The sequence below is a fragment of the Synechocystis sp. LKSZ1 genome (assembly GCF_040436315.1).
Lineage (GTDB): Bacteria > Cyanobacteriota > Cyanobacteriia > Cyanobacteriales > Microcystaceae > Synechocystis.
Window position 1 is genome coordinate 2126245 of record NZ_AP031572.1, and the last position, 57671, is coordinate 2183915.

The window sequence follows — 57671 nt, forward strand, 5'->3', positions numbered from 1 at the left end:
CTAATAGGGCCGCCAGGAGACGCAGATTATCGGGGGTGTCATCAACAATCAGAAGTTGCTTGCGCGTTGCGTCAGGATTGCCCATGGTGGTTACTAGGCTCCGTGGCTACCAAGGCCAGAATCTGGTCAAACTGAAAGGCCTGGGCCCAGTCATTTAGGGTTTGCTTCAGTTCCGCCTGTTGGGAGGAAAGACATTCCAGCAGGGCCAAAATGCCGTCATCACTGCATTCTATCGCCCTTTGTTCGAGTTCTCTGCGCCAATCGGGACTGGTGGTCTGGAATTGGTGCTGGATCAGAAGTTGGCTGGTATCAGGGGCGACTGGACGGGGAGCATAAGGGCCTTGACTTTCGTAACGGTAACGAACGCCGAGGTGATGAGCGATCTTTTGCCAGAGGACATCCTCCCGGAAGGGTTTGCGTAAAAAGTCATCACAGCCCGCCGACAGGACAACGGCTCGGTCTTCTTCAAAGGCACTGGCGGTGAGGGCAATGATCACCGTGGCCTGGCCCTGGAGCGTTTTTTTGATCTGACGAGTGGCTTCGTAGCCATCCATAATCGGCATCCGCATATCCATCCAGATCAGGTGGGGTTGCCAGGCCTCCCAAACGGCGATGGCTTCCTGGCCATTACTAGCCTCGCGTACCTCAAAGCCCATATCCTGGAGCAACTTGGTCAGCAGTAGGCGACTCTCGGGCCGGTCATCCACGGCCAAAATCCGGTAGGTGGGTTGGCCCGGTTCCAGGCCAATGACTTTCGCGGTGGGATGTTCCGGGGTGATCCGTCGGGCATCGGCCAGGGCCACGGTAATTTCAAAACTAAAGAGACTGCCTTGATTAACTTGACTCTGGACGTGAATCTCGCCCCCCATCAACTGCACAAACTTTTGGCTAATGGGTAGGCCGAGGCCCGTTCCTTGCTGGGAGTTGCGACCTGCCTCCGTTTGACCAAAGGGGGCAAAGAGTTGCTCAATTTCTTCGGGGGCAATGCCCGGCCCGGTATCTTCCACCTCAAAATGGAGTTGCAGGGGGTCTGGGGCCTGTACCCGAACCCGTAAAATCACGCCTCCCTCTTCGGTAAATTTGATGGCGTTACTGAGCAGATTAATCAGAACTTGGCGGAGTTTTCCCTCATCGGTTTGAATATAGCGGGGAACATCTGGGGTTCGCTCAAAAATCAGTTGTAGGGATTTGGCCTGGGCCTTGAGCCGGAGCATGGCCTCAAGGTTATCCAGCAGATGGTAGAGGTCAAAACTGGTTTGATGGAAGGTCGTCCGCCCCGCCTCGATCTTGGACATTTCTAAAATGTCGTTGATCAGGGCCAGTAGGTGTTCACTACTGCGGTTGATAATATCGAGGGTTTTGCGGTGTTCCGCCAGGGCCGGGTCGCGGTGCAGGATCTGGCTAAAACCAATAATGGCGTTGAGGGGAGTCCGCAGTTCGTGGCTCATACCCGCTAAAAACTCACTTTTGGCCCGGTTGGCAGCATCAGCAGCCTCCTTGGCCTGCTTCAGGGCCTCCTCGGCCAAGTGACGGGCCTGGGCAATGGCCAAAAACTGGCCCACGAGGTTCAATAAATTAATATCATCCTGAGTCCAGTCTCCACCGGCCTGGATGCGGTCTAGGCCAATGTAACCCACCACCTTGGAGGCATTGAGCATGGGCACGATTAACAAGGACTTGACCCCGTTGTTTTCTAGGCTCTGGCGGTCGGTCTGGGCCTCGTCCAGCATTTCGCTCACCCTAGGAATCACCAGGGCTTGTTCTAGCTCTAATTGGGCAGAAATCCAAGGAAACTGGGCCACCGGCACCGACTGAAATTCAGGGCGTAGGGGTTCAATGGCCGGGTGACACCATTCGTAGGCCATTTGTAATTGTTCCTGGCAGGCAGAGTAATAAATGATGTAACTGCGGTCGCAGGGAATAAATTGGCCGATTTTAGCCAGGGTCATACCCACGGCCCGATGCCAGTCTTCTTCGAGGAGAGAACGGGCGATCTGTTGCAGAAGACTATCCCGTTCGGCCTGTTTTTGCAGGGCCTCTTCTTCTTTATGACGGTCGGTGACATCTCGACTAATGCCGATCAGACCGCGAATTTCCCCCCGCTCGTTTAATACCGGCGTTTTAACCGTTTCTAAGCAACACCATTGGCCCTGGGCAAAGGGCACCCATTCCTCGTTGCGCTGGGAGGTGCCTTTTTCAAACATTTGTCGGTCTTTTTGACGAAAAATAGCCGCTATATCGGGAGAAAAAAGTTCATAGTCGGTTTTGCCAATAATTGCCTCCCGTTCCTTGCCGACAAAGCGCAGAAAAGCGTCATTGCAAAGTTGGTACAGGCCGTAGCAATCCTTGAAAAAAATTAAATCAGGAATGGCATTCATCAAGGAACGAAGCAGTTGTTGCTCTTGGTTGAGCTCCGCCTCAGTTTTTTTGCGACGACTAATGTCCATATTGGAGCCGGCCATGCGGACGGGTTCGCCCTGCTCATTGCGGAGAACCTGCCCCCGAGAACAAATCCATTGATAGGTGCCATCCTTGCGCCGCAGTCGCATTTCCACGCTGTAGGTGGGAATTTTGCCAGCGAGATAGGCCTGGAAGGTTTCCTCAACGTGGGCCCGGTCTTCCGGGTGCATCAATAGATCCCAGGCGTTAATGTGGTTGGGAATTTCCGTTTCACCGTAGCCCAACAGGGCCTTCCAACGGGGCGAAATAAATAATTCCCCCGTTACCATGTCCCAATCCCAAATGCCCTCATTGGTGCCGGCCAGGACAAGTTCCCAGCGCTGTTCATTGTTGAGGAGCGTTTGACGCAGAGCGGCGAGTTCCGCTTCCAATTCGCTAATTCTTGTTTCGAGGTGTCCCACGGTAGTTGTTTGACTTCTGGCCTATATCCCTAACTATGGTGCCACTCTCCGCTTGTTTCTGCGCTATATCACTGGTTAGCAGTGGGAGATATCACATACCCAATCAAGCAAATCGGCAGATAATGATATTAGTTCCCCTTTTGCAATGACTCCGTTGAGAAACCCTATGGGCGATAGCTACCCTACCAAAGCCCAACTCTTAGAGGAGATAACTGCTCTACGGGCAGAACTGGCTAACCTAAAAAACCAGCAGGCCCAAGAACGAGCTGTCCTGTCAGGCCAGGGCCTCAAGAACGATCAACAATTTCTCTACTTGGCAGACCAAGCCCCTGTCTTAATTTGGATGGCGGGCCTGGATAAGGGCTGTTTTTACTTCAATCAACCCTGGCTGACCTTTACAGGGCGCTCCCTGGAGCAGGAACAGGGCAACGGCTGGGCCGAGGGGGTGCATCCCGACGATCTCGAACGCTGTTGGCAGACCTACAGCCAGGCCTTTGATGCCCGTCAAGCCTTCAGAATAGAATATCGTCTGAAAAATGCCCAAGGAGACTATCGCTGGCTTCTCGACCATGGCATTCCTAACTTTGATTTAGCGGGGGAGTTCCTTGGTTATATCGGCTCCTGTGTTGATATTACCGACCGTTACCAGGCCAAGCTAGCCATAGAAAGCAGTGAGGCCAAATACCAGGAGCTAGTAGAACTAGTTAATAGCATTATTATTCGCTGGGATGAAACAGGAAAAATTTTGTTTATCAATCGATACGGCCAGCAATTTTTCGGCTACAGCGAGGCAGAGATTATTGGCAAAAATTTACTGGACACCATCGTTCCCCAGGTTAGTGAGGATGGAGAAGATCTTAGTAACCTAACCACCATCGTCTATGAGCACCCTGAGACCTTCAAATTCCACGAGAACGAAAATATTTGTAAAAACGGTCAGCGGGTTTGGATCGCCTGGACGAATCAATGCTTAATTCTGCCCGGCGGTCGTGGGAGAGAAATGCTGTCGGTGGGGACGGATATGAGTCACCGTAAACAGATGGAACAGGCCCTGCGTCAGCGAGAAGAAGAATTAAAAGAGGCCCAGCATATTGCCAAGTTGGGGCACTGGAAATTTGAGGTTGCTTCAGAAAAAGTTGTCTGGTCTGAGGAAGTCTATGGAATCTTTGGCCTAGATCCTCAACAACCGCCCCCCACCTATCCCGAAATAGCATCAATGATCCATGAACTTGATCGGGAAAAACACAGTGCCGTGGTGCAACAACTGCTGGAAACCGGACAGGGGCCGGATGAAGAGGAGTACCGAGCCTATCGAGCCGATGGTTCTCTGAGCTGGATGTGGGTGAAATATCAACCTACCTTGGATGAAGCGGGCCGAGTGGTGTCGCTTTCGGGAGTCGCCATGGATATTACCGAGCGCAAAACCATGGAGCTAGAGCTCGCCCAACTGAACCAAGCGCTAGAACAGCGAGTCCTAGAACGAACACAGGCCCTACAGCAGAGTGAAGAACGTCTGCGCCTAGCCTTTGAGGTGGCCAATATGGGCCATTGGGACTGGAATATTCTCACCAACGAAATTTTGTGGTCAGAGAGTCTGGAACGTATTATGGGCCTTGAGCCGGGGGGGTTTAAGGGCGATCTGGAAACCGTCATGGCAATGATTTACCCCGATGACCGCCTGCTGGTGCAATCGGCCCTGAAAAGGAGCCTGGAGGAAGAGGCCCCCTACGACCTAGAGTTTCGTTTTATTAAACCCAATGGTTCCCTGCGTTGGGCGGCCAGTCGGGCCACGGTCATTCGCGATGACCAGGGCCAGCCCATCCGTGTAATTGGCGTTGATGTGGACATTACCCGACGCAAAAAAACGGAAGAAGCCCTATATCGGGCCAATCAAAAATTGAAAGAAAATCTCGAAGAATTACAAGAACGTAATGACGAAATGATCCTGTTGGCGGGGATTAGCGACTACCTACAATCCTGTCTAACTGTCCAGGAGGCCTGCAATACCATTGCCACTCTGGCTTCTCCCCTATTTCCCGACTGTGCGGGGGGAATTTTTCTACTGGACACCTCCCACAGCTATCTTGCGGTGGTGGCAAGCTGGGGCCTGGCCCTCTGCTCAGAAGATATTTTTAAACCCATCGACTGCTGGGCCCTGCGGCGGGGCCAGGCCCATTGGATCGACCACGACCATCACGGTCTGTGTTGTCATCATCTCAACCAAAAACATCTGCCGGAGGAATCCCTCTGTCTGCCCCTGGTGGCCCAGGGAGAGATTATCGGCCTGTTTTATCTCTGTAGTGTCGTGGTGGGTAGCCTCAACGAAAATCGGCGGCAATTGGCCCGGACGCTAGCGGAACAAATCGGCTCCGCCGTGGCCAACATTACCCTGCGAGAGCGCCTACAACAGCAAAGTATCCGTGATCCGCTTACCAATTTGTTTAATCGTCGTTACTTACAGGAGATGCTCGCTAAGGAAATTGCTCGGGCTCAGCGTCACCACTACCCCGTCGGTATTATTTTGCTAGACCTAGACCACTTCAAACAGTTCAATGATACTCTTGGTCATGAAGCCGGCGACATCGTCTTGGTTGCAGTCGGACAGTTGTTAAAGGAAATCATTCGAGAATCCGACACGGCCTGTCGCTATGGCGGCGAGGAATTATTATTGGTGTTGCCGGAAACATCTCCAACCGAGGCCGCCCAGAAGGCCGAGGATATTCGCTTGGCTATTGCTCAATTGCGTCTGTCTTACCATGGCCAAACCCTCCCGCCCCTAACGGTTTCCTTGGGAGTGGCTAGTATTCCCCAGCATGGCCTCCAAGCCGATGCAGTGATTCAGTCCGCCGATCTGGCCCTCTATCAAGCTAAGGCGGAGGGACGGAATCGCGTGGTGCTTGCTCCGACTTAGATTTTCGGCCACAATAACTAACAAACAACAGCGACCAATCCGGTGTGGGTTATTTCCTCTAGTAATCAACTTTTAGTACCAACGGCCATTGCCCTTGGGAATTTTGATGGAGTTCATCTGGGCCATCAACAGGTTTTAAAACAAATCACAGCTCCTTCTACTGACAGGCCCTGCCATCCCACCGTCGTCAGCTTCGACCCCCACCCCCGCGCTTTTTTTAGTGGCCAAGGCCAACCCCTACTGACTCCCCGCCAGGAAAAAGCCCAGCTTTTGGAGCAATTAGGCATCGATCAGCTTGTGCTTCTGCCCTTTAGTCCGGCCCTGGCCCAACTCAGTCCCAAGGAATTCATTGAAACCATTCTGATTCAACAACTCCAAGCCCAGCGCATTAGTGTCGGGGCCGATTTTCGCTTTGGCCACCAACGCCAAGGCACGGTGCAAGACCTCCAGGCCCTGGCCACCCGTTGGGGCGTTCAGGTTTACGTCGCTCAACTCCAGCAAGAACAGGGCCAACGCATTAGTAGTTCCCAGATCCGTCAGGCCCTTGAAGCCGGCCTGGTGGAAACGGCGCAACAATTGCTCGGCCGGCCCTACAGTCTCACGGGAACGGTAACGACGGGGCAAAAACTGGGTCAACAATTAGGTTTCCCCACAGCTAACCTACAACTACCAGCGGATAAACTCTTACCTCGCTGGGGGGTCTATGCGGTGGCGGTTCAGGGAGCGACCTTTCCAAAACCCTTAGCCGGTGTGATGAATATTGGCGATCGCCCGACGGTGGATGGTAAAAATCTGGCGGTGGAAGTCCATATTTTTGACTGGTACGGCGACCTCTACGGTCAAACCTTAACGGTCTACCTGCGTCATTTTCTGCGCCCGGAACAAAAATTTGCTTCCCTGACGGCCCTCAAAGAACAAATTGCCCTGGATTGCATGCGGGCCAAGACCCACCTCCAGGCCCTGACCCTAGAATTTCAGGGAGAGACTCCCGCCGGGTCTCTGCCATAGGGTAGATTAGGGAAGCTTTAACAAAATCTTCTTTAGTGCCTGTGTCCCTGACCGAAAACACCCTTCAAATTGGCCCCCTCTCCTGGTTCTACCGGGCCGTAACGCCGACAACGCCGGCCGCCTATCCCCCTGTGGTGTTACTCCACGGCTTGCCTTCCCAGAGTTTTACCTGGTGTGAGGTGATGGAACAGTTAGGGGAAAAGGGCTTTTCTGCCATTGCCCCCGATTGGATTGGTTCTGGCCTGTCCAGTAAGCCAGAAAAACGAGAGTTTGCCTATACGCCCGCGGCTTACCGCCAGGCCCTGACGGATTTTCTCCAGGCCTTAAATCTAGAAAAATTCTCCTTAGTGGTGCAGGGTTTTTTAGCTTCGGTAGGGATTCAGTACGCCTTGGCGAACCCTGAGCGCATTGAAAGACTGGTCATTTTAAATACACCGCTCACTTCCACTGCTAAACTGCCCTGGGCCATGAAGCAATGGACGATTCCCTTTGTGGGCGATATGGTAACGCAAGACCCCCTGTTGATTGACCGAACCCTAGAGGGGGGGAGTGGTTTTGTGATCAGCGATGAAAAATTAGATGTGTACCGTCGTCCTTTCCTGAAAACCTCAGCATCCGGTCGGGCCCTGATGGCTACGGCCCAAAATCTCAACTTGGCCCAAGAACTGATAGCCGTTGAGCAAGGCCTACAAAAAACAGAACTCCCCACGGCTTTGATCTGGGGTAGTGCCGATCCCTGGTTGGCCGAGGAAACAGTGCAAAATCTGGCCAAAAGTAACCCGAAGCTGAGTTTTGTAGCCTTACCAGAAGCCAAGCATTATCCCCAGGAACACTGGCCGAAGGAAGTGAGTGAGGCCCTGATCACTTTTCTTCGCCGCCAAATTGTTTGATCTTTTCCAAACTGGTAATGAGCTCCTGTACTCCCTAAACCCCTTGACTTGAAGATAAGACTAGTATGGTAATAACCGCTATTCCTCTTCCCATGGATAAGATTGCCGACTTTTGCCACAAATGGCAGATCTTGGAGTTTGCTCTCTTTGGTTCTGTTCTCAGGGATGACTTTTGCTCTGAGAGTGACATTGATGTCATGGTGCAATTCCATCCAGAGGCCCATCCGACGCTCTTTGATCTCAGTGAGATGGAAGATGAGCTAAAAACGCTGTTTCAGCGTGATGTTGATCTCGTGACCCGTAAAGGGATTGAAGCGAGTCGTAACCCGCTTCGCCGTCAGGCTATTCTGCGTTCTGCCCAGGTGATTTATGGAGAGAGAGCTTCAATACTTGCTTGACATGCTGACCTCTGCGCGCATTATTCAAAACTATATCAACGGAAAATCAATGAACGATATAGCCGTCGATTTACAGTGTCAAGACGCAACAATTCGTCGATTGCTCGTGATTGCAGAAGCCAGTAAGCGTATTTCAGACGAAACCCAGCAACAGCTAACGACTATTCCCTGGAGAGCCATCAATGGGATGAGAAATCGACTCGTTCACGAGTATGATGACATCGATCTAGAGGTCGTTTGGGATACCATCCATCAAAGTCTTCCCCCTTTGATTGTCGCGTTAGAGCAAGCAATTAGTACTTATGGTCAGGACGTTTCTGTTGACCCTGGGGAAGGCGGTCAACCGCTATGATAAAAAACGATTACCTCTACCATTCTTCCCAAACTTCCATGCAAAGCCTGGTTACCACGAGTTCAAGCCACCTCGACCGGACGGCAAGTATCCAACGCACCACCAAAGAAACGGATGTTTTTGTCAGCTTGAACCTAGACGGCCAGGGCCATTGTCAGGCGAGGACGGGAGTTCCCTTCTTGGATCACATGCTCCAGCAAATAGCCTCCCATGGTCTGATTGATCTGGAAGTACGCGCCACGGGGGATATTGAAATTGATGACCACCACACCAATGAGGACGTGGGTATTACCCTGGGACAGGCCCTGGCCCAGGCCCTGGGAGACCGTCGGGGCATCGTTCGTTTTGGGCATTTTGTGGCTCCCCTCGATGAAGCCTTGATCCAAGTGGCCCTCGACTTTTCTGGCCGGCCCCATCTACAGTATGGCCTGACAATTCCCACCCAACGGGTGGGCACCTACGACACCCAACTGGTACGGGAATTCTTTGTGGCCTTGGTGAACCATAGCCAGATGACTCTACATATCCGCCAGCTGGATGGGATCAATTCCCATCATATTATTGAGGCTACTTTCAAGGCCTTTGCCCGCGCCACCCGCATGGCCGTAGAGATTGACCCCCGCCGGGCCGGCGCTATTCCCAGTTCTAAAGGGGTTTTGTAAGTTTAAGATTTCAAACATTAATGACGAATATCATCATTATCTCGATCCAAAGTGGGTATAGTGGTGACATTGTTAACAACTCTTTCCTATTGCCTCTCTTGAGCGTTGATACTCACTTCCAGCGTAAAATGCGCCCAGGCAAAGCAAACTAGGCCGAGTCAGGATCAAGACCATGTTTAAAGATTGGACTATTGACGACTGGATGAACCATCTCTTGATGCTCTTTACCCTAGGGGGCCTGGGCTTTATCTGGTTTGGCCATTAGCCAGAGAGGTGAGGGAATGAATTATCGTCTCATTTTAGCGGCCGGCGTGATGACAAGCCTGATCGGGGCCACCATTGGTTGGGGCATGGGCCAGGTTGCCCTCCGCCGCCAGTCTAGTCAAGTACAAACTTATGTTAGCCAAGGCTATCAGGAACTCTACGGCCGACGTTTTCTTTGGTTAGGGGCCCTTGCCGGGGGCCTGATCGGGATGGGCCAATGCTCGGTTTTACAACTCAAGCGAGCCGAAAACCGAGAAAAATCCTAAGGTCTAAGCCTCGCTTTCTAGGCCAAAGACACGATTAAAGGCCTTTTCAACTTTATAGCCCGAATCAATGGACTCGAGGGGGTCTTTGCGTAGGCGGTGGCGTAGGCAGAGCACGATCACCCGACGAATATCATCTATCGTCACTTCCTGGCGGCCCTCAAAGGCGGTGAGGGCCTTAGCGGCTCGATTGGTAACGATATCCCCCCGTAGACCATCCACATCCAACTCCGAGCACACCTCAGAAATTTTCACCCGCAGGTCGTAGTCGATGCTGACGTTAGGCAACAGATTTTGGGCTTGAACGAGTTTGGCTTGCAGTTCATCCTGCTGGGCCTGGTACTGTTCACAGAAGGGCAGGGGATTTTGGTCAAAGGCCGAGCGCTGTTCCACAATTTTGACCCGCAGGGCCGGCTCCCGTACTGTATGAATTTCGGCGTGCATGCCAAAGCGGTCGAGGAGTTGGGGCCGTAGTTCTCCTTCCTCGGGGTTGCCAGAACCCACTAACACAAACCGGGCCGGATGGCGAATGGAGATGCCTTCCCGCTCAACGGTGTTCCACCCCCCGGCAGCGGAGTCGAGCAGGACATCCACCAGGTGGTCGTCGAGTAAGTTCACCTCATCCACGTAGAGAATGCCGCGATTAGCTTTGGCTAAGAGGCCGGGTTCAAAGGCCTTAACCCCTTCCGAAAGGGCCTTTTCAATATCGATGGTGCCGCAGACGCGGTCTTCCGTCGCCCCCAGAGGCAGATCCACCATGGTCACTTTTTTCTTGGCAATGGCCAGGGGCGTTTGTTGTTCCACCTGCTCCCGGACTTGGTCACTCATTAAATCCGGGTCGCTGGGATGGGAATTAAAGGGGTCGTTGGCCACAACTTCAATTTCGGGCAGGAGGTCAGCCAAGGCCCGGATGGTCGTTGATTTCCCCGTTCCCCGGTCGCCCATGATCATCACCCCACCAATTTTAGGGTCGATGACATTGAGGAGCAGGGCCAATTTCATTTCATCTTGGCCCACGATGGCCGTAAAAGGAAAAACAACACGGCGCGTTTTCGGGGGAGCGGAGAGGGTTGCGGTCATGGATCGTTTAGAGAAAATTAAGACTATTAACGGGATATTCAAAGCCGCAGGTGGGCAATGTTCTCCATTTTGCCATAGCGGTACCCTTTCCTCCGGGCCATTGAAGCCCTGGGACACTTAATGTTATGCTTTGGCACTAAGTAAACAGTATTAAGTCAGCTTAATTTCTGGTCTGAAGCCTACCCAGTTCAGAAAGCGGGGGAACCATATCCGGGGCGCATCTCCACGTGTTTGGAGAAGAAAAACTCTCATTTCTAGCCCGTCAGCTAACCCCGTCAGCCGTGAGGGAAAACTAATAAATGGATGAGCATTGTTCGGCAATGCTTTTGCTTTATTCAGGCACTCAGCGAGCGACGACTCTGTTACCGCCAACCTGTACTAAAGTTGAGGCGTTCAATGCAAAGAATTGACAATTGGCTATTTTAAATCATTTTGCTAGGTGGTGCAGTATCAAGGCTTTTGGTTCTAGCATCAAAATCTCCCTGGCAAAGGCCCTGAGCCACGTCACTCAGGATTACCGAATCAGCTTCTTCGGCTTTCCTGTGGACTGGATGCCATCGGCCGCTATTGCTCGACAATTCCTTACCAACACTTCTCCGACTTCCCCTAACCACTAATGAATTTCCCCAGTACTGCCAAAACCGATTTCATTAATCCCAATGACTATGCCTGGCATACGCTGTCTGCTGAAGCGGCCCTGCAAACCTTGCAGAGCGACCCCACTAAGGGCTTAACCACCGAACAAGTTGCAGAGCGTCGGCAAATTTTGGGCTGGAATGAACTACAGGAAATGGCGGGCCGCCATCCTCTGACCATTCTTTGGGAGCAGTTCACTAACATTATGTTGGTGATGCTGATTGCCGTGGCGGTGGTATCAGGGATTATCGATCTACGCCAGGGCAAGTTTCCGAAGGATGCTATTGCCATTTTTGCGATTGTGATTCTGAATGGCCTGCTGGGTTATCTCCAGGAAAGTCGGGCAGAAAAGGCCCTAGCCGCCCTTAAACGTCTGTCTTCTCCCCAGGTACGGGTTATTCGCCAGGGCCAAACCCTGGAAGTAGAAGCGAAGGAATTAGTCCCTGGGGACATCATGCTCCTCGAAGCGGGGGTACAAGTGGCCGCCGATGGTCGTCTGCTAGAGGCTCAGAATCTGCAAATTCGTGAAGCGACCCTGACGGGAGAAGCCGAGGCCCTGCTCAAGCAACCCCAGGCCATCCTGAGCGATGATGCAGCCCTGGGAGACCGCCGCAACCTTGTTTTTCAGGGCACAGAAGTGGTGCAGGGCCGGGGCATGGTGGTCGTGACCAAAACCGGTATGGATACGGAAATTGGCCGCATTGCCACCCTAATTCAATCGGTGGAAACGGAGCCGACGCCGCTACAACAGCGCATGAGCCAGTTGGGCAATGTTCTCGTTAGCAGTTCCTTGGCCTTGGTGGCCCTGGTAGTGACGGTGGGTGTTCTGCGGATGGGATGGCAAACCTTTGAGGGCCTACTGGAAGTGTCCCTCAGTATGGCTGTTGCCGTGGTGCCTGAAGGCCTGCCAGCCGTGGTGACTGTCACCTTGGCCATTGGCACCCAGCGGATGGTGCGTCGCCAGGCCCTGATCCGTAAGTTACCGGCAGTGGAAACCCTTGGCTCCGTCACGACCATTTGTTCCGACAAGACCGGCACCCTCACCCAAAATAAAATGGTGGTACAGCAGTTTACTACGCCCAGTACCCTCTATCAGGTAACGGGGGAAGGTTATAGTCCTCTGGGGGACATCCAACGGCAGGGCCAAACCGTCGATGAACTAGAAGCAGAAGCTGAACTCCTGCTCATGGCCTGCGTCCTTTGTAACGATGCCCTTTTGCAACAAAAAGAGGGCCAATGGATCATCCTGGGCGATCCCACGGAAGGGGCCCTGCTGACCCTGGCGGCTAAAGCCGGCTTGTACCGAGAAGTCCTCGGGGAAAACATGCCGAGACGGGCGGAAATCCCCTTCTCCTCCGAGCGTAAACGCATGGCCGTGATCGTTGAGAAAGCCTCTGCCACGGGTCATCACCTGGTATTTAGTAAAGGCTCCCCGGAAATTCTGCTGGAGGCCTGTCGGTATCAGCAAAGCGACGCCACCCCTACAGAGCTAACCCCAGAAGGTCGTCAAGCCATTCTCCAGATCAACGATCAATGGGCGGCCCAGGGCCTGCGAGTCCTGGGTTTTGCCTATCGCACCTTACCCGATGGCAACCTGGATGAGGCGGAAAAGGATTTAGTCTGGCTCGGCCTCGTCGGGATGATTGATGCGCCCCGTCCAGAGGTCAAGCTAGCGGTGCAACAGTGTTTAGCCGCTGGGATTCGGCCGATCATGATTACGGGAGACCACCAACTCACAGCCCAAGCCATTGCCTACGACCTCGGCATTGCCCAGCCGGGTACCGAAATCCTGACAGGGAAAGACTTAGAACAAATCGGCCAGCTAGAGCTTGACCGTATTGTGGGAGACGTGAGTGTCTATGCCCGCGTTGCACCAGAACATAAGCTTTGGATCGTCCACGCTTTGCAAAATCAAGGCCAGTTCGTGGCCATGACCGGCGATGGGGTGAATGATGCACCGGCCCTCAAACAAGCGGATATTGGTATTGCTATGGGCATTACCGGCACCGATGTTAGTAAAGAGGCCAGTGACATGATCCTCTTGGACGATAATTTTGCCACCATTGTCGCCGCCACTGAAGAAGGCCGGGTGGTTTACGACAATATTCGTCGCTTCATTAAGTACATTTTGGGCAGTAACATCGGCGAAGTTTTAGTGATTGCGGCTGCGCCCTTACTGGGCCTGGGGGGCGTGCCATTGTCCCCCCTCCAAATTCTCTGGATGAACCTAGTCACCGATGGTTTACCGGCCTTGGCCCTGGCGATGGAACCAGCAGAGCCTAATGTGATGAGTCGGCCCCCCTACAATCCTCGGGAAAGTATTTTCTCTCGCGGCCTGGGGGCCTATATGCTCCGCATCGGTATTATTTTTGCTGTCTTGACCATTGCGCTGATGGTTTGGGCCTATCAATACACCCAAGGGAGTCCCAACCCAGAACGCTGGAAAACCATGGTATTTACGACTCTCTGTCTGGCTCAGATGGGTCACGCCTTAGCAGTGCGTTCCGATACCCAACTGATTGTTCGCCTCAATCCCTTTTCTAACCCTTACATTCTGGCCGCGGTGGGCTTCACCTCCCTGTTGCAACTACTCCTGATCTACGTGGCGCCTTTTCGCAACTTTTTTGGTACCCACTGGCTCAGTGGCCAGGAACTAGCCGTCTGCTTCGGGTTCAGTCTGCTGATGTTTGTTTGGATCGAGCTCGAAAAGCTGGTGATTAATGCTTGGTTTAAATACCGCAGCAATATTTCCTAAAGGGTTAACTCGATCCTAACCCCTGCTTGAGCAACCGATTTTAAAACCCCCTACCCCGGACTTCTATGGTGACTAATTTCCCTGCTCTCCTCTCTTTAGCGGTCTTTATTGGGGTGATTGCCCTGATCATGTCGGAGAAAATCCACCTAACGGTGGCGGCCTTCCTGGGGGCCCTGGTTCTAGTGTTTAGCCATGTCATCACCTTGAAAGAAGGCATTGACTACATCAGCCAAAGCTACGCCACTCTGGCCCTCTTTTTTGGGGTGATGGTACTCGTCCGGGCCTTTGAACCGACTAAAATCTTCGAGTATTTGGCCACCCAAATGGTGCTCTTGGCCAAAGGAAGTGGCAAACTGCTCGTCCTGGGCGTCATTGGTATTACCACGCCCATTTGCGCTGTACTGCCCAATGCCACAACGGTCATGCTGTTGGCCCCCTTGATTCCTCCCATCGCCGAGGAAATTGGGGTGGATTTTGTTCCCCTGCTAATTCTGATGGTGTTCGTGGCCAATAGTGCCGGACTGTTAACCCTGGTGGGAGATCCGGCTACCTTTATTGTTGGTAGCTCCATCAATATCACCTTCAATGAGTATCTGTTCAAACTCAGTTTTGGCGGTCTGTTGGCCGTGCTTTCTATCTTGGCCATTGCGCCTTTTCTCTTCCGTAGTATCTGGAATCGCCAATTTACCCACCTGGAAGACCTACCCCATCCCCAGATTAATCATCCCCAGGTTTTGATGTTGGGGGGCCTGATTATCGCCCTGGTACTCCTCTTTTTTGTGATCGGTGAAACCCTGCCAGTTCCGGTGACTCCCGCCGCCGTTGCCCTACTGGGGGCCGGTCTGGCCCTGTTGCTGGCCCACCAAAGTAAAATTGATACGGTTCCCAATATTCTGCGAGATGTGGACTGGAGTACTTTGATCTTTTTCATGTCCACCTTTGTGATTATTGGTTCTTTAGAAAAAACCGGCGTAACGGCCTACCTGGCCCAATTGCTAGCAGTTTTAGTCGGTAAAAATATTGCCTTCGGTTCTATCGTTTTAGTGTTTGCGGTCGGCTTGCTTTCCAGTGTGGTGCCCAATATTCCCCTGGTTGTGGCCATGGTGCCCCTGCTAAAACAGTACGTTGTCAATATCGGTATGGCCGGGTCTGAGGTGTTGAGTCCCGACTTTGCCGGTCAATTTCCGCCAGCAGTATTGCCCCTGTTCTACGCCATGATGTTTGGGGCGACCTTAGGGGGCAATGGCACCCTAGTGGGGGCCTCTTCTAATATTGTTGCGGCGGGTATTTCTGAACAACATGGCCGTCCGATTTCTTTCCATCGCTTTCTCCGTTATGGCCTGCCGACCATGGCGGTTCAATTAGTAGTAGCCGCTGTTTTTGTCGGCTGGCTCCTGTGGCAAAACTAGGTCTGGTAAGCCGGCCCCTGGGTCAGACTTGGAGAGCACCGCTGTATGGTAAAATCGGCGTTGGCTATTAACCCCGTGACAAAATGCCACGAAACTTCCTTGAAATTCAGAGTAAAGGGGTCTCGGCGGAACGATTGCCCAGGGAATACCCCAAAAAACTGAGGAAACAGCAATTCCCGCCCTGTTTCCGCCTTGTGGCTGATGTGGCTCAAGGTTTTTTTTAGCGGATACCTTGAACGTCTAATGAACCAAGCTATTTTTGAAAAAGTTAAAACCATTGTAGTCGATCAACTTGAAGTCGATGCAGATAAAGTCACGCCGGAAGCCAGTTTTGCCAATGACCTCGGTGCAGATTCCCTCGATACGGTGGAATTAGTCATGGCCTTAGAAGAAGAATTTGGAGTAGAAATTCCGGACGAAGTAGCCGAGACCATCGATACCGTCGGCAAAGCGGTGGATTACATCAGCGAAAAAAGCGAGAACTAAACAGCGTTTTGGTAACTCCTTGGTAATCCCGCGAACAGCTATCCGTCCCTTGCGTAACAAATCTGCTGTCTGAGGCACCAGGTTTTATTTATTGACAATAACCATGGCAAATTTAGAAAAAAAAAGGGTCGTTGTGACGGGATTGGGGGCCATTACCCCCATCGGTAACACCCTCGCTGACTACTGGCAAGGACTTTTGCAGGGTGCCAATGGCATCGGCCCAATTACCCATTTTGATGCCAGCAATCATGCCTGCCGTTTTGCGGGAGAGGTCAAAGGTTTTGATCCTTTGCAATACCTAGACCGTAAAGAGGCCAAGCGGATGGATCGTTTTGCCCAATTTGCAGTGTGTGCCAGCCAGCAGGCCCTGGCAGACGCCCAACTAGTGATTAATGAACTGAATGCTGATGATATCGGCGTTCTCATTGGCACAGGCATTGGTGGACTAAAGGTATTAGAAGACCAGCAGGAAATATTGCTGACCAAGGGGCCGGGTCGCTGTAGTCCCTTTATGATCCCGATGATGATTGCCAACATGGCGGCGGGCTTAACGGCCATTCACGTTGGAGCTAAGGGCCCGAATACCTGTACGGTGACGGCCTGTGCGGCCGGTTCTAATGCGGTCGGTGATGCTTTTCGTTTGGTACAAAGCGGCTATGCCAAGGCCATGATCTGCGGCGGAACAGAAGCTGCTATTACCCCCCTGTCCTTTGCTGGCTTTTCTGCCGCACGGGCACTCTCTTTCCGCAATGATGACCCTCTCCATGCCAGCCGTCCCTTTGACAAAGACCGAGACGGTTTTGTCATGGGAGAAGGGGCCGGCATTCTCATCCTCGAAGAGTTAGAGCAAGCAATCCAGCGAGGGGCCAAAATTTATGCCGAAATTGTCGGTTATGCGATGACCTGCGATGCCTACCACATTACTTCTCCTGTCCCCGATGGCCGGGGCGCCACCCAAGCCATGACCCTAGCCCTGAAGGATGCGGGCCTGGCCCCGGAAAGTGTGAGCTACATCAACGCCCACGGTACCAGTACTCCTGCTAACGATGTGACCGAAACGCGAGCCATTAAGCAGGCCCTGGGGGCCCATGCCCATAATCTGGTGGTCAGTTCTACCAAATCGATGACAGGCCATCTTCTGGGCGGTTCCGGGGGGATTGAAGCGGTGGCAACGGTGATGGCCATTGCTGAAGACCGGGTTCCCCCGACCATTAATCTAGAAAATCCCGACCCGGATTGTGACCTCGACTATGTGCCCAGCACTAGCCGGGCCCTGCCAGTGGAGGTGGCCCTATCCAATTCCTTTGGCTTTGGCGGTCATAACGTGACCCTAGCTTTTAAAAAATATCATTAACCCGGTGAAATGAAGCCGAAGCGTGGGAAGATGGTAGCAAAATTTGGGCTACCCCTTGCCACTGCTAGAGATGGTTTCCCCACCGTTATATTTTTAGTTCATTCCACAAGAGATTATGGCTACTCAATCCCTGCAAGAACGCTGTATTAATTCCATTCGTTTTTTAGCCATTGATGCGGTTGAAAAGGCAAAATCTGGACACCCCGGCCTACCCATGGGGGCCGCTCCCATGGCCTTTGTGCTGTGGGATCAGTTCATGAAGTTCAATCCCAAAAATCCCCAATGGTTTAACCGCGACCGCTTCATTCTCTCGGCGGGCCATGGTTCTATGTTGCAGTACGCACTGCTCTATTTGATGGGCTATGACAGCGTTTCCATCGAAGACATTAAACAGTTCCGTCAGTGGGGGTCTAAAACACCCGGTCACCCGGAAAACTTTGAAACCGCAGGGGTGGAAGTGACGACGGGCCCTCTGGGTCAGGGGATTGCCAACGGCGTGGGATTTGCTCTAGCAGAGGCTCATCTGGCCGCAACGTTTAATAAACCCGATGCTAAATTAGTTGACCACTACACCTACGTCATCCTAGGGGATGGTTGCAATATGGAAGGGGTAGCGGCGGAGGCCTGTTCCATTGCGGGTCACTGGGGCTTGGGTAAACTGATCGCCCTCTACGACGATAACCACATTTCCATTGATGGTTCGACGGATGTCGCCTTTACCGAAGATGTTTCCAAGCGCTTTGAAGCCTACGGTTGGCATGTTCTCCACGTCAAAGACGGTAATACCGACCTCGCAGCCATTGCCAAGGCCATTGAAGAAGCTAAGGCCGTGACTGATAAACCGACCATGATCAAGGTCACCACTACCATTGGTTATGGTTCTCCCAAAAAAGCCAACACGGCGGGGGTACATGGGGCCGCTCTAGGGGCGGAAGAAGTAGACGCCACCCGCAAAAACCTGGGCTGGGACTATCCTCCCTTTGAAATTCCCCAGGATGTTTTAGACCATACCCATAAGGCTATTGAACGGGGAACCCAACTGGAGGCCGAATGGAATAACGTTCTCGCTCAGTACAAAGCCAAATATCCCCAGGAAGCCGCCGAATTTGAGCGTCTCCTCAGCGGTGAACTACCGGCTAACTGGGCTGATGTCCTGCCCCGCTACACGGCCGAAGATAAGGCGCTTCCGACCCGGAAACACTCCGAAACCTGTCTCAATAAACTGGCTCCCGTTTTGTCGGAACTGATCGGGGGGTCGGCGGATCTGACCCACTCTAACCTCACTGAGTTGAAAATTTCCGGTGATTTCCAGAAAGGGGCCTACCAAAACCGGAACGTCCACTTCGGGGTACGGGAACACGCCATGGGGGCCATCTGTAATGGTATTGCGCTCCATGGTTCTGGCCTGATTCCCTACGGTGCCACCTTCTTGATCTTTACGGACTACATGCGGGCGGCCATTCGTCTCTCAGCCCTGGCAAACGTCGGTGCCATTTGGGTGATGACCCACGATTCCATTGGCCAAGGGGAAGATGGCCCGACTCACCAGCCGGTAGAAACCCTGGCTTCCCTGCGGGCGATTCCCAACCTGACAGTAATCCGTCCCGCCGACGGCAACGAGTGCTCCGGGGCCTACCACGTGGCAATCACCAATGCCAAACAGCATAAACCGACACTCTTGGCCTTTACTCGTCAAAACGTGCCTAACCTTGCTGGTAGCAGCATTGAGAACACCCTCAAGGGGGCCTATACCCTCGTCGATTGTGCCGGAACCCCTGACCTAATCCTGATCGGTACCGGTTCGGAAGTGAGCCTCTGTGTGGAAGCTGCCAGCAAACTCGCTAGCGAAGGTAAAAATGTCCGGGTCGTCTCCATGCCCTCCTGGGAGCTGTTTGAAGCCCAAGATAGTGCTTATAAAGAATCTGTTCTACCGAAGGCTGTCACCAAGCGCCTCGCTGTAGAAGCCGGCGTTAGCTTTGGTTGGCAAAAATATGTCGGCATGGAAGGGGATACCGTGAGTATCGACCGCTTTGGAGCCTCTGCCCCCGGTGGCATCTGTATGGAGAAATTTGGTTTTAGCGTTGATAACGTTTTGGCCAAAGCTAAAGCGCTCCTGAGCTAGTGACGCTCTACCTACATCGAGACTAAATTACCCATGGCCCTCTAATCTCTAGAGGGCCTTTACCGTAGGCAATCAGTCCCTTCCTATCGTTGACCTGAGCTATTCCGCTCAATCCCAAGGTTATCGATATTTTGTCAAGCTTTTTTTGATGTTCCCTAGTAACCTGGCTAGAGGATTCGGTGCCCTATCCAAATCTCCGACAGATTTGTCGTTTAAGATAGGTCAGTCGATATTCATTCTAGTCGAGGAGTGATTATGAACCGATTCCATGGTTTTGTACTTGCTTTTATATCCCTCCTCTGCTTAGCCGCACCGGCTGAAGCAGGAAAACTTCTTTACTGGCGCTTTGAAGCGTCCCAGAACCGACTGACCTTTAACACTGAAACGGGAGTTCAACCGACCGCCCAGTTAATTCCTAATCCCACCCGCATTGTGATTGACCTGCCAGGCACAACCCTGGGGCGGCCGACAGTGAATCAACCCATTGGAGGAACTGTTAGTAATGTGAGGGTGGCTCAATTTGACCCTTTTACGACTCGTCTGGTGATTGAATTGGCCCCTGGTTACACCGTGGATCCCCAGCAGGTTAAGGTACGGGGTATTACCCCCACCCAATGGACAGTGGATTTACCCGTTCCCCAACGAACCACCACCCCTCCCCCCTTATCTCCCCAATCTCAGGCTCCAGCCCCCAGTCGGCCCCTTCTGGCCCCCGCTGAAGGAGCTGAAACTGTCCAAGTGACGGCCAGTGGCCTCTTGATTCCCTTGGTTCGGAACGGCCAGAACAACAATATCCGAGTAGACCGCAGTAACGACGGCACAACTATTCAGGTCGGCTTACCGGGGGCGATGCTTCCCAGTTATTTAGCGGGAAAAACCTTTGCTATTCAGCAGTACGGTGTCAGTGACCTATCTTTTGCCAACTCCAGTACTGATCCCCGCCTCAGCTTAACCGTTGACCCTAATAGTCCCGGTTGGCAGGCCTACTACAGTCGCTTGGGAGGTGGAATAGTGCTCTTCCCAAAGGGGGGAATTCGGGCCACCCAAGGGTTGGCCCCGCCACCGAGCAGTGGCATTCCCCTACCACCTTCTGCTGACCTAGGGGTCAGTTCCCTTAGTAGTGAAGGAGTTAGTATTACCGGCCTAGAATTAAGTCGGGACAATCGCCAATTATTAATTCGGGCCGATCGGCCTCTGCAGGCCAAGGGCACCCTCAACCGTCTAACGGGGAACTATGAAATTCGCATTGAGAATGCCCGCCTGGCCAGTAGCTTCAAACAACCCAGTTTGAGCGGTAATAGCCCGATTACCCAGCTTCAGATCCGCCAAGATGCCGGTGACACCTTGGTTTTTTTCGTGCAACCGGCTGCCGGAACCCGCTTTGGTAATCTTTTTCGGTCAGGGGGCCTCTACGCCCTAGAGATCGCCCCCCGAAGTTATGGCGGCACTTCGTTGGGGAACCGTCCCTTACCCCCCACAAATCCTGGCTCCAATGGTACACCAGTTACTATCAACGTGCCGTCTGCCCCACGGGGCTCCCTGCCGCCCCTAGGAAATGCTCTGCCACCCAATCCCCTCCCGACCCAAGGGAATTGGCCCCGTATCCCCCAGGGCAGTCGCCTGGTGTTTATTGATCCCGGCCATGGGGGCACGGATCCAGGGGCCATTGGCCTGAACGGAGTCCAGGAAAAAGATATCATTTTGTCCATCTCGCTCCAGGTTGTGCGCTACTTGGAACAACAGGGAATTCGGACAATGCTCGCCCGCAATAGTGACTACTTTGTTAGTCTCCAGGGCCGCACCGACATGGCCAACCGTGCCGGAGCGGATCTGTTTGTCAGTATCCACGCCAACTCCATGGGAGCGGGTCGCCCTGATGTCAGCGGTCTTGAAGTGTATTACTATGACTCACCGGAATTATCTCGTTTTATCCATCGCAGTATTTTGAGGAGTCTAGATGTCAAAGACCGAGGAATTCGCAAGGCTCGTTTTTATGTGCTCCGAAATAGTAGAATGCCTTCAACCTTGGTAGAAGTGGGTTTTGTGACGGGGAGCGAAGATGTTGCCAAATTGACCAATCCCAGTTACCAACAACAAATGGCCCAGGCTATCGCTCGGGGAATTATCGAATACCTGCAACAAAACTAGCGCCCCAGGACTCTTTATCCCAGAACCAATATCTGAGAAAGTTAACCTTAGACCTGGCTAAGTATATTTACTTCCCTCGATATTCGTGTTTGAATTATCAGCATCTTATTTTCATATAGCCTTATATGCGAGAGTCTCAGCGTAGCCGAATCGGCGTTTTTGATAGTGGTGTGGGTGGTTTAACAGTCTTGCGCGAGTTGTATCGACAACTCCCCAAGGAATCGATTCTCTACTTTGGGGATACAGCCCGGCTACCTTACGGCAATCGAACCTCCCAGGAAATCGTACAATTCGTGCGGGAAATCCTGACCTGGATGCAAGAGGAGCAGGTCAAGATGGTGATCATGGCCTGTAATACCAGTTCCGCCCTGGCCTTGGATGTGGTTCGCCAGGAATTTGATTTCCCCATCCTTGGGGTGATTTTACCGGGGGCTCGAGCCGCTGTTCGTCTAGGCCGAAAAATTGGGGTGATTGCCACCCCCGCCACCGTAGCCAGTAATGCTTATCGGGATGCCATCCATGAAATTGATTCCCAGGCTCAGGTATGGCAAGTGGCCTGTCCTGAATTTGTGCCCCTCATTGAACAAAATCGGATTTATGATCCCTACACCAAGCAGATAGCCCGGGATTATCTCCAACCTTTACTGGAAGTCCAGATTGATACTCTGGTCTTTGGTTGTACCCACTACCAACACTTAACTCCCATTCTGCGAGAAATCCTGCCCGCCTCAATTCACCTGGTGGATCCAGCAAGTTATGTGGTTAAGGCCGCCCGCAAGGAACTGGAGGTCCTCGGTCTCAGTAACAACCAGATGTCCATTGCGACCCACTTCACTGTCAGTGGCTGTCCCCATAGTTTTGCGGAACTGTCCCAGCAGTGGCTTGGTTTTTGCCCAAGTGTAGAGCAGATTCATCTCCCCCCAGTGCCGATATCCCCCGTTTCTTTAGAGATCCTCGACTAATCCCTGCCGCCCCCTGACCCATTCCCCCATCTAAGGCGATGTGAGCTTATCTTGTCAGTCCCTTGATTCTCTGTTACAATAACGAGTCTGATTGTAGATATAGTTGTCTCTTTATAATCCCCTCTGTAACCTGTACTGAGAGCAATCGTGGCTAATAACAAGTCTGCGCTAAAGCGCATTGAAATCGCAGAACGTAACCGACTGCAGAACAAGTCCTATAAGTCGGCAATTAAAACCTTAATGAAAAAGACCTTCCAGTCCGTGGAAGCCTACGGTGCTAGCCCAGCACCCGAGGCCCTAGAAGCGGTTCAAACTAATCTATCCGCCGCCTTTAGTAAAATTGACAAAGCCGTCAAGCGTCGTGTTCTACACGTCAACAACGGGGCGCGTAAAAAAGCTCGTCTTGCCAAGGCCCTGAAGCGGGTCACGACTCCCGCCTAGGCTAAAACGGTTACTGCGAATACAGCCGCCCCTTGGGCTAATGCCATTCCCGCCCCTGTGAGATGTCGATGCAATTGATTGATACGCACGTTCACATCAACTTCGAGGTTTTCCAGTCCGAACTTCCCTCTCTGCGGTCTCGTTGGCAAGAAGCCGGGGTTGTCCAGCTAGTCCATTCCTGTGTTGAGCCCCAGGAATTCCAGCAAATCCAGTCCTTGGCGAATCAATTTCCAGAACTCTCCTTTGCGGTAGGATTACACCCCCTAGATGCTCACAAATGGCTTCCTAGTACCGCTGACCAGATTTTGGCTTTAGCCCAGTCTGACCAGCGGGTTGTTGCCATTGGGGAGATGGGCCTGGATTTTTATAAAGCTGATAACCAAGCCCAGCAGAAGGAAGTCTTTTTAGCCCAGTTACGAATTGCCCATCGCTTACAGAAACCTATTATTGTCCATTGTCGCGATGCGGCACCGGTTTTGCGGGAACTTTTACAGGATTTTTGTCGGCACCAAGGGCCGATACAAGGGGTTATGCATTGCTGGAGTGGGAGCCCCGAAGAAACTCAGTGGTTTTTAGACCTGGGGTTTTACATTAGCTTCAGCGGTATTGTGACTTTTAAGCGCAGTGAAATGATTCAGGCCAGTGCCAAAGGCGTTCCCCTAGACCGTCTTTTAATCGAGACCGATTGTCCGTTTTTAGCCCCTGTTCCCCAGCGAGGTAAGCGCAATGAGCCTGCCTACGTCCGCTATGTTGCCCAAGCCCTTGCGGATCTCCGCCAGGAATCCCTCAACACGATTGCCACAGCGACCACCGATAATGCTCGTCGCCTGTTTGGACTCCTCCCAATCTAAGTGTTTTTTCCGTCAGTGCTCACTCGCTGATCTTGCCGTTCCCCCGGCTGCCCCTAACTCCGTGAGAATTTAAACGCCATCATGACTAATTCTGCCCGCAGTCTGCTTCCCGACCTCATCGAAATTCAACACGCTAGCTTTCGTTGGTTTTTAGAGGAGGGCCTGATTGAAGAACTGAATAGTTTTTCTCCGATCTCCGACTATACCGGCAAACTAGAACTGCATTTTCTTGGCAAAGACTACAAGCTCAAGCAACCCAAGTACGACGTAGATGAAGCGAAACGCCGGGATGCCAGCTATTCGGTGCAGGTGTATGTGCCCACTCGCTTGGTTAACAAGGAAACGGGGGAAATCAAGGAACAGGAAGTTTTTATTGGCGATTTGCCCCTGATGACCGAACGGGGGACGTTTATTATCAACGGTGCCGAGCGGGTGATTGTCAACCAGATTGTCCGCTCTCCGGGGGTCTACTACAAAAAAGAGTTAGATAAAAATGGTCGCCGCACCTACTCCGCTTCCTTAATTCCTAACCGCGGGGCCTGGCTCAAGTTCGAGACAGATAAAAATGGTTTGGTCTGGGTTCGTATCGACAAGACCCGCAAGCTTTCGGCCCAGGTTCTTTTGAAGGCCATTGGCTTAGGGGATAACGAAATTCTCGACTCCCTGCGTCATCCCGAGTTTTACCAAAAAACCCTAGACAAAGAGGGCAATCCAACCGAAGAAGAAGCCTTGATTGAGCTCTACAAAAAGCTCCGTCCTGGGGAGCCACCGACGGTGAGTGGCGGTCAACAGTTGCTCGATTCCCGCTTTTTCGACCCGAAACGCTACGATTTGGGCCGGGTCGGACGCTACAAAATCAATAAAAAACTGCGACTGAATGAACCGGATACGACCCGGGTGCTGACTCCCAAAGATATTTTGGCGGCGATTGACTATCTGATCAACCTGGAATTCGACATTGGGAGTACCGATGACATTGACCACCTTGGCAACCGTCGGGTGCGTTCCGTCGGAGAACTACTCCAGAACCAGATTCGCGTGGGTCTCAATCGTCTGGAACGGATTATTCGGGAGCGGATGACCGTTAGTGAGTCCGACATGCTCACCCCGGCGGCTCTGGTGAATCCCAAGCCCTTGGTGGCAGCCATCAAGGAATTTTTTGGTTCATCCCAGCTTTCCCAGTTTATGGATCAGACCAACCCCCTGGCAGAGTTGACCCACAAACGACGGATTTCGGCCCTCGGCCCTGGGGGACTAACCCGAGAACGGGCGGGTTTTGCGGTGCGGGATATTCACCCCTCCCACCACGGTCGCATTTGTCCGGTGGAGACGCCAGAGGGCCCCAATGCCGGTCTGATTGGTTCCTTGGCGACCTGTGCGCGGGTCAATGCCTACGGCTTTATTGAAACCCCCTACTACCGCGTAGAGAATGGCCGAGTCCGCCGGGATCTCGCACCGGTTTACCTCACCGCCGACGAAGAAGACGATATGCGGGTCGCTCCAGGGGATATTTCCACGGATCTAGAGGGGACGATTCTCGGGGAAAGTGTGCCCATTCGTTACCGCCAGGAATTTTCCACCACCACCCCCGAGCAGGTGGATTATGTGGCCGTCTCTCCTGTCCAAATTGTCTCGGTAGCGACCTCCCTGATTCCCTTCCTGGAACACGACGACGCGAACCGGGCTCTGATGGGGTCTAACATGCAACGGCAGGCGGTTCCCCTCCTGCGACCGGAGCGCCCTCTGGTGGGGACTGGACTGGAAGCTCAGGCCGCTCGGGATTCGGGGATGGTGATTGTCTCCCGAACCCATGGCGTGGTGACCTACGTTGATGCGACGGAAATCCGCGTCCAATCCCGCGATCCCAACAACCCTGATGTCGTGGGGTCGCTCCAAACCTACTATTTGCAAAAATACCAGCGCTCAAACCAGGACACCTGTCTCAATCAGCGTCCGTTAGTTTACGTCGGTGAAGATGTCGTGCCGGGTCAGATTTTGGCCGATGGTTCCGCTACTGAAGGAGGAGAATTGGCCCTGGGCCAGAATATTCTGGTAGCCTATATGCCCTGGGAAGGCTACAACTACGAAGATGCCATCCTGATTAGCGAACGTCTGGTCTATGACGACATTTATACCAGTATCCACGTTGAAAAATTTGAAATCGAGGCCCGACAAACCAAACTCGGCCCGGAGGAAATCACCCGCGAAATTCCCAACGTTGGGGAAGATTCTCTGCGCAATTTAGATGAACAGGGGATTATCCGCACCGGGGCCTGGGTGGAATCGGGGGATATTCTCGTGGGGAAAGTCACGCCGAAAGGCGAAGCGGATCAGCCCCCCGAAGAAAAACTTTTGCGGGCCATCTTTGGGGAAAAAGCTCGGGATGTGCGGGATAACTCTCTGCGGGTTCCCAACGGTGAAAAGGGCCGGGTCGTGGATGTACGGGTCTTTACCCGAGAAAAAGGTGATGAACTGCCCCCCGGTGCCAATATGGTCGTGCGGGTTTATGTGGCCCAGAAACGCAAAATCCAGGTAGGAGACAAAATGGCTGGTCGCCACGGCAACAAAGGGATTATTTCCCGCATTTTGCCCATCGAAAGTATGCCCTACCTGCCCGATGGCCGGCCGGTGGATATTGTCCTCAACCCGCTGGGGGTACCCTCCCGTATGAACGTGGGCCAGGTCTTTGAATGCCTCCTGGGCTGGGCCGGCGAAAACCTGGGCGTTCGTTTTAAAATTACCCCCTTTGATGAAATGTACGGGGCTGAAGCTTCCCGAGAAACCGTCCATGGTCTGCTGGGGGATGCCTCCCAAAAACCTGGCAAAAACTGGGTCTTCGATCCCGACAATGCTGGCAAAATTACGGTCTACGATGGCCGCACCGGAGAACCCTTTGACCGTCCAGTCACTGTCGGCCAGGCCTACATGCTGAAACTGGTTCACCTCGTAGATGATAAGATCCATGCTCGTTCCACTGGCCCTTACTCCTTGGTTACCCAGCAACCCTTGGGTGGAAAAGCCCAGCAAGGCGGTCAGCGCTTTGGAGAAATGGAAGTATGGGCCCTGGAGGCCTACGGCGCGGCCTACATTCTCCAGGAATTGCTAACGGTGAAGTCCGACGATATGCAAGGGCGGAATGAGGCCCTCAATGCCATCGTCAAAGGCAAACCGATTCCCCGGCCCGGAACGCCAGAATCCTTCAAGGTGTTGATGCGAGAACTTCAATCTCTGGGCCTGGATATTGCCGTCCATAAAGTAGAACTGTCCGAGGATGGCAGTAGCCGCGATGTGGAGGTTGACCTGATGATCGACACCCAACGCCGGGCCCCCAGTCGTCCCACCTACGAATCCTTAAATACCGACGATTTAGAAGAAGAAGAGGTCTAGCCGTTCTCCAGGGCTTCCCCTCCCCAACACCAAAGGAGGAGAAACATCTTAACGATTCTCCTACCTTTGAATGGCCGCTCAGGCCCCCGCCGCTCTCAAGTCCTATCCCCCTCAATTGCCATGACCTTTTATAACTACACTATCGACAAAGGCCGCCTCAAAAAACTGATTGCCGCCGCATTTCGTCGTCACGGCTCTGCCCGCTGTTCTCAACTGGCCGATGATCTCAAGGGCCTGGGCTTTAAGTTTGCTACCAAGGCGGGGGTTTCCATTAGCGTCGAGGACTTGAGTATTCCTCCGGTGAAAAAGGAAATGCTCAAAAGCGCCGAAGAAGAAATTCGCACCACTGAAGCCCGCTATGCTCGGGGCGAAATCACGGAGGTAGAGCGTTTCCAGAAAGTGATTGACACCTGGAACAGTACCTCTGAAGGTCTGAAGGACGAAGTGATCCGCAACTTCCGGGCCACTGACCCCCTCAACTCCGTCTACATGATGGCCTTTTCCGGCGCACGGGGAAACATGAGCCAGGTTCGTCAGTTGGTGGGGATGCGGGGCCTGATGGCCGATCCCCAGGGGGAAATCATTGACTTGCCCATTAAAACCAACTTCCGAGAAGGACTCACCGTTACTGAGTACATTATTTCTTCCTATGGAGCACGGAAGGGCCTGGTCGATACGGCCCTGCGGACAGCGGACTCAGGCTATCTGACCCGTCGTTTGGTGGATGTTTCCCAGGATGTGATTGTGCGGGAAGTGGATTGTGGTACGGAGCGGAGCGTCCGCGTCACGGCCATGATTGATGGGGATCAGGTCAAAATTCACCTCGGTGACCGCTTGGTGGGTCGACTACTGGCTAAAGATGTGGTCGATAAAGATGGTCAAGTCATTGCGGAACGCAACCAAGAAATTGATGAAGACCTAGCCAAAAAAATTAGCCAGTCGGTAGAAGAAGTCTTCGTGCGATCGCCCCTGACCTGTGAAGCGGCCCGTTCGGTTTGTCAATCTTGCTATGGCTGGAGTTTGGCCCACGGTCATAAAGTGGATCTTGGGGAGGCCGTGGGGATTATCGCGGCCCAATCCATTGGGGAGCCCGGTACCCAGCTCACCATGCGGACGTTCCACACCGGCGGGGTTTTCACCGGAGAAGTGGCTCGCCAGGAAAAGGCCCCGGAGGATGGCACAGTCAAGTGGGGTAAAGGCCTGAGCACTCGTAAGGTTCGGACTCGCCATGGTGAAGATGCGGAACAGGTGGAAGTCGCCGGAGATTTGATCTGGAAAGGCGAAGGGAAAAAGGCCAATACCCAGACCTACTCCCTCACCCCTGGTTCCCTTATTTTTGTGCAGGATGGTGAAAAGGTAAAAGCGGGGCAACTATTGACAGAAATTTCCCTATCCAAGGCCCAACGTTCTACGGAACGAGCCACCAAGGATGTGGCCAGTGACTTAGCCGGGGAAGTCTTGTTTGACCGCCTCGTTCCCGAAGAAAAAACGGATCGCCAAGGCAATACTACCCGGATTGCTCAACGGGGGGGCCTGGTTTGGATTTTATCTGGAGAAGTCTATAACCTCCCGCCAGGGGCGGAGCCGGTCGTTAAAAACGGTGACCAGGTTAAGGCCGGCAGTGTGCTAGCGGAAACCCGTTTAGTGTCCACCAGTGGTGGGGTGGTGCGTCATCAAGAAGATAGTCGAGAAATTGAAATTATTACAGCCTCGGTACTGTTAGACCAGGCCCAGGTCAAGCTGGAAAGTAGCGGGGGGCGGGAACAATACGTCATTTACACTGCCGATGGCCAGCGCTTCTTGCTGAAGGCTGCACCGGGGACAAAAGTCCAAAACCATGCCATTGTCGCCGAACTGATTGACGAACGTTACCGGACGACCACTGGGGGACTGATTCGTTATGCCGGTGTCGAAGTGGCCAAGGGGGGCCGGAAACAAGGCTACGAAGTCACCAAGGGCGGTACCCTACTCTGGATTCCCGAAGAAACCCACGAAATCAACAAGGATATTTCCCTCTTGATTGTCGAAGATGGCCAGTACGTCGAAGCTGGAACGGAAGTGGTCAAGGATATCTTCTGCCAGTCCAGCGGGATCGTAGAAGTCATCCAGAAAAATGACATCCTGCGGGAAATTATCATCAAGCCTGGCGAATACCATTTGGATGTTGACCCCGACCAAGTCAAACTGGAGTCGGGCCAGTTAATTCAGCCAGGAACAGAAATCCTACCCGGCATTGTGGTAGCAGAATTGCGTCAGGTAGAGTGGGTGGAAAGCACCGAGGGCCTGGGCCTGCTCTTGCGTCCGGTTGAAGAGTATAAAGTTTATGATGAGCCAGCAGCCCCATCCCAAGGTTCCCAAAATTCCGATGGCGGTCGCCAGATAGAACTCCGCTCGGTGCAACGACTTTTCTACAAAGATGGCGACCGAGTCAAGTCCGTTGAAGGCTCTCAGCTGCTCAGCACCCAGCTGGTCTTGGAAATTTCTGGAGATGACCTGGAAATTGCCCACCTGGCGGCAGACATTGAACTTCAAGATGACGAAGACGAAGAATGTAAACGTCTGCAGTTGGTGATTCTCGAATCGTTGGTGTTGCGCCGCGACCAGGAAAATGACCCCCACAGTGGCTCTACTCAGACTCGCCTGTTAGTCAAGGATGGGGATGAAATTCCTGCTGGTGCTGTTGTGGCTCGCACGGAAATTCAATGTAAAGACGCGGGCATTATTCGCGGTATTCGTAGTGGCATTGAATCGATCCGTCGGGTGCTGGTGGTAAGGGCCGTTGACCAGATGACCCTAACGCTCCCGGAAGCCCCCACACTGAAAGAGGGCCAGCTACTGGTGGCCGGAAAAGAAATCACCAGCGGCGTTCAACTGCCCGAATCCGGTCAAGTGATTGCGATCCAGTCCCAGGGCGACCAACATCAGGTTACCCTCCGTCTTGCTCGTCCCTACCGTGTCTCCTCTGGCGCCGTTCTCCACATTGACGATGGCGATCTGGTACAACGGGGTGATAACCTCGTTCTGCTGGTCTTTGAACGGGCCAAAACCGGGGATATTATCCAGGGTCTGCCCCGGATTGAGGAACTGCTAGAAGCCCGTAAACCCAAAGAGGCCTGTATTCTGGCCCGGAAGCCAGGCATCTGTCAGGTAGAGTACCAGGATGGGGAAACCGTCGATATTAAAGTGATTGAGGACGACGGCACCATTAGTGAATATCCGCTCCTACCGGGGCAAAATGCCATGGTGGCTGATGAACAGCGGGTCAATGTGGGTGATCCCCTCACCGATGGCCCGGCCAACCCCCACGAAATTTTGGAGGTTTTCTTCAACTACTACGTGGATAACTCGGGCTGTTATGAAGCTTCCCTGCGGGGCCTACAAGCGGCCCAGAAATTTCTGGTGGATCAAGTGCAAATGGTTTATCAGTCCCAGGGGATTGACATTGCGGACAAACATATCGAAGTGATTGTGCGTCAAATGACCTCCAAAGTCCGGGTTGATGATGGGGGCGATACCACTATGTTGCCGGGGGAATTTGTGGAACTGCGCCAAATTGAGCAGGTCAACGAGGCCATGGCCATTACAGGTGCCGCCCCTGCCCGCTATACCCCTGTCCTGATGGGGATTACCAAGGCCTCTCTGAATACGGACAGCTTCATTAGTGCGGCCTCCTTCCAAGAAACAACGCGCGTCCTCACGGAAGCGGCCATCGAAGGAAAATCGGACTGGCTACGGGGCCTGAAGGAAAACGTGATCATTGGTCGCCTAATTCCCGCAGGCACTGGTTTTAGTACCCAAGAAGAGGCCCTGACGTTGGTGGAAGCCACGGAGGAACCTAGCTATAGCCGTAATAATACTTACAGTTTGCCGGAGCCCGTGGAACCGCCGCCTAGCCGCTCGGCCCGTCTCCGGGTAGAAGACCTCGATAGTGATGAGCACATGGTTCTCGACGATAATATTGCTCGGGCCTACACCGGCCGGGAGTTTAACAGCGAGGACGAAGATGACTTCGCCGAAGAGTACGACACCGATGAGGATGATTTTGAGGAGGATAGCTAAGGCCTAATTTCCTGCTATGGATAAACAGCGCCTAGACCTTCTACTGGTAGAACGTCAATTGTGCGAGTCTCGGGCAGTGGCCCAACGGCTCATTCGTGCCGGAGAAGTCAAGGTCAACCAGCGGGTACTCGACAAGCCAGGTACTGAAGTGGCTCGGAATGCCCGGCTGGAACTGGTGCAAAAGCCCCCCTTTGTCTCACGGGGCGGTGAAAAGCTGGCTAAGGCCCTACGCCAGTTCTCCATTTCTGTGGAAGGTCGAGTCTGCTTAGATGGGGGTATTTCCACCGGCGGCTTTACGGATTGTCTGTTACAGGCCGGTGCAGCCCTTGTCTATGGTGTGGATGTGGGCTACGGCCAGGTGGCCTGGAAACTCCGCCAAGACCCCCGGGTTATTCTGTGGGAACGGGCTAACTTTCGACATCTGACCCCCAGTCAACTATACGGTGATCAACCCCCTGCCGACCTCGGGGTGATGGACTTATCTTTCATTTCCTTGACTAAAGTTATGGACTCCCTCTGGTCGCTGCTACAGTCGCCCCGAGAAGTAATTCTTTTGGTGAAGCCCCAGTTTGAAGTGGGAAAAAGCAAGGTGGGGAAAAAGGGGGTTGTGCGGAGTAGCCTTGACCAGGCCGGTGCGATCCAAAGTGTGCTGGTAGCAGCCCAGGGCCAGGGCTGGGGCTACCAGGGCCTGACCCATTCCCCCATTACTGGCCCGGCCGGTAACGTCGAATATTTGCTTTGGTTATCCGAAGCAGAAACCCAGGAAGTCCCTTCCCTCAAAACCCTAGAAATCTATACTGAGGAGGCTATCGCGTCTTTTCAGTCTCCCATAGCAACCCAGCCATCTTAATTGGAGCTAATTAGGGTTTGGTGCGCTGGTTTTTCATCTGGAGAATGGTGGTGGGGCGTATGGATTTGTTCCGGGAGGGGCGGCTTAGCGTGGGTATCTAGGTGGATCTGAATTTTTGGGCCAGAGCTGGCTAAACGGATAATCATGCCATCAACGACGGGAGCACTGCTAATCGATTGCCCATCAACATAAGTCCCGTTGGCCCCAATATTCACGGCTTCCCAACCCTCTTGTCCGTGGCGTAGTTCCAGGTGGTGGCGAGAAACAACGGCACTGTAGAGAATGACGTTATTATCAGTCGCTCGTCCGATGCGAATGACAGATTCCGTCGAAAAAGTCCAGTTTTGGACAGGAACCGCTTTGCCTGGGAGGAGTAGGGTCAGAGTGATCGCTGACATGGGTACGCACGCAAGAATATGCCTAAATTATACCGCTCTCCCTTGGATTCCGTTGCAAGGGTCTAGTTTTTCGCAATTCTTCTAACAATAGGCTAAATGGCGGCCTTTTTTCCTCCAGATTTTTTAAACAAATACCCATTAATATAAGTCATTAACTTTTGTAATTTTTTCCTAAGCTCGCCCTGTTCCCGCATGCATCAGTCGTCCCCCCCCTCCGCTACTCATCCTGTTTCCCGTCGCACTGCGCTTAAGTTACTGGGCGTGGGAACTGTCGGTGGAGCCCTGGGCTACTCTCGTTTGGCTAAGCCCCAACCTGCCCGTTATCAACTCGACCGTTTGGCCCTGCCCACTCAACTCAGCCAGCCGAAATCCGTGGTGGTGGTAGGGGCCGGATTAGCGGGTCTTGCCAGTGCCTACGAGCTAAGCCAACGAGGCTTTCAAGTAACCCTACTGGAAAAATCTCCCAACCTTGGCGGTAAAATTGCGGGTTGGCCAATTCAGGTGGGTGAAGAAACCTTTCAAATGGAACATGGTTTCCACGGCTTTTTCCCTCAGTACTATAACCTGAAGAGCATTGTCCAGGAACTGTCCATTAGCGAGAATTTCCGTTCCCTCGACTTCTATTCCCTAGTCTTTCGCGAGGGCTACGCGCCAGAAGTTTTCCGTCCTAGTCATTCCGCCTTTCCCTGGAATATCGTTGACCTGGGTATTTCTTCCCCCAACCGCCTACGCTGGGGTATTAATCTCACCAAACTAGCCCATCTCCAGGTGTTTCGAGCCATTACCGGCTTCCAGATTCCCAAAAGCTATAACCAATACGATAATATCTCCGTGGCGGACTGGGTCGCCCAGGGATTTCCCCAAGGCCTGTACGACCTCTACTTTCTTCCCTTCGCCAAATCCAGTCTTAATGCCCCAGACGTTTTAAGCACAGGGGAATTACTACAATTTTTCCATTTCTACTTCTTTGGCAACCCCGAGGGCCTGGCCTTCAACGGCACCAAGGATGATATGGTCACCAGCCTGGTGATGCCCATTGTACGGGCCATCGAGGCTAAGGGGGGACGGGTGATTACGGAGGCAACCGTGAGTGAGATGATCTGCCAGGACGATCGTATTACCTCCCTCACCTACCAACAGGGCGATGCCATCACTAATGTGCCTTTTTCCGTGACTGAAAATACGTTACTCAGTACAAAAAGCACTACTTATTATGGTGCAGGAGATCGAGTCTATTTGGCAGAAAGGGACGGCACCGAGGCTCTTTCCCTCACCTGTTCCCACCAGGGTTGTACCGTGGCTAAACAGCAAGACGGCAAGTTTATTTGCCCCTGCCATGGCGCGGTGTACGATGAGCAGGGCCACGTTCTCCAGGGGCCAGCCAAGCGCAATTTAACGCGCTTCAAAGTTCAGAAAACCGCAGACCAGAGCGCTGAGTTGGTGGCCCTCCAGGCCAAGACCCCGAGCCAACAGGAAACCCTGACGGCGGATTACTACGTGTTGGCGGCGGATGTGATTGGCATGAAGCATCTTTTTGAGCGGGTTCAGGGAAACGTTAACCCGGCCCTTGTCCAGCAAATTCAACAATTGGCCCTGGCAGACCCCTTTGCCGTAGCGCGGTTTTGGTTTGACCGCGATTTTCCCTGGCAACATAGTGATTTTGCCTCCCTATCGGGCTATCGACTAACGGATAGCATTACCCTCTACCACCGCATTCAGACCCAATTTATTGACTGGGCCCAACGCACGGGCGGCAGCGTGGTCGAACTCCATGCCTACTGCTACAAGGAAAAGGAATTTCCTACCCAAGAAGCACTCCTGACCACCTTCGAGCAGGAACTCTACGAAATTGTGCCGGAATTGCACGGGGCCACGGTTTTACACCGGGAATTGGTCAATCAAAAGAATTTTTCGGGCTTTCCGCCCGCTAGCTATCATAACCGACCCGCCACCGAAACCCCAGTTCAGAATCTTTTCTTCGCGGGGGATTGGGTTAAAATGCCCTTTCCCTGTGGCCTGATGGAACGGGCGGTGAGTAGTGGTCTATTGGCGGCCAATGGCGTTTGCCATGGGGAAGGCCTGCAACGGCGAGAACTGCTGACGGTAATGCCAGAAGGGGTTTTGCAAATTTGAAGTGTGGCGATGATTACGCAGTTGGGCTGGAGATGAGACTTATGGGGTAGTCTGATTAGGTGGTATTTGTTGCCTAGTCTGTCTATGTCCCCTGCGCCTACAATCCAACTTCCCACCTTTAGCGATGCGAGTTCTGTTCTGCAACCTTGGGAGGGCCTGGCCCCAACGGAGCGAGAATCTCTTCAAGCCGGCCTGGCCGCTGGCGTAATTCCGTATCATTGCTTGGCCCCGGTTAGTGTTGAGGATGCGGCCCAAGTGATTGGCCAGGCTACGGCCCAGGGCCTGGCCCTATTACCCTGCGGTAATGGCACTAAACTCCAATGGGGAGGCCCGGTACGGTCGGCGGATTGGGTGCTCAGTAGTCGTCAGCTTAATCGTATTGTGGAATATGCGGCGGCGGATTTGACGGTGACGGCGGAAGCGGGAGTTCGTTTAGCGGATCTCCAGGCCTTTTTGGCCCCCCAGGGCCAGTTTTTACCCCTCGATCCCAGTTACGATGATCGGGCTACCCTCGGTGGCATTATGGCCACAGGAGATGCGGGGAGTTGGCGGCAACGCTATGGTGGCGTTAGGGATTTGGTGTTGGGATTTTCCTTTTTGCGTTGGGATGGCAAGCTGGCTAAGGCCGGTGGCAAGGTGGTTAAAAATGTCGCTGGCTATGATCTGATGAAACTCTTCGTTGGCTCCTACGGTACCCTGGGCTTTATTACCCAGATGAGCCTCAGGCTCTATCCCCGGCCCCCCGTCTCCCAAACCCTCCTCTTGACAGCCACGGAACAGGGGGCCTTAGCGCGTTTGGCCCAGGCCCTGCTCACCTCGGGCTTGACGCCCACGGCGGCGGATCTGTTGTCTCCCCAGTTAATGCAGGCCCTTGGTCTAGGAATACATCTGGGCCTACTGGTGCGCTTCCAAAATATTCCCGAAGGGGTGGCGGAACAGAGTGATCGCCTGCAACACCTGGCCCAGGCCCTTGACCAGGCCCCCCAGATTTGGCAAGGGGAATCGGAACAAGACCTATGGCAACGATTGAAAAGGACAATGACGGTGGCCCCCAGGGCCACGAGCGTCACCTGTAAAATAGGAGTCATGCCTAGTCAAGCGGTGAACTTTTTACAGCAATTACCCGGTTGGGGCCAAATCCACCTGGGAACCGGCCTGGGGCGCCTCACCTTTGACCAAGGGATAGACCCGGCGGCCCTCCAGCGACAGCGGATTTTGTGCCAAAATTATCGCGGCTTTTTAAGTATTTTAGAATCCCCTGCCTCCTACAAAACCCAGCTTGATCCCTGGGGCTACGACGGCAATGCCCTAGACCTCATGGGCCGTTTGAAGCAACAATTTGATCCCCAGCAATGCTTTAGTCCGGGTCGTTTTGTCGCCGGGATTTAGCGTTTTTCCTATCCAACCCTTTACTAAGCTAATGCCCAATTCTGACGCCCCGACCACTGGCTTTGATGCCCATAATCCCCCTGCCCAGGCGCTGATGGATAGTTGCGTCCACTGCGGTTTTTGTCTATCTACCTGTCCGAGCTATCGGGTAATTGGCAAGGAAATGGATTCGCCCCGGGGCCGGATTTATTTGATGAATGGCATTACCCAAGGTCAGGCCAGTCTAGATGAAACCACCAGCGCCCATTTTGATACTTGTCTGGGTTGTTTAGCCTGCGTGAGTACCTGTCCTTCAGGTGTTCAGTACGACCGTCTGTTGGCGGCGACGCGGCCCCAGGTGGAACGCAATGTACCCCGTTCCTGGCGAGACCGCTGGTTTCGAGGCCTGCTGTTTAATCTGTTTCCCTATCCCCAACGCCTCCGTCTCCTGCTACCGTTTTTCTGGTTGTACCAAACCCTTGGCCTGCAGAAACTCGTTCGAGCCAGTGGCCTATTGCAACGCTTTTTTCCCCGTCTAGCGGCCATGGAAGCTATTTTGCCCCGCGTCACGCCCCAGTCCTTTCGGGCAGACTATCCTGAAACGATTCCGCCCCAGGGCCAACAACGCTACCGGGTGGGTTTAATTCTCGGCTGTGTCCAACAACTCTTTTTTGACCCCGTCAATGCGGCCACAGTACGAGTACTAACCGCGAATGGCTGTGAAGTGGTCATTCCACCGAACCAAGGCTGTTGTGCGGCCCTACCGGCTCACCAAGGCCAGGAACAACAGGCCCAGGCCCTCGCCTGCCAAATGATTGATCGGTTTGAAGACAAGGCCCTGGATTACATCATCATCAACGCGGCGGGATGTGGCCATACCCTCAAGGAATACCATCACATTTTGGCCGATGATCTTGTCTATGCCGCCAAGGCCCAAGCCTTCGTGGCCAAGGTACGAGACGTTCACGAATTTCTGGCTGAAGTGGGGCTCACAACCCCTTTACATGCTCTGGCAGAGGAACCTCTACCCCTGGTTTACCAAGATGCCTGCCACCTGCTCCATGGCCAAAAAATCAGCCTGCAACCCCGACAGCTCCTGGGCCAAATTCCGGGGGTTGTCCTCAAGGAACCCATCGATGCGGCCCTCTGTTGCGGCAGTGCGGGGATCTACAACATGCTCCAGCCGAATGTTGCCGCAGAACTAGGCCAGCAAAAAGTCCGTAATCTATTACAGACCGGAGCTAAGGTGATTGCTTCCCCTAATCCGGGCTGTTCTCTACAAATTCAGCGTTATTTAACGGCCCAAGGAGCATCAGTACCCCTTTTGCATCCGATACAATTATTGGATTATGCTATTCGTGGTTTGGTCTTGGCTCAAGGCCCCCACTAGAGAGCTTTTCGGTTTTTTAAATGCTAGAGGCCTGAACATCATCTAGACCTTTTACCTACCACCACGCTCAAGCGGGTTAGGATAGAGTCATCGTCGGAGTCCAATAATGCCAGACTTTCAGACCTTTATCACTATCCTGACGGCCCTGTTGGTCTTTCTTCTAGGGATTTTCCTGAAATATGATACCCTCTACCTCAGAAACTACCAAATCCACTTCCCCCAATGGGCCGGCCTCGTCCTCGCCGGGGCTACTTTCTCGCTTGTGGTCTTGGATCAACTCCTACGGGGGTTTGTCCGACTTGAGGAGATACAACGCCGAGATGAGGAAGAGCAACGAAGAATTAAGCAAGCAGAACGCGAGACTCGCCGAACTCGAATCGAAACTCGATATCGTATTGCAGTTATCCGATACCAACTCGACCCCAGTGACCTCCACCGACGACAACTAGCCGATTTACTGGCCCTGCTCCAGGAATACCAAGATACGCTCTAGGCCTATCTGTATTTGTCGATTTCTTCTTTACTCAAGCGGGTTAGGATAGGGCCATCGTCGGAATTCAATAATGCCAGACTTTCAGACTTTTATTACTATCCTGACGGCCCTGTTGGTCTTTCTTCTCGGGATTTTCCTGAAATATGACACCCTCTACCTCAGAAACTACCAAATCCACTTCCCCCAATGGGCCGGCCTCGTCCTCGCCGGGGCTACTTTCTCGCTTGTGGTCTTGGATCAACTCCTACGGGGGTTTGTCCGACTTGAGGAAATACAATGCCGAGATGAGGAAGCTCGACGAAAAGATGAGGAAGCTCGACGAAGAGAAGAGGATGCAGTACGAGCAAAGAATGAGCGCCTTGAGACAGCAGAACGCGAGACTCGCCGAACTCGAATCGAAACTCGATATCGTATTGCGCTCCTCCAATTCCAACTCGACCCCAGCGGCCTCCACCGACGACAATTAGCCGATCTGCTGGCCCTGCTTCAGGAATACCAAGATACGCTTTAGTCCAGCAGGGCCTATTTCTTCTTTACTCAAGCGGGTTAGGATAGGGCCATCGTCGGAATTCAATAATGCCAGACTTTCAGACCTTTATTACTATCCTGACGGCCTTACTGGTCTTTCTTCTCGGGATTTTCCTGAAATATGACACCCTCTACCTCAGAAACTACCAAATCCACTTCCCCCAATGGGCCGGCCTCCTCCTCGCCGGGGCTACTTTCTCGCTTGTGGTCTTGGATCAACTCCTACGGGGGTTTGTCCGACTTGAGGAGATACAACGCCGAGATGAGGAGACTCAACGAAGAGAGCAGGAAAATCGACGAAAGGATGAGGAAGCTCGACGAAGAGAACGAGAAATACTACGAAGAGAGGAGGAAGAGGCTCGACAAAGAGAAGAGGACATTCGACGCCGAGATGAGAAGGCTAGACGAAGAGAACAGGATGCAATACGAGCAAAGAATGAGCGCCTTGAGACAGCAGAACGCGAGACTCGCCGAACTCGAATCGAAACTCGATATCGTATTGCAGTTATCCGATACCAACTCGACCCCAGCAACCTCCACCGACGACAACTAGCGGATCTACTGGCCCTGCTCCAGGAATACCAAGATACGCTTTGATGGGCCAACTCAACCGAAATATCCTCCTGCTGTCATTTCTCCAGCAAGTATCAAGCACTCAAAACTTTTAGGGCCAGCCTTGCTTTGTAGCCGTTTTGTCTTGGGCCAAAACAGTGGCCGACCTCCATGAAAAACAACCCTTTTCCTAATATTTTCCAGGCCTTAAAGCCAGGGCCTGTTCTCATGGTGATCTAGATCACAGAGGCTGACGATCCCTGGAAGTTAGAATAGAGGTATTCCCGAAACTGGGTCTAAAATTTTGTTGTTTGAGTGATTTAGGCGGGAGTAAAGTCATGAATGCTCGATTCAGTTATTTGTGGTTGCGTTATTTAAATACTAAACGCCAGGGCGGGTTTGCCATGATGATAGCAATCGTCTTGGGCCTAGTAATGCTCGTAGTTGGTGTGACCCTATTGGTGCAATCCAGCGGCAATCAAACTAAAACTATTTCTAAAGCAAAATCTGATAAGGCTTTCAGTATTGCAGAGGCTGGGGCGACTCAATATGTTGATTTCTTAAATAAAAAAGCGAATCGTATCTTGCTCTCTTTCGATGACTGTGTTGCGACTAGAGATGCAAATGGTAGCTGTCCTGATAGTGGGACGGGGACAAAAAGCTGGTCTTTAGCCGACAATATTCTGACCGCTGTATCCAATCTACAAGGGGGTAATGCCTGTACTAATGCAACAGGAAGCACAGCGGTTTCAACCATTCAAACGTGGGCTAATGCCAACAATACTACGGGGTGGCGAACCATTGGCGATGGTCGCTTTAAGTTAGTGGGTTATAAATACACTCCAGATGGAGCGGCCAATAGTGTACCAGGGACAGCGGTATTGGCAGTTCAGGGTATCAATGGCACTACAGGAACTGCTGATAGTGCGAATGGCGGTACTCAAGTTCAAATGACGCTACGAATTAATTCAAACCCTAGTAGTACGCCTCCCATCCCTCAGTCCGCCCCCGGTCTTTGGGCCAGAAGTTTTAGCACAGCCGCTGATATCCATGCCAATGTCTTAGATAGCTCTGGTTGTACCAGTGGAAATACACCTGTCAGTAGTAGTCTATTAAACTATCTCCCCTCGCTTCCCTTGGGAACCCTCCCCAACGGGAACCATACCCCAGCCCTATCAGGCACAATGGGTCAATTAGTGAAGGAAACTAATGGTACTCCCTTTCCTCCCTTGCCCTATTATCCTGCAACAGCCGATGCTAACACCAATACCTTAAGCAACTGTAGCGGAAAAACAGCCTACCCCGCTAATGGTGACAAGGATGCAGACGGTAATACTTTTAATTCCAGTTCTCCTCCGGGCACAGGAAAAGTTTATAAGTATCGCATTACAGGCGGGTGTACGCTTCCTAGCGGAGTCACGTTTGGCAGTCGTGGTGATGATCGTGTCATCATGTACATTGATAGCACTCTTGACATTGGTAATAATGCCAAAGTTGCTACCAGTGGTGGCACCCAAGCCAAAGTTCAATGGCTTTTGAGAACTTCAGATTTAGATTTAGGGGGGAATTCTCAGGTGGGTAGTGCCTCACCGGATGCCTCTACTGCTACAAACTGGTCGTTCTTCCTATACAGTTGTACGGATGTTGCCTGCACCTCAAGAAAGAGTTCACCAGAAGTGAGTCTGCGAGGAACATCTGACTATTACGCCTTTATTTTTGCGCCCTATGCAACAGCTGATATGCGAGGTAACCCCAAAATAGCGGGTGCCCTTTGGGTCAATCGCTTCGAGACGAATGGCTCTCCGCCGAAAATCTTTCAAGCGATGCAACAAAACGACTTTAATCAACTATTCTCCGGTGTTTACAGCGACACGGGCACAGATGTTTCTTTGCTACAGAATGGTTATATTGGTAATACCGTTGCTTTCAATAAAACCAGCTTTAATGCTTCTGTCGTCCCGGTTGCGGCTCCCTAGTATTTTCCAGGCCTTAAAGCCAGGGCCTTCTCTGTCTTTGTGATCTAAATCACAGCTCTAGGCGATTAAGATCACAGGAGGAGCCGATAGGTCAAGGCTAAAATTAGGGTACCCTCTGGGTTAGCTTAAGTTTTAAATCTTATTTTTTATTGGGTCTGCGACAGGAGCAACGGCTATGAATCCTCGGTTTGGTTATGCGTGGTTACGTCATCTGAATAGCAATCGTCAGCGTGGTTTTGCCATGCCTATAGCGATTATGCTAGGTCTAGTCATGCTTGTAGTCGGTGTGACCCTATTGGTGCAATCCAGCGGCAATCAAACTAAAACCATTTCTAAAGCAAAATCTGATAAGGCTTTCAGTATTGCAGAGGCTGGGGCGACTCAATATATTGATTTCTTAAATAAAAGAGCGAATCGTATCTTGCTCTCTTTCGATGACTGTGTTGCGACTAGAGATGCAAATGGTAGCTGTCCTGATAGTGGGACGGGGACAAAAAGCTGGTCTTTAGCCGACAATATTCTGACCGCTGTATCCAATCTGCAAGGGGGCAATGCCTGTACTAATGCAACGGGAAGCACGGCGGTTTCAACCATTCAAACGTGGGCTAATGCCAACAATACTACGGGGTGGCGAACCATCGGCGATGGTCGTTTCAAGCTAGTAGGTTATAAATACACTCCAGACGGAGCGGCCAATAGTGTACCAGGGACAGCAGTATTGGCAGTTCAGGGTATCAATGGCACTACAGGAACTGCTGATAGTGCGAATGGCGGTACTCAAGTTCAAATGACGCTACGAATTAATTCAAACCCTAGTAGTACACCTCCAATCCCTCAGTCCGCCCCTGGTCTTTGGGCCAGAAGTTTTAGCACAGCCGCTGATATCCATGCCAATGTCTTAGATAGCTCTGGTTGTACCAGTGGAAATACCCCTGTCAGTAGTAGCCTATTGAACTATCTCCCCTCGCTTCCCTTGGGAACCCTCCCCAACGGAAACCATACCCCAGCCCTATCAGGCACAATGGGTCAATTAGTGAAGGAAACTAATGGTACTCCCTTTCCTCCCTTGCCCTATTATCCTGCAACAGCCGATGCTAATACCAATACCTTAAGCAACTGTAGCGGAAAAACAGCCTACCCCGCTAATGGTGACAAGGATGCAGACGGTAATACTTTTAATTCCAGTTCTCCTCCGGGCACAGGAAAAGTTTATAAGTATCGCATTACAGGCGGGTGTACGCTTCCTAGCGGAGTCACGTTTGGCAGTCGTGGTGATGATCGTGTCATCATGTACATTGATAGCACTCTTGACATTGGTAATAATGCCAAAGTTGCTACCAGTGGTGGCACCCAAGCCAAAGTTCAATGGCTTTTGAGAACTTCAGATTTAGATTTAGGGGGGAATTCTCAGGTGGGTAGTGCCTCACCGGATGCCTCTACTGCTACAAACTGGTCGTTCTTCCTATACAGTTGTACGGATGTTGCCTGCACCTCAAGAAAGAGTTCACCAGAAGTGAGTCTGCGAGGAACCTCCGACTATTACGCCTTTATTTTTGCGCCCTATGCAACAGCCGATATGCGAGGTAACCCCAAAATAGCGGGTGCCCTTTGGGTTAATCGCTTCGAGACGAATGGCGCTCCGCCGAAAATCTTTCAAGCGATGCAACAAAGCGACTTTAATCAACTATTCTCTGGTCTTTATAGCGACACTGGCACGGATGTTTCGTTGCTACAGAATGGTTATATTGGTAATACCGTTGCTTTCAATAAAACCAGCTTTGATGCTTCCGTTGTAGCGGTTGCGGCTCCTACCAGTTCTTCTAGCTCTAGTTCAAGCTCGGTGGCATCAAGTTCATCTTCCAGTTCTGTTGCTTCTGGCTCTAGTTCTAGCTCAGTGACATCAAGTTCTAGTTCCTCTAGTGTTTCCTCCTCCAGTAGTTCTAGCTCTTCTAGTTCCTCGTCTTCCAGTAGTTCTAGTTCTTCAGTTGCGACGTGTACAGTGCCTAGTTTAGTGGGTAGAGCTACTAACAACTCCAGCCGGGTTTCAGGTATTGCAACATTGGTTACTGACGCTGGTTTGGTTCCTTCGCCGAGCTTGACGAATAGTGGCAATCGAGAAGTGCAATCCCAAAATCCTTCTGCGAATGCCTCCGTTCCTTGCGGCAGTACGGTTTCTTATGTATTGAACGACTAGTGCTTATTTTACTTAGCAGTAATAATAGGCATTCCTAATCATTCTAACTTCTGGTGGTCAAAACTCTTAAGGCAAGCTATCCTAGTTTGCCTTATATTTTATCCTTTATCAAAAGGGTCATAATGGTTTGAAAAAACTAGTCCGTTCACACTTGACACATCGTAAATCCCACAGGGGAAAAATCATTCGCTGACGAAATTGAGTATCTGTTAGGGGCTGAAAATAAGTGAAAGGACTGTAGAAATAGTAAGCAATAATAACGACCATTGCTAAAATTGATAAAGTAATCATCTTTTTCCTGCGATTAAATGACCATGCACCAACTCTTTTGACTTCTTTAATCCAGAGAGCAAATAAACAAAAGCTAAACAACAATGCTGGAAAATAGTGGTAGAGATAGGTCACTCTTTCTAGGCGCGACATAATGAGCATATAAGCCCAATACAAGCCTAAAAAAGTCAGCATTAAAAACCGATTTTTGATAGATTCCTTTAGCGGAAAAAACAAGGTAGTTAACACTAAGCCACTGGTCGCAATAACTCCCCATAGACCGATTCCCCAAACAACAGGATTAACTTGTAAATAGAGATAACGATAAGACTGTCCATCATCCAATGTTTCCCAACGATAATTAATAGCACGAGCCCCGACAGGCCAAAAAAATGCAGGACTACCATTTTCATCTTTTTTACAGAGATTGAGGGGAGGAATCCCTTTATTAACATCTACAGTATAGTCAAAGGCAATCCTGAGCATCATTGGTAAATACCACGGAGATAAGTGATTTTTATCGGCAATAATTATTTGATATTCTGTCTTGGGAGTAAAATAGCCCTTGTTTTTTAATTGAGGGTTAATATCGGTTCCTAGAGAAAAATGCAACTGCCAAATCAATAGGAATACAATATAAAAACTTCCTAAAGAAAACCCACAGGCGTATAAACATTTCTTCCAATGTGGCCAAATTCCCCAGTACAAAACTGGAAATAGCAAGAGAAGGATTCCGCCTTGGTATTTTGTCGTTACCGTAAATGCAAAACTAATACCTAGACCAATAGAAAAAAGAATTAACTTAAAGTTAACCCTTTGCCATCGTAAGGCCAATAAAAAAAATAAAATAGTCAAACAAACAAACAGCATCAGTGGGGCATCAAGCATGGCCCCTCGAGAATGGACAATCAAGGCATTATCAAATAAATAAAGAAGACTTAATGTGAAAGAAATAAAATAATTTTGAGTTAACAATAATAAAATTAATAAAAAAATAGCTGGTGTTAACCAAGCACACAAAACAGGAAGTAGACGATAACCAGCAAAGGAAAAATTCTTAGGGAATTCTCCAACTTTTTCAAGATCAATAAATTGATCAGAGAGAATATTAGCTTTGATGATTTTTTCGCCCAGGGCAATTAGCATATGTCCCAAAGGAGGATGTTCATGTAAAAAGAAGATATGATTTAAGTATTTTTGAGCACTAGCAATATAGTAGTTTTCATCCCAGAAAGCTCCTGCTGGATAGTCATAATTACGAAAATAATTAAAATAAGAAATAATTAAGACAATAATAAATATCATCAACGTTAACTGTGTTGATTTTTTGAGCGAATAAATTTTCATATAAATCAGTCCAATAACTATTTTCAAGCCTAACCTCAGTAATAAACCCAGGCATAACTACTTAACAAGATTTAACGCTCAACTAGTTCAAAATATTAGATCAATAATTGACTTATCTATCCTTATATTTATCTTTTCAAGAAAATCTTAAGCTTTTTTCGGATATTATAATAAATAATGAAATCATCCTTTTGGGGCATCATTGTTCTGATGGCTCTGTAGTTTTTCTTTTAGGAATTTTCCTGAAATATGACACCCTCCAAGCTAGAAATGGCTACATCCACTTCCTCCAATGGATTTTTCTCTTCCTCACCGGGACTACTTTCTCGCTTGCTTGGGAACTTAGATCAACATCTACGGAGGCGTGTCCGACTTGAGGAAAAGCAACGAAGAATTAAGCAAGCAGAATGCAAGGCTCGCCGAACTTGAATCAAAACTCGATATCGTATTCCAATCATCCAATACCAACTCGACCTCAGTGGCCCCACTGATAACAATTAGCCGCTCTGCTGGGCCTGCTCTAAATTTTGTCGTACCGAGGCAGCCGAGCGATGCAGGGCCTCGATTTCCGATTCAGTTAATTGAACTTCTAGAATATTTTCGACGCCCCGACAACCCAAGCGACAAGGAACCCCCAGAAAAATATCCCTTAATCCGTATTCTCCCTGGAGATAAGCCGCCGCCGGCAGGAGTCGGGACTGGTTATTCAGAATGGACGCAATCATCGTACAGGCCGATGCCGCTGGCGCGTAGTAGGCCCCGCCGGTTTGCAAAAGTTGGACAATCTCGGCCCCACCGTTGCGCGTTCGTTCGACCAATTGCTCGATAATAGCTGGTTCTATCAATTCCGTAATTGGCACTCCCCGGACAGTACAGTAACGGGGGAGGGGGAGCATCAGGTCGCCGTGGCCCCCTAAAACCAACGTGCTAATGTCCCTAGGACAAACTCCCAAATAACCAGCAATAAAGGCTTGGAGTCTTGAGGCGTCTAGGACACCGGCCATCCCCATCACTCGCTGAGGCTCTAGGCCCGTCACCTGCCAAGTCAGGTAGGTCATTACATCCAGGGGATTGGTAATCACCAAAAACAAGGCCTGGGGCGAATACTGCTGGGCCTGGCGGGCCGCCTCCACCACAATACTGGCGTTAAGGTGCAGCAGATCATCCCGGCTCATTCCCGGTTTACGGGCCAGGCCGGCGGTAATCACGACAATACCAGAGCCGGCAGTGTCCTCGTAGGTATTGGTGCCAATAATCTTGCTATGGTTTTCTTCCACACTCTGGGCCGCCATTAAGTCCAAGGCGATTCCCTGGGGCAGGCCCGGCACAATATCCAGTAAAACCACATCCGCTAAATTCTGGGCCAGAATCCGCTGGGCTAAGGTTCGCCCCACATTGCCAGCACCAATAATCGCCACTTGATGGGCCTGGCAGGCAATGCCAAAATCACGGAGTTGTGATGTGCTACCGGCAAGATTGGGCATTAGACAACCTCCACGGGGTTTAAGCCGTAACTTCTAGCTGGTCAACGCGGAGCCAGACGTTAGGGGTAGGAACATAAAAGCGAATCAAGGCGTAGTCTTCTTTCAGGTCTAGTACCTCTCCTTTGCTCTCAAACAAATAGCTAGGAAAGCGCGTATCACTCGCTTGGGCCTCTAGACTATTAGCTAGTTTTTCTTGAATGACGCGAACTAAAGCACCTTTTTTAATTTTAGGGGTCATGGAACGACTCTCCAGCCAGATTTAAGCAATTGCAAATAAATTGTGACACACCCATTCGTTTTTGTAATTCTTATTTTTTGGCCCCAATCTCCCCTCACAATCCCCACGTTTTCCCCAGATTGTCCCCGGACTACTCTGGTTTCTCCCCAAGCTTGGCCCATCGATACTTGCACCTGGAGGGGATTTTCCGGCTCTCATCTCTAGGGATAGGGCTACTACTGTTGGCAATTGCCCTAGGGGTAGTAGGCCCAATTCTCGGAATACTTTGACTTGGGGAATGTCCTGGGAAGCAAGACTGGAAGGACGGCATACGGAGTTCATGTTGAGTTTTGTAACAAAAAGGTGCCCTAAAGCCCTATTCCTTCGTTCTCAAAAAAGTAATCCTGCTTTTGACTTAACTTTTTGTAGCATTGACAAGCTGGGGGATTCCTCGCTACAAATAATGGGCACACAAAGAATCAACACCCCGTTGTTAGTCGTTAAGTTGTCTCTGGATCTCGACTGAGACCGTAGCGGCGACGGAGTTGCTTGGGATTAGATTGAGGTGAATATGGATACTTCGGTGAGTATTTTTGCGGAAATTCCGGAAGACTTGCACGCATCACTGACCAAATATATGGAGAAACACCCGAGTTGGGATCTTGACCGGGTCTTTTCTGCCGCTCTTTCCTTATTTTTGCTGCAAAATGAGGGCAGTTACGGTGGTCAGGCTTCGGCTAATTATCGGGCCTGTGCCCGTGTCTACCTGGAAACCCTCTTTCAGTCTCAGGAATAACCGTTGGAGAGCAAGGCCCTAGGCAAACATCATCAGTCATTACTGGTTAGTGACTCGGCTCAGGGCCAACCCTCGGACAAACGATAACTAGCGCTCAACCTTATTTCATGGCTGAAATGCCCCTTATTCCCCGTCTTATTGTCGGCCTGGGTAACCCCGAGGCCAAATATCACCAAACCCGCCACAATATTGGCTTTGAAGCGGTGGACACCCTCACCCAAAGTTGGCACTTTAGCTGGCAAGAGCACCGTCGCTTCCATGGTTGGTTTACAGAGGGCCTGGTTTCTGGCAAAAAAGTTGCCCTCTTGAAACCCAGTACCTACATGAATCGCTCGGGTCAAGCCGTGCGGGCCGTCCTAGATTGGTACAAACTACCGCCGGAATCCCTCCTGGTTATCTACGACGATATGGACCTCCCCATTGGCCGGCTCCGGCTCCGGCTCTCTGGGTCAGCAGGAGGCCATAACGGCATGAAGTCGATTATTAGCCATGTGGGCGGGGAGAATTTTCCGCGTCTGCGTTTGGGCATTGGCAAGGCCCTGGATAAAACCCTGACAACGTCCCACGTCCTGGGACAATTTACTCCAGAGGAGCTTCCCCAGGTGAATCAAAGTCTGAAATTGGCGGTAGAAGCTGTGGAGTATAGTCTAGGTCAGGGGATTGAAAAAACGATGAGTCTTTACAATAGTCGCGCGGTGGTGACTTAAGCTATAATCGAGAACTGCCGTAACTTAAAGTTCAAATCATCCTGTGAATTTGTTGGAGGGGTCATTGGAGACCAAATTTATTCTAAAAGTCCTTTGGTTGGATCAAAATGTCGCCATTGCCGTTGATCAGGTGGTCGGAAAAGGAACCAGTCCACTGACAGCCTATTTCTTTTGGCCGCGCCATGATGCTTGGCAACAACTAAAAGATGAGCTAGAAGCCAAACATTGGATTGCAGAAAGTGATCGTATCGAAGTGCTCAACCAAGCGACTGAGGTGATCAACTTCTGGCAAGACCTAAAAAACCAAAACAAGCAAATTTCTATGGCGGAAGCCCAAGGCAAATTTCCAGAAGTTGTTTTTAGCGGCAGTAACTAAGTCAGTATTGAAATAGAAGAGTGCCAGCCAGAATGCCAGCGGGATGTCTGCCTGAATAAAGCACTTAGGTTAAGGATGAGGACAGACGAGTTCTGTCCTTTGATTGTATAAAGGGAATCTGGAGAGCAATTATGAGCTAGGATATGTCATTTTGTAAATTTTTTGCTAATAATAATGACAGTGTATTTTGACAAGCAAGGTCAAACGCTTGAGAGTTAACCCTTGGGGTTGACTCATAATTTTAAAAATTGACAAGCGGGGTTAGCTCAAGCCCCTCGAACTTGTCAGGCGTTCATTCCCTGCGTGAAAAACCTAACGGTGTCTCACCAAAGCGGTTTTCAAGGGTCTCGTCTTGTAGGACAATGAGATTCCATAACGCAAAACCCTAAACGTCTCTTTTAGAAATCTTGCCTTTGATTTTCGTTAAGCAAGAGGATTTAATCCCATGACTATTGCAGTCGGACGCGCCCCAGTAGAAAGAGGCTGGTTTGATGCCCTTGATGACTGGTTAAAGCGCGATCGTTTCGTCTTCATTGGTTGGTCTGGTCTGTTGCTCTTCCCCTGCGCCTTCTTGGCCCTGGGCGGTTGGCTCACCGGTACCACCTTCGTTACCTCCTGGTACACCCACGGTTTGGCTAGCTCCTATCTCGAAGGGGCCAACTTCCTCACCGTTGCCGTTTCTTCTCCTGCGGATGCCTTTGGTCACTCCCTGCTCTTCCTCTGGGGGCCGGAAGCCCAAGGTAACTTCACCCGCTGGTGTCAAATTGGTGGTCTGTGGCCCTTCGTTGCCCTCCATGGTGCCTTCGGTCTGATCGGCTTTATGCTCCGTCAGTTCGAGATCGCCCGTCTGGTCGGCATTCGTCCTTACAACGCCATTGCCTTCTCTGGCCCCATCTCGGTTTTCGTCAGTGTTTTCCTGATGTACCCCTTGGGCCAGTCTAGCTGGTTCTTTGCTCCTAGCTTTGGCGTCGCTGGCATCTTCCGCTTCATTCTCTTCCTGCAAGGCTTCCACAACTGGACGCTGAACCCCTTCCACATGATGGGAGTTGCAGGGATTCTGGGCGGTGCTCTGCTCTGCGCTATTCATGGTGCGACGGTGGAAAACACCCTGTTTGAAGATGGTGACCAAGCCAACACCTTCCGGGCGTTTGAGCCGACCCAAGCCGAGGAAACCTATTCCATGGTGACGGCGAACCGTTTCTGGTCTCAAATCTTTGGGATTGCCTTTTCCAACAAACGCTGGTTGCACTTCTTCATGCTGTTTGTGCCGGTGACGGGTCTGTGGATGAGTTCCGTGGGCATCGTCGGTCTGGCGTTGAACCTGCGGGCCTACGACTTTGTCTCCCAGGAATTACGAGCAGCGGAAGATCCCGAATTTGAGACCTTCTACACCAAAAATATTCTGTTGAACGAAGGGATGCGCGCCTGGATGGCCCCCCAAGATCAACCCCACGAAAACTTCATCTTCCCTGAGGAGGTACTCCCCCGTGGTAACGCTCTCTAATACTCCTGCAATGGGAGGCCGTGACATCGAATCGACCGGCTTTGCTTGGTGGTCGGGTAACGCCCGTCTAATCAACCTCTCTGGTAAACTGCTCGGTGCGCACGTCGCCCACGCTGGCCTGATTGTCTTCTGGGCTGGGGCCATGACCCTTTTTGAAGTGGCCCACTTCATTCCCGAAAAACCCATGTACGAGCAGGGTTTGATTCTGCTTCCCCACATTGCTACCCTTGGTTGGGGCGTTGGCCCTGGTGGTGAAGTGGTGGATACCTTCCCCTACTTTGTGGTTGGGGTTCTACACCTGATTTCCTCCGCCGTTCTCGGTTTCGGTGGCATTTATCACGCTCTGCGTGGCCCTGAAACCCTAGAGGAATATTCCAGCTTCTTTGGTTACGACTGGAAAGATAAGAACCAAATGACCAATATCATTGGTTATCACTTAATCTTGCTCGGTTGTGGTGCCCTCCTCTTGGTCTTCAAGGCCATGTTCTTTGGCGGCGTCTATGATACCTGGGCTCCCGGTGGCGGTGATGTTCGGGTCATCACTAACCCGACGTTAAATCCGGCGACTATCTTTGGTTACCTGATCAAAGCGCCTTTTGGTGGCGAAGGCTGGATCGTCAGCGTCAACAACATGGAAGATATCATCGGTGGTCACATTTGGATCGGTCTGATCTGTATTTCCGGTGGTATCTGGCATATCCTGACCAAACCCTTTGGCTGGGCCCGTCGTGCTTTCATCTGGTCTGGGGAAGCCTATCTTTCCTACAGTCTCGGTGCCCTGTCTATGATGGGCTTTATTGCTTCGGTCTTTGTTTGGTTTAACAATACGGCTTATCCCAGCGAATTCTATGGCCCTACGGGCATGGAAGCCTCCCAATCCCAGGCTTTTACCTTCCTGGTGCGTGACCAACGCATGGGGGCCAATATCGCCTCAGCCCAAGGTCCCACTGGTCTGGGTAAATACCTAATGCGCTCTCCCACAGGGGAAATCATCTTTGGTGGTGAAACCATGCGCTTCTGGGATTTCCGTGGCCCTTGGTTGGAACCCCTCCGCGGTCCTAATGGCTTGGATCTCGATAAACTTCGTAATGATATTCAGCCCTGGCAAGTCCGCCGTGCCGCTGAATACATGACCCACGCTCCCCTCGGTTCCTTGAACTCTGTGGGTGGGGTAATCACCGATGTTAACTCCTTTAACTACGTGTCTCCCCGCGCTTGGTTGGCGACCTCTCACTTTGTTCTAGGTTTCTTCTTTCTTGTTGGACACCTCTGGCATGCTGGTCGTGCTCGGGCGGCTGCCGCTGGTTTTGAAAAAGGAATCGACCGTGAAACAGAACCGACTCTGTTTATGCCCGATCTTGACTAGGTTATAGCCTAATCACTAAACTCATCACTCCTGCCTACGGGTAGGAGTTTTTTTATGATTGAAATAAAAATATTACGCGATGTGCAACTATAGCTATTAAAACTTGGGTGGGAGGGGAACCCATTTACCGCGCTTCTACGAAAGAAGGGTAAATTGTCTAGCCAGGAAGATAGACTGCCCATCCGTCTTCCCGGATACGGCGACTGAGGAAATTAATGTGGTCTCAGTATTAAACATGATGGAGGCTGAGGAGTAGGCGTTAGGAGTAGAGGGCCGCTATTTTTTGAGACTCCTGTTGCATCTCTTGGCGTAGGCTCATGGGAAACAGAACTTCGACGTTGGCCCCCCAGGCCCGCAGACGCATGATGACGTTGTAATCTCCCTCACGGTAATCTACCCGACAGTAAACGGAATTGGTGGACAATTTGGAGAGCAATCGTTGGTAGCGGGGATCGATGAGACTCTCTCGCCTCAAGATGCGCTCTACTTCCTCAACGGAAAGTCTGCGAAATAACTCGTCTCGCTCCGTCCCTAAAATATAACGTGCGTGAAAATACTGATTAAACCGTAGAAGCATTGTCTGCTTGGGCCGAAAGAAATCAAAGCCCCAGGCCTCTGCTTTGAGGGAATGGATGATGTCCGGAGTTAATTCACTACAATAGGCTTGGTATTTTTGAGCGCGTTTGTCTGGCTCCGTCAGCAGGTAGAGTTGTTTTTCTAACTCATTCAGGGGCTGTCCAGGATGAGTAAAAACAGTCAGGGCCTGCCGCAGGTCGGGGGACTGCCAAGTAATGGGGGTCAGGGCCTTAATACGGTCTAGGCGGAAATCGTACCAGTTCCAACGGCCGGGTTGGGGATTTTGACCAAAGGCAAAGAGATAGGGAACACGTTGAGAATAGTAGAGACAAACGGGATAAGTATAGTACTTAGCTGAGCTTTCATGGTCTTCAAAGTTACTTGCACTAAAATACTCCAGGGTAATAGGCGGGATCAGGTCTTGACTCCATGCGACCTTGAGGGATTGGCGGAGTTGCTCGATGTGAGGGGAGAGCCGGTGGTGGATAATGTATTCGAGGTCAAGGAAAAAGCGCTGTTCTCCCCTAATTTTTTCCCCAAAATCCTGAAGAAAATCCGCCAAATCATTAATGACTAAGTTGCCCAGGGCCGAAACGCCCACTTCAGCAGGGGGATCAATGAAGGGCGGGGGATTAATTTTTTGGTAATAGCGCTCGTTTCTGTTGTTGCGGTGAGCCGTAGAATTACGGAGATACCCCTGGTCACAGAGTCGCTCAAAATCATTCCAAAGACTTTTGCGGGAAACTGCGAACAGCGGCTTATGATTCAGTAAATTGTCTAACTGCTCTGGTGTAAAGCCAGGATAGCGCTGGAGAAAGTGTTGTTTCCACTGGCTTAGGGCTTCCGGTTGAAAATAGTCATCCAACCAGTCTTGGATCGACCGTTGACAGCGACAGTGAGGATGATGGTTTTTGATACGGTGAATGGCATCCGTTTTATGGACTTGCTCAAAGCCAGGAAAGAACTGCTCTAGCCATTGATTAAAACTAAAGAGAGCCTCTAGATCGAGGTGATGGTCACCGTAGAGGTAATCGAGAATAATCCAGAGACGAAAGGCCTTGGGTAAGTTTTGTTTGAGGCCATATCGCGCTAGCTTATCAAGAATTTCAATCGTCGGCGAAATCGGCCAGGTATCACTCATAGAAACGATCTAAGAAGGGGCAACCATATCACCATACCGCCACCTGGAAAAGGCTCTTTCCATGAACATGACATAGTAATTCAGGTTAATTGAAGGAAGGTCTTTTTGCTCTGTCTGTAGAACAATCCGGTGGTGTTAGGGTGGGAGAATGGCCTCTTGATCTAGCTGAATCCCTATGCCTGTTAAGCGTGATCCTCCTTCTCTTTTGTTGTCACTCATGGCCCTAGGGGCCACTGTCTTCTTGGTTTTTGATTCGGGGCAGTGGGCAACGAGTCAACCCAGTGAGAATCCCCAACTTCTTTACCATCAAGGCCTACAGAAATTTAATGCCGAACAACTTCCTGCGGCCATTGAACTCTGGCAACGGGCCTTGCAAGGTTACCGCCACAGTAATAACCGTAAGGGCATCGGAGATACTCTCTATCAACTTGGCTTTGCTTACTATTGGATAGAACAGTACGAACTTGCTATTGCCGCTTACCAGGAGAGCTTAACCTTGGCTGAAGCCCTGGGGGACCAACAACGTCAGGCAACGCTGTGGGGCTATTTAGGCGATGTTTATTTCTACCAGAAAAATTATTCTCAGGCCATTAAGGCCTGTCAACGCAGTCTTCCCTTGGCCGAGGCGAGCCAAGACCAGACCCGCCAGTGGTTTTCGACCTATCGCCTGGGGGAGGCCTACTATGCCCTTAAGGAATACCGCTCAGCCCTGGTTTACTATCAACACAGTCTAGACTTGGCCAAAACCCTGGGGGATCGCCAACTGGAAAGAATTGCCCTATCCGGTATGGGTCAGACCTACGTGCGCTTGGAATGGTATCGACCGGCTTTTGAGGCCTTGCAACGGGAACTGAGCCTCAGTCAAGGGTTGGGTGATCCCAAGCCAATGGCCGATAGCTTGCAACTCCTGGGATTTGTGGCCTATTGGCTGAATGATTATCGCCAGGCCATTCAATACTATGAGCAAAGCCTGGATCTAGCCCGGCCAACCCAGCAGAGCAAGACCGAACAATTGGCTCTGAGTGGTTTAGGGGACACCTATTTTTTTGTGGGAGATTATGACCAGGCCCTAGCCTATCACCAGGCTAGTTTGCAGATAGCAACAACCCTCAATAATCCCGACGTTTTGGCGACTCTCTACAATGCCCTGGGGGGTGACTACTATATGCTTGACCAACCGGATCAGGCGATTGCCTACTACGAAAAATCCCTTACCCTGACGAAATCCTTGGCGACCCAGGGCAATAACTATGCCAACAGTTTATCCGGCTTGGGCCAAGTCTATTTTGAGCAAAAGCACTATAGCCAAGCCTTGAGTCTCTTTCAAGAAAGTCGGGCAGTCTATCGTCGCCTCGGCAATCACTATAACGAAGGGGCCGTCCTGAGTAACCTGGGTCATGTTTATCTCCAACTGAAACAGTACGACTCCGCCATTCAGGCCTTTCAAAAACGGCTGGCTCTCTCTGAATCCATGCAGGAACGCTATGGCCAGGCCCAGGCCCTGGGAGAATTGGGATTAGCCTTAATCCTCAAAAAAGATTACGTCCCAGCGGAAAAGCACCTTCGGGCCAGCCTTGCCATTTCCGAAGCCATCCGCGAAAAGTTGGGCAACCAAGACCAACTCAAGGTCTCTTTTTTTGATACTCAAACCTCTATTTATCGACTGTTGCAACTGGTACTGGTCGCCCAAAATCAGCCAGAAGCGGCCCTGGAAATTGCCGAACGGGGTAGAGCTCGGGCCTTTGCAGATCTGCTCGCTCAACAAATTCATTCCCCCTCTTTTCGTTCTACGCTCACCGCCCCCAATTTGGCCCAAATTCGCCAAACTGTCCAACGGGAACAGGCGACGGTGGTGCAATATTCCCTGATCAATGAAGCTAATAAACTCTACATCTGGGTCATCCCACCCCAGGGCCCAATCCAATTTCGGCAGATCGATCTCGAGGGACTTCCCCAGCCCGACCTCCGTGATACCGTTAACCGAGCACGGCGAGCGGTTCATCGGCTCCAGGCCCCTTCTCCTAACCCGGCCCCCGTCGCCGGCAATCCCCTACGTCAGCTAGAGCAACTCCTAATTGAACCCATTGCTGATTTCCTACCCACAGATCCTCGACAGGCGGTGATTTTCATTCCCCAAGGCGAACTCTTCTCTGTCCCCTTTGCGGCCCTCACCAATGCCCAAGGCCAGGCCCTAGTAGAGCGCTATACTATCCGGACGATGCCTTCCCTGCAGGCCCTGGCTCTGGGTCAAGACCTGGCTCAACAACGCCACAGACAATCCCCAGCCCAACTCGCCCTTGTTGTCGGGAATCCCCAACTGGCCCCAGCCCTGCAACAACCCCCCTACAACCTTGTGCCCTTGCCCCATGCGGAAGCGGAAGCCCAGGCCATTGCCCCTCTTTTGGGAACCCGTCCGTTGCTCGGTTCTGAGGCTACGCCAACAACCCTGACCTCCCTGGTCACCCAAGCCAGGATTATTCATCTGGCCACCCACGGTCTACTCGATAATTTTCGCCAGGGAGGACTACCCGGAGCCATCGCCTTAGCCCCGGAGGGCGACCACAATGGCCTATGGACCGCGAATGATATTGTCAAACTACTTCTTAAGGCGGATCTCGTTGTCCTAAGTGCTTGTAATACTGGCCAGGGGAAAATTACCGGCGATGGGGTACTCGGCCTATCTCGGGCCTGGTTGACGGCAGGCGCACGGAGTTTAGTCGTTTCCCTGTGGTCAGTTCCTGATGAACCCACAGCTCTGTTGATGACGCAGTTTTACCAGAATTTGGCTCGGGGCCAGGATAGTGCTTTGGCCCTGCGCCAAGCCATGCTGACTGTTAAACAACAATATCCTGAACCCGTCAACTGGGCCGGTTTTATTTTGATGGGAGAAAGCTTTCCGCTGGCAATTCCCTGAGCAAATACGGCACAATGTCGAGGTCAAGCAGAGCAGGAAAAATGTTTATAAAATCACAACACGATTCTATGTACTTTACCGTTGGGAGGTAGGGTAACCCAAAGCTCAAATTCGGGGCAAAAATAACTAATCTATACTACAAGCTTTCAACAAAGTGATGAATGCGTTCCAGGCCTTGCTGAATGGTACTTAAATCCGTGGCATAGGACAAGCGAATGCAATGATCATCGCCAAAAGCTGCACCGGGAATCACCGCTACCTGTTGCTGTTCCAGCAATGCTTGGGTAAAGGCTAAGGAATTCAGGCCAGTTTGGGAGACATCTACAAACACATAGAAGGCCCCCATGGGGGTAGCACAACTCAGGCGAGGGGTTTGGTTAATACCAGCCACCATGACTTGACGACGCTCGGCAAAGGCCCTGACCATCTCTTGAACGCAATCCTGAGAATCGGTGAGGGCCGCGATGGCCCCGTACTGGGCAAAGGTACAAACGTTGGAGGTGCTATGGCCCTGGATCGTGCTACAGGCCTCAATCAAATCTCGAGGGCCAGCCAGATAGCCCACCCGCCAGCCGGTCATAGAATAACTCTTGGCAAACCCATTGCTGATGATGGTACGGGCAAAAGCCTCGGAACTCACGGCCCCAATGCTCAGGTGTTCAGCCCCGTCGTAGAGAATTTTTTCGTAGATCTCATCGGAAACCACCCAAATACCGGCCTCAATCACCACCTCCGCTAAGGCCCGAATTTCTGAGGGTGTGTAAACGGTGCCAGTGGGATTCGAGGGGGAATTGAGGATAAAGAGTTTGGTGCGCGGGGTCAGGGTCTGGCGCAGTTGTTCGGGGGTAATTTTGTAGTTGGTGGCCGCAGTGGTAGGAACAATCACGGGCTGGCCCTCGGCCAACTTAACCATTTCGGGGTAACTGAGCCAGTAGGGGGCCGGAATAATTACCTCGTCCCCCGCTTCAATCATCGCCAACATCAGGTTAAACAGAGAGTGTTTACCGCCATTGGTCACCATCACGTTAGGGACCTCGTAGGGCAGTTGGTTATCCCGTTGTAATTTTTCAGCAATGGCCTGGCGTAGGGCCGGTTCTCCCGCAGCAGGGCCATACTTGGTTTTTCCCTGATCCAGGGCCAACTTCGCCGCTGCCACAATATGGGCCGGGGTCGCAAAATCCGGCTCTCCCGCCGTGAAGCTACAGACATCGATCCCCTGGGAGCGCAGGGCCTTGGCCTTGGCGGTGATTTCAAGGGTAATGGAGGGGGTGACTTGGCTGACGCGCTGGGTAAATGGCATGGTAACGTTTCCCGGAATCAGTGGAGGGGCCATCGGACGACGACCCACAAGAAGAGAGCCTGTTGTTATTGTGCTACCGCGGGGGGTGAAGGTTGCGGTTGCGGAGTCAAGGGAGACTCAATTATCAACTAACCTTGATTTTTCGGCCAGGGGCATTCTAAGCAGAAACCGTCCCAGGATCTCGATCCACCACTCGCTCGGCCATGGGAATGTAGGCTAGGTTGTGGTCGCCGACGTAGATTTGGGTGGGACGATAAATCTTATTCACGGTTAACTGTTCCTTCCAGTGGGCTAACCAACCGGCTACCCGCGCAATGGCAAAAATAGGCGTAAACAGGTCAGCCGGAATACCCAGTTTGCGGTAGAGCAGGCCAGAGTAGAAATCGACGTTGGGATAAATTCCCTTTTCACGACCAATGTACTCTTCTACGACGTTTTCCAGTTCCACGGCCACATCGTAGTATTCGTCGTGGCCCATTTTTGCAAACAACT

43 protein-coding genes and 1 riboswitch (2 of these 44 only partly in view) are annotated in these 57671 nt (G+C 51.6%); of the genes, 33 read left to right on the forward strand and 10 right to left on the reverse strand.

Translation table 11 applies throughout. The annotated features are described in order from the left end of the window. Positions 1–85: the 5' portion of a hybrid sensor histidine kinase/response regulator gene (locus ABXS88_RS09875; RefSeq protein ID WP_353671875.1), read on the reverse strand. Its footprint begins 1088 nt before the window's first position; 85 of the gene's 1173 nt are visible here — the first part of the coding sequence; its start codon is at positions 83–85; its stop codon lies beyond the left edge, outside the window. Beyond that, positions 72–2861: a PAS domain S-box protein gene (locus ABXS88_RS09880; RefSeq protein WP_353671876.1), complete on the reverse strand. Its 2790-nt coding sequence runs from the start codon at positions 2859–2861 to the stop codon at positions 72–74. Before ABXS88_RS09880 ends, ABXS88_RS09875 begins: the two co-directional genes overlap by 14 nt. Before the next feature lie 166 nt (positions 2862–3027). On the opposite strand from ABXS88_RS09880, the gene ABXS88_RS09885 reads away from it, so the two are divergent. The 7 genes from ABXS88_RS09885 to ABXS88_RS09915 all read left to right on the forward strand — a co-directional run bounded on the left by ABXS88_RS09885 (position 3028) and on the right by ABXS88_RS09915 (position 9612). Then, positions 3028–5772, forward strand: a complete 2745-nt coding sequence (locus tag ABXS88_RS09885) for a PAS domain-containing protein (RefSeq protein ID WP_353671877.1) — start codon at positions 3028–3030, stop codon at positions 5770–5772. A 42-nt stretch (positions 5773–5814) separates the two neighbouring features. Continuing rightward, positions 5815–6780 (forward strand): bifunctional riboflavin kinase/FAD synthetase, encoded by a 966-nt coding sequence (locus tag ABXS88_RS09890; protein ID WP_353671878.1) that lies wholly within the window; start codon positions 5815–5817, stop codon positions 6778–6780. Between the two features lie 41 nt (positions 6781–6821). Further along, the gene (locus ABXS88_RS09895; protein WP_353671879.1) at positions 6822–7670 is read left to right on the forward strand and encodes an alpha/beta fold hydrolase; all 849 of its coding nucleotides are present in this window, start codon (positions 6822–6824) and stop codon (positions 7668–7670) included. 92 nt (positions 7671–7762) lie between these two features. Next, on the forward strand, positions 7763–8068 hold the full coding sequence (locus ABXS88_RS09900) for a nucleotidyltransferase family protein (RefSeq protein ID WP_353671880.1): 306 nt from the start codon (positions 7763–7765) through the stop codon (positions 8066–8068). Position 8069: 1 nt separating this feature from the next. After that, positions 8070–8420 carry a HepT-like ribonuclease domain-containing protein gene (locus ABXS88_RS09905; protein ID WP_353671881.1) on the forward strand — a complete coding sequence of 117 codons (351 nt, stop codon included), beginning with the start codon at positions 8070–8072 and terminating at the stop codon, positions 8418–8420. A gap of 38 nt (positions 8421–8458) precedes the next feature. Then, positions 8459–9082 (forward strand): imidazoleglycerol-phosphate dehydratase HisB, encoded by a 624-nt coding sequence (hisB, locus tag ABXS88_RS09910; protein WP_353671882.1) that lies wholly within the window; start codon positions 8459–8461, stop codon positions 9080–9082. Positions 9083–9363: 281 nt separating this feature from the next. Continuing rightward, a complete protein-coding gene (locus tag ABXS88_RS09915) occupies positions 9364–9612 on the forward strand; it encodes a hypothetical protein (protein ID WP_353671883.1) in 249 nt (82 codons plus the stop codon). 3 nt (positions 9613–9615) lie between these two features. On the opposite strand, the gene bchI is transcribed toward ABXS88_RS09915, so the two are convergent. After that, a complete protein-coding gene (bchI, locus tag ABXS88_RS09920; protein WP_353671884.1) occupies positions 9616–10689 on the reverse strand; it encodes a magnesium chelatase ATPase subunit I in 1074 nt (357 codons plus the stop codon). A gap of 148 nt (positions 10690–10837) precedes the next feature. Beyond that, positions 10838–10984, forward strand: a riboswitch (cyclic di-AMP (ydaO/yuaA leader). Between the two features lie 321 nt (positions 10985–11305). Between bchI and ABXS88_RS09925 the strand changes: the two genes are divergently transcribed. The 12 genes from ABXS88_RS09925 (at position 11306) to ABXS88_RS09980 (ending at position 32149) form a co-directional block, all read left to right on the forward strand. After that, positions 11306–14080, forward strand: a complete 2775-nt coding sequence (locus ABXS88_RS09925; RefSeq protein ID WP_353671885.1) for a cation-translocating P-type ATPase — start codon at positions 11306–11308, stop codon at positions 14078–14080. Between the two features lie 65 nt (positions 14081–14145). Continuing rightward, entirely contained in the window at positions 14146–15489 is a 1344-nt protein-coding gene (locus ABXS88_RS09930; RefSeq protein ID WP_353671886.1) for an ArsB/NhaD family transporter, read from the forward strand. A 243-nt stretch (positions 15490–15732) separates the two neighbouring features. Next, a complete protein-coding gene (locus ABXS88_RS09935; RefSeq protein ID WP_353671887.1) occupies positions 15733–15975 on the forward strand; it encodes an acyl carrier protein in 243 nt (80 codons plus the stop codon). A 103-nt stretch (positions 15976–16078) separates the two neighbouring features. Next, positions 16079–17329, forward strand: coding sequence for a beta-ketoacyl-ACP synthase II (gene fabF, locus ABXS88_RS09940; RefSeq protein ID WP_353671888.1), 1251 nt, complete (start codon positions 16079–16081; stop codon positions 17327–17329). 115 nt (positions 17330–17444) lie between these two features. After that, positions 17445–19451: a transketolase gene (tkt, locus tag ABXS88_RS09945; protein ID WP_353671889.1), complete on the forward strand. Its 2007-nt coding sequence runs from the start codon at positions 17445–17447 to the stop codon at positions 19449–19451. Positions 19452–19706: 255 nt separating this feature from the next. Then, entirely contained in the window at positions 19707–21599 is a 1893-nt protein-coding gene (locus ABXS88_RS09950) for an N-acetylmuramoyl-L-alanine amidase (RefSeq protein ID WP_353671890.1), read from the forward strand. Between the two features lie 125 nt (positions 21600–21724). Continuing rightward, entirely contained in the window at positions 21725–22561 is an 837-nt protein-coding gene (murI, locus tag ABXS88_RS09955) for a glutamate racemase (RefSeq protein WP_353671891.1), read from the forward strand. A 147-nt stretch (positions 22562–22708) separates the two neighbouring features. Then, positions 22709–23002 carry a 30S ribosomal protein S20 gene (rpsT, locus tag ABXS88_RS09960; RefSeq protein ID WP_353671892.1) on the forward strand — a complete coding sequence of 98 codons (294 nt, stop codon included), beginning with the start codon at positions 22709–22711 and terminating at the stop codon, positions 23000–23002. 68 nt (positions 23003–23070) lie between these two features. Beyond that, positions 23071–23853: a TatD family hydrolase gene (locus ABXS88_RS09965; protein WP_353671893.1), complete on the forward strand. Its 783-nt coding sequence runs from the start codon at positions 23071–23073 to the stop codon at positions 23851–23853. 81 nt (positions 23854–23934) lie between these two features. Then, complete coding sequence (gene rpoB / locus ABXS88_RS09970) at positions 23935–27240, forward strand: DNA-directed RNA polymerase subunit beta (protein WP_353671894.1); 3306 nt, start codon at positions 23935–23937, stop codon at positions 27238–27240. 120 nt (positions 27241–27360) lie between these two features. Further along, positions 27361–31299, forward strand: a complete 3939-nt coding sequence (locus tag ABXS88_RS09975) for a DNA-directed RNA polymerase subunit beta'' (RefSeq protein WP_353671895.1) — start codon at positions 27361–27363, stop codon at positions 31297–31299. Between the two features lie 16 nt (positions 31300–31315). Continuing rightward, entirely contained in the window at positions 31316–32149 is an 834-nt protein-coding gene (locus ABXS88_RS09980) for a TlyA family RNA methyltransferase (RefSeq protein ID WP_353671896.1), read from the forward strand. Here ABXS88_RS09980 and ABXS88_RS09985 read toward each other — a convergent pair. Next, positions 32146–32547 (reverse strand): FHA domain-containing protein, encoded by a 402-nt coding sequence (locus ABXS88_RS09985; RefSeq protein WP_353671897.1) that lies wholly within the window; start codon positions 32545–32547, stop codon positions 32146–32148. The genes ABXS88_RS09980 and ABXS88_RS09985 overlap by 4 nt on opposite strands. Positions 32548–32739: 192 nt before the next feature. Between ABXS88_RS09985 and ABXS88_RS09990 the strand changes: the two genes are divergently transcribed. The 8 genes from ABXS88_RS09990 (at position 32740) to ABXS88_RS10025 (ending at position 43181) form a co-directional block, all read left to right on the forward strand. Continuing rightward, complete coding sequence (locus tag ABXS88_RS09990) at positions 32740–34680, forward strand: FAD-dependent oxidoreductase (RefSeq protein WP_353671898.1); 1941 nt, start codon at positions 32740–32742, stop codon at positions 34678–34680. Between the two features lie 84 nt (positions 34681–34764). Further along, positions 34765–36069 carry an FAD-binding oxidoreductase gene (locus tag ABXS88_RS09995; RefSeq protein ID WP_353671899.1) on the forward strand — a complete coding sequence of 435 codons (1305 nt, stop codon included), beginning with the start codon at positions 34765–34767 and terminating at the stop codon, positions 36067–36069. Positions 36070–36100: 31 nt separating this feature from the next. Beyond that, positions 36101–37438 (forward strand): heterodisulfide reductase-related iron-sulfur binding cluster, encoded by a 1338-nt coding sequence (locus ABXS88_RS10000; protein ID WP_353671900.1) that lies wholly within the window; start codon positions 36101–36103, stop codon positions 37436–37438. Positions 37439–37544: 106 nt separating this feature from the next. Continuing rightward, complete coding sequence (locus tag ABXS88_RS10005; RefSeq protein WP_353671901.1) at positions 37545–37931, forward strand: hypothetical protein; 387 nt, start codon at positions 37545–37547, stop codon at positions 37929–37931. Positions 37932–38001: 70 nt separating this feature from the next. Then, positions 38002–38442, forward strand: a complete 441-nt coding sequence (locus ABXS88_RS10010) for a hypothetical protein (RefSeq protein ID WP_353671902.1) — start codon at positions 38002–38004, stop codon at positions 38440–38442. Between the two features lie 65 nt (positions 38443–38507). Continuing rightward, positions 38508–39056: a hypothetical protein gene (locus tag ABXS88_RS10015; protein ID WP_353671903.1), complete on the forward strand. Its 549-nt coding sequence runs from the start codon at positions 38508–38510 to the stop codon at positions 39054–39056. Between the two features lie 293 nt (positions 39057–39349). Beyond that, positions 39350–40987 carry a hypothetical protein gene (locus tag ABXS88_RS10020; protein ID WP_353671904.1) on the forward strand — a complete coding sequence of 546 codons (1638 nt, stop codon included), beginning with the start codon at positions 39350–39352 and terminating at the stop codon, positions 40985–40987. Positions 40988–41162: 175 nt separating this feature from the next. Next, on the forward strand, positions 41163–43181 hold the full coding sequence (locus ABXS88_RS10025) for a hypothetical protein (RefSeq protein ID WP_353671905.1): 2019 nt from the start codon (positions 41163–41165) through the stop codon (positions 43179–43181). Between the two features lie 117 nt (positions 43182–43298). Here ABXS88_RS10025 and ABXS88_RS10030 read toward each other — a convergent pair whose 3' ends face one another. The 3 genes from ABXS88_RS10030 to ABXS88_RS10040 form a co-directional block, all read right to left on the reverse strand. Continuing rightward, positions 43299–44825 carry a phospholipid carrier-dependent glycosyltransferase gene (locus ABXS88_RS10030; protein WP_353671906.1) on the reverse strand — a complete coding sequence of 509 codons (1527 nt, stop codon included), beginning with the start codon at positions 44823–44825 and terminating at the stop codon, positions 43299–43301. 470 nt (positions 44826–45295) lie between these two features. After that, positions 45296–46282 carry a malate dehydrogenase gene (mdh, locus tag ABXS88_RS10035; protein ID WP_353671907.1) on the reverse strand — a complete coding sequence of 329 codons (987 nt, stop codon included), beginning with the start codon at positions 46280–46282 and terminating at the stop codon, positions 45296–45298. Between the two features lie 19 nt (positions 46283–46301). Further along, the gene (locus ABXS88_RS10040) at positions 46302–46520 is read right to left on the reverse strand and encodes an NAD(P)H-quinone oxidoreductase subunit O (RefSeq protein WP_353671908.1); all 219 of its coding nucleotides are present in this window, start codon (positions 46518–46520) and stop codon (positions 46302–46304) included. A gap of 550 nt (positions 46521–47070) precedes the next feature. Between ABXS88_RS10040 and ABXS88_RS10045 the strand changes: the two genes are divergently transcribed. From ABXS88_RS10045 to psbC, 5 genes are all read left to right on the forward strand, one after another. Next, positions 47071–47295 (forward strand): DUF2811 domain-containing protein, encoded by a 225-nt coding sequence (locus tag ABXS88_RS10045; protein WP_353671909.1) that lies wholly within the window; start codon positions 47071–47073, stop codon positions 47293–47295. Between the two features lie 107 nt (positions 47296–47402). Further along, a complete protein-coding gene (pth, locus tag ABXS88_RS10050; protein WP_353671910.1) occupies positions 47403–48002 on the forward strand; it encodes an aminoacyl-tRNA hydrolase in 600 nt (199 codons plus the stop codon). Between the two features lie 43 nt (positions 48003–48045). Beyond that, the gene (locus ABXS88_RS10055; RefSeq protein ID WP_353671911.1) at positions 48046–48378 is read left to right on the forward strand and encodes a 30S ribosomal protein PSRP-3; all 333 of its coding nucleotides are present in this window, start codon (positions 48046–48048) and stop codon (positions 48376–48378) included. Positions 48379–48823: 445 nt separating this feature from the next. Further along, positions 48824–49882 carry a photosystem II D2 protein (photosystem q(a) protein) gene (gene psbD / locus ABXS88_RS10060; protein ID WP_353671912.1) on the forward strand — a complete coding sequence of 353 codons (1059 nt, stop codon included), beginning with the start codon at positions 48824–48826 and terminating at the stop codon, positions 49880–49882. Beyond that, the gene (gene psbC, locus ABXS88_RS10065) at positions 49866–51248 is read left to right on the forward strand and encodes a photosystem II reaction center protein CP43 (protein WP_353671913.1); all 1383 of its coding nucleotides are present in this window, start codon (positions 49866–49868) and stop codon (positions 51246–51248) included. The genes psbD and psbC overlap by 17 nt, the downstream gene beginning before the upstream one ends. 259 nt (positions 51249–51507) lie before the next feature. Here the strand turns inward: psbC and ABXS88_RS10070 are convergent, their stop codons facing one another. Further along, the gene (locus ABXS88_RS10070; protein WP_353671914.1) at positions 51508–52965 is read right to left on the reverse strand and encodes a TIGR03985 family CRISPR-associated protein; all 1458 of its coding nucleotides are present in this window, start codon (positions 52963–52965) and stop codon (positions 51508–51510) included. 175 nt (positions 52966–53140) lie between these two features. Between ABXS88_RS10070 and ABXS88_RS10075 the strand changes: the two genes are divergently transcribed. Further along, complete coding sequence (locus tag ABXS88_RS10075) at positions 53141–55879, forward strand: CHAT domain-containing tetratricopeptide repeat protein (RefSeq protein ID WP_353671915.1); 2739 nt, start codon at positions 53141–53143, stop codon at positions 55877–55879. A 136-nt stretch (positions 55880–56015) separates the two neighbouring features. Here ABXS88_RS10075 and ABXS88_RS10080 read toward each other — a convergent pair whose 3' ends face one another. Both ABXS88_RS10080 and ABXS88_RS10085 read right to left on the reverse strand, forming a co-directional pair. Beyond that, positions 56016–57179 carry a pyridoxal phosphate-dependent aminotransferase gene (locus ABXS88_RS10080; RefSeq protein WP_353671916.1) on the reverse strand — a complete coding sequence of 388 codons (1164 nt, stop codon included), beginning with the start codon at positions 57177–57179 and terminating at the stop codon, positions 56016–56018. A gap of 157 nt (positions 57180–57336) precedes the next feature. Further along, positions 57337–57671: the final stretch of a citrate synthase gene (locus ABXS88_RS10085; RefSeq protein ID WP_353671917.1), read on the reverse strand. Its footprint extends 850 nt past the window's final position; 335 of the gene's 1185 nt are visible here — the last part of the coding sequence; its start codon lies off the right edge, out of view — the gene reads right to left on this strand; it ends in the stop codon at positions 57337–57339.

Coding starts and splice junctions, on each gene's coding strand:
- ABXS88_RS09885 (WP_353671877.1), top strand. CDS start 3,028: ATGGGCGATAGCTACCCTACCAAAGCCCAACTCTTAGAGGAGATAACT.
- ABXS88_RS09900 (WP_353671880.1), top strand. CDS start 7,763: ATGGATAAGATTGCCGACTTTTGCCACAAATGGCAGATCTTGGAGTTT.
- ABXS88_RS09905 (WP_353671881.1), top strand. CDS start 8,070: ATGCTGACCTCTGCGCGCATTATTCAAAACTATATCAACGGAAAATCA.
- hisB (WP_353671882.1), top strand. CDS start 8,459: ATGCAAAGCCTGGTTACCACGAGTTCAAGCCACCTCGACCGGACGGCA.
- ABXS88_RS09915 (WP_353671883.1), top strand. CDS start 9,364: ATGAATTATCGTCTCATTTTAGCGGCCGGCGTGATGACAAGCCTGATC.
- bchI (WP_353671884.1), bottom strand. CDS start 10,689: ATGACCGCAACCCTCTCCGCTCCCCCGAAAACGCGCCGTGTTGTTTTT.
- ABXS88_RS09925 (WP_353671885.1), top strand. CDS start 11,306: ATGAATTTCCCCAGTACTGCCAAAACCGATTTCATTAATCCCAATGAC.
- ABXS88_RS09930 (WP_353671886.1), top strand. CDS start 14,146: ATGGTGACTAATTTCCCTGCTCTCCTCTCTTTAGCGGTCTTTATTGGG.
- ABXS88_RS09935 (WP_353671887.1), top strand. CDS start 15,733: ATGAACCAAGCTATTTTTGAAAAAGTTAAAACCATTGTAGTCGATCAA.
- fabF (WP_353671888.1), top strand. CDS start 16,079: ATGGCAAATTTAGAAAAAAAAAGGGTCGTTGTGACGGGATTGGGGGCC.
- tkt (WP_353671889.1), top strand. CDS start 17,445: ATGGCTACTCAATCCCTGCAAGAACGCTGTATTAATTCCATTCGTTTT.
- ABXS88_RS09950 (WP_353671890.1), top strand. CDS start 19,707: ATGAACCGATTCCATGGTTTTGTACTTGCTTTTATATCCCTCCTCTGC.
- murI (WP_353671891.1), top strand. CDS start 21,725: ATGCGAGAGTCTCAGCGTAGCCGAATCGGCGTTTTTGATAGTGGTGTG.
- ABXS88_RS09965 (WP_353671893.1), top strand. CDS start 23,071: ATGCAATTGATTGATACGCACGTTCACATCAACTTCGAGGTTTTCCAG.
- rpoB (WP_353671894.1), top strand. CDS start 23,935: ATGACTAATTCTGCCCGCAGTCTGCTTCCCGACCTCATCGAAATTCAA.
- ABXS88_RS09975 (WP_353671895.1), top strand. CDS start 27,361: ATGACCTTTTATAACTACACTATCGACAAAGGCCGCCTCAAAAAACTG.
- ABXS88_RS09980 (WP_353671896.1), top strand. CDS start 31,316: ATGGATAAACAGCGCCTAGACCTTCTACTGGTAGAACGTCAATTGTGC.
- ABXS88_RS09985 (WP_353671897.1), bottom strand. CDS start 32,547: ATGTCAGCGATCACTCTGACCCTACTCCTCCCAGGCAAAGCGGTTCCT.
- ABXS88_RS09990 (WP_353671898.1), top strand. CDS start 32,740: ATGCATCAGTCGTCCCCCCCCTCCGCTACTCATCCTGTTTCCCGTCGC.
- ABXS88_RS09995 (WP_353671899.1), top strand. CDS start 34,765: ATGTCCCCTGCGCCTACAATCCAACTTCCCACCTTTAGCGATGCGAGT.
- ABXS88_RS10000 (WP_353671900.1), top strand. CDS start 36,101: ATGCCCAATTCTGACGCCCCGACCACTGGCTTTGATGCCCATAATCCC.
- ABXS88_RS10005 (WP_353671901.1), top strand. CDS start 37,545: ATGCCAGACTTTCAGACCTTTATCACTATCCTGACGGCCCTGTTGGTC.
- ABXS88_RS10010 (WP_353671902.1), top strand. CDS start 38,002: ATGCCAGACTTTCAGACTTTTATTACTATCCTGACGGCCCTGTTGGTC.
- ABXS88_RS10015 (WP_353671903.1), top strand. CDS start 38,508: ATGCCAGACTTTCAGACCTTTATTACTATCCTGACGGCCTTACTGGTC.
- ABXS88_RS10020 (WP_353671904.1), top strand. CDS start 39,350: ATGAATGCTCGATTCAGTTATTTGTGGTTGCGTTATTTAAATACTAAA.
- ABXS88_RS10025 (WP_353671905.1), top strand. CDS start 41,163: ATGAATCCTCGGTTTGGTTATGCGTGGTTACGTCATCTGAATAGCAAT.
- mdh (WP_353671907.1), bottom strand. CDS start 46,282: ATGCCCAATCTTGCCGGTAGCACATCACAACTCCGTGATTTTGGCATT.
- ABXS88_RS10040 (WP_353671908.1), bottom strand. CDS start 46,520: ATGACCCCTAAAATTAAAAAAGGTGCTTTAGTTCGCGTCATTCAAGAA.
- ABXS88_RS10045 (WP_353671909.1), top strand. CDS start 47,071: ATGGATACTTCGGTGAGTATTTTTGCGGAAATTCCGGAAGACTTGCAC.
- pth (WP_353671910.1), top strand. CDS start 47,403: ATGGCTGAAATGCCCCTTATTCCCCGTCTTATTGTCGGCCTGGGTAAC.
- psbD (WP_353671912.1), top strand. CDS start 48,824: ATGACTATTGCAGTCGGACGCGCCCCAGTAGAAAGAGGCTGGTTTGAT.
- ABXS88_RS10070 (WP_353671914.1), bottom strand. CDS start 52,965: ATGAGTGATACCTGGCCGATTTCGCCGACGATTGAAATTCTTGATAAG.
- ABXS88_RS10075 (WP_353671915.1), top strand. CDS start 53,141: ATGCCTGTTAAGCGTGATCCTCCTTCTCTTTTGTTGTCACTCATGGCC.
- ABXS88_RS10080 (WP_353671916.1), bottom strand. CDS start 57,179: ATGCCATTTACCCAGCGCGTCAGCCAAGTCACCCCCTCCATTACCCTT.